Source organism: Pseudomonas sp. B21-041 (assembly GCF_024748675.1).
Classification (GTDB): domain Bacteria; phylum Pseudomonadota; class Gammaproteobacteria; order Pseudomonadales; family Pseudomonadaceae; genus Aquipseudomonas; species Aquipseudomonas neuropathica.
Map to the genome: position 1 here is coordinate 4,720,592 of NZ_CP087175.1, position 56,909 is coordinate 4,777,500.

At 58.8% G+C, this 56,909-nt stretch carries 50 protein-coding genes and 2 rRNA genes (1 of these 52 cut by a window edge); 20 read left to right on the forward strand and 32 right to left on the reverse strand.

Annotated elements, in window-relative coordinates:
- Both fabB and LOY43_RS20965 read left to right on the forward strand, forming a co-directional pair.
- Positions 1–1,182, forward strand: partial view of a beta-ketoacyl-ACP synthase I gene (gene fabB / locus LOY43_RS20960; protein WP_007968959.1) — the 3' portion only. It extends 39 nt beyond the left edge of the window; the window shows 1,182 of its 1,221 coding nt (coding positions 40–1,221); its start codon lies off the left edge, out of view; the stop codon is at positions 1,180–1,182.
- Positions 1,183–1,573: 391 nt separating this feature from the next.
- Positions 1,574–1,762 (forward strand): hypothetical protein, encoded by a 189-nt coding sequence (locus LOY43_RS20965; RefSeq protein WP_077574113.1) that lies wholly within the window; start codon positions 1,574–1,576, stop codon positions 1,760–1,762.
- A 70-nt stretch (positions 1,763–1,832) separates the two neighbouring features.
- Here LOY43_RS20965 and LOY43_RS20970 read toward each other — a convergent pair whose 3' ends face one another.
- The 7 genes from LOY43_RS20970 to LOY43_RS21000 all read right to left on the reverse strand — a co-directional run bounded on the left by LOY43_RS20970 (position 1,833) and on the right by LOY43_RS21000 (position 10,393).
- Positions 1,833–2,375 (reverse strand): DUF2058 domain-containing protein, encoded by a 543-nt coding sequence (locus LOY43_RS20970; RefSeq protein WP_016987455.1) that lies wholly within the window; start codon positions 2,373–2,375, stop codon positions 1,833–1,835.
- Between the two features lie 25 nt (positions 2,376–2,400).
- A complete protein-coding gene (gene mazG / locus LOY43_RS20975) occupies positions 2,401–3,234 on the reverse strand; it encodes a nucleoside triphosphate pyrophosphohydrolase (RefSeq protein ID WP_258708677.1) in 834 nt (277 codons plus the stop codon).
- Between the two features lie 148 nt (positions 3,235–3,382).
- Positions 3,383–5,626, reverse strand: coding sequence for a GTP diphosphokinase (gene relA, locus LOY43_RS20980; protein WP_077574114.1), 2,244 nt, complete (start codon positions 5,624–5,626; stop codon positions 3,383–3,385).
- Positions 5,627–5,727: 101 nt separating this feature from the next.
- Positions 5,728–7,104 carry a 23S rRNA (uracil(1939)-C(5))-methyltransferase RlmD gene (gene rlmD, locus LOY43_RS20985; protein ID WP_095051064.1) on the reverse strand — a complete coding sequence of 459 codons (1,377 nt, stop codon included), beginning with the start codon at positions 7,102–7,104 and terminating at the stop codon, positions 5,728–5,730.
- Positions 7,104–8,006, reverse strand: coding sequence for a cysteine synthase CysM (cysM, locus tag LOY43_RS20990; protein ID WP_026000780.1), 903 nt, complete (start codon positions 8,004–8,006; stop codon positions 7,104–7,106). The genes rlmD and cysM overlap by 1 nt, the downstream gene beginning before the upstream one ends.
- 253 nt (positions 8,007–8,259) lie before the next feature.
- On the reverse strand, positions 8,260–9,684 hold the full coding sequence (locus tag LOY43_RS20995; protein WP_258708678.1) for a sensor histidine kinase: 1,425 nt from the start codon (positions 9,682–9,684) through the stop codon (positions 8,260–8,262).
- Positions 9,671–10,393: a response regulator transcription factor gene (locus tag LOY43_RS21000; RefSeq protein WP_220556851.1), complete on the reverse strand. Its 723-nt coding sequence runs from the start codon at positions 10,391–10,393 to the stop codon at positions 9,671–9,673. The genes LOY43_RS20995 and LOY43_RS21000 overlap by 14 nt, the downstream gene beginning before the upstream one ends.
- Before the next feature lie 219 nt (positions 10,394–10,612).
- Between LOY43_RS21000 and LOY43_RS21005 the strand changes: the two genes are divergently transcribed.
- Positions 10,613–13,366 carry a response regulator gene (locus LOY43_RS21005; protein ID WP_095051076.1) on the forward strand — a complete coding sequence of 918 codons (2,754 nt, stop codon included), beginning with the start codon at positions 10,613–10,615 and terminating at the stop codon, positions 13,364–13,366.
- 82 nt (positions 13,367–13,448) lie between these two features.
- Positions 13,449–14,438 (forward strand): 2-hydroxyacid dehydrogenase, encoded by a 990-nt coding sequence (locus tag LOY43_RS21010; protein WP_258708679.1) that lies wholly within the window; start codon positions 13,449–13,451, stop codon positions 14,436–14,438.
- Between the two features lie 12 nt (positions 14,439–14,450).
- Here LOY43_RS21010 and LOY43_RS21015 read toward each other — a convergent pair whose 3' ends face one another.
- Entirely contained in the window at positions 14,451–14,909 is a 459-nt protein-coding gene (locus tag LOY43_RS21015) for a hypothetical protein (protein WP_095051074.1), read from the reverse strand.
- 133 nt (positions 14,910–15,042) lie between these two features.
- On the opposite strand from LOY43_RS21015, the gene LOY43_RS21020 reads away from it, so the two are divergent.
- Positions 15,043–15,477, forward strand: coding sequence for a hypothetical protein (locus tag LOY43_RS21020; RefSeq protein ID WP_095051061.1), 435 nt, complete (start codon positions 15,043–15,045; stop codon positions 15,475–15,477).
- Positions 15,477–15,881, forward strand: a complete 405-nt coding sequence (locus LOY43_RS21025; protein ID WP_093442194.1) for an META domain-containing protein — start codon at positions 15,477–15,479, stop codon at positions 15,879–15,881. The genes LOY43_RS21020 and LOY43_RS21025 overlap by 1 nt, the downstream gene beginning before the upstream one ends.
- Positions 15,882–16,169: 288 nt before the next feature.
- Here the strand turns inward: LOY43_RS21025 and LOY43_RS21030 are convergent, their stop codons facing one another.
- Positions 16,170–16,637, reverse strand: a complete 468-nt coding sequence (locus LOY43_RS21030; RefSeq protein WP_007917494.1) for a TlpA disulfide reductase family protein — start codon at positions 16,635–16,637, stop codon at positions 16,170–16,172.
- 113 nt (positions 16,638–16,750) lie between these two features.
- Here LOY43_RS21030 and arsC point away from each other — a divergent pair, with 113 nt between their 5' ends.
- From arsC to LOY43_RS21045, 3 genes are read left to right on the forward strand one after another with little or no spacing between them, the layout of a single operon-like run.
- Positions 16,751–17,104, forward strand: a complete 354-nt coding sequence (gene arsC, locus LOY43_RS21035; protein WP_093442189.1) for an arsenate reductase (glutaredoxin) — start codon at positions 16,751–16,753, stop codon at positions 17,102–17,104.
- A complete protein-coding gene (gene wrbA / locus LOY43_RS21040) occupies positions 17,101–17,697 on the forward strand; it encodes an NAD(P)H:quinone oxidoreductase (protein WP_095125223.1) in 597 nt (198 codons plus the stop codon). The genes arsC and wrbA overlap by 4 nt, the downstream gene beginning before the upstream one ends.
- 1 nt (position 17,698) lies before the next feature.
- Positions 17,699–18,124: a DUF2069 domain-containing protein gene (locus LOY43_RS21045; RefSeq protein ID WP_258708680.1), complete on the forward strand. Its 426-nt coding sequence runs from the start codon at positions 17,699–17,701 to the stop codon at positions 18,122–18,124.
- A gap of 114 nt (positions 18,125–18,238) precedes the next feature.
- On the opposite strand, the gene LOY43_RS21050 is transcribed toward LOY43_RS21045, so the two are convergent.
- Complete coding sequence (locus tag LOY43_RS21050; RefSeq protein WP_258708681.1) at positions 18,239–18,913, reverse strand: DNA-3-methyladenine glycosylase I; 675 nt, start codon at positions 18,911–18,913, stop codon at positions 18,239–18,241.
- A 134-nt stretch (positions 18,914–19,047) separates the two neighbouring features.
- On the reverse strand, positions 19,048–19,872 hold the full coding sequence (ttcA, locus tag LOY43_RS21055) for a tRNA 2-thiocytidine(32) synthetase TtcA (protein WP_007917513.1): 825 nt from the start codon (positions 19,870–19,872) through the stop codon (positions 19,048–19,050).
- A 288-nt stretch (positions 19,873–20,160) separates the two neighbouring features.
- Here ttcA and LOY43_RS21060 point away from each other — a divergent pair, with 288 nt between their 5' ends.
- Together LOY43_RS21060 and LOY43_RS21065 are read left to right on the forward strand one after the other, a co-directional pair.
- Positions 20,161–20,763 carry a Yip1 family protein gene (locus LOY43_RS21060; RefSeq protein WP_016773629.1) on the forward strand — a complete coding sequence of 201 codons (603 nt, stop codon included), beginning with the start codon at positions 20,161–20,163 and terminating at the stop codon, positions 20,761–20,763.
- A gap of 127 nt (positions 20,764–20,890) precedes the next feature.
- Positions 20,891–21,385 (forward strand): SprT family zinc-dependent metalloprotease, encoded by a 495-nt coding sequence (locus LOY43_RS21065; RefSeq protein ID WP_095051057.1) that lies wholly within the window; start codon positions 20,891–20,893, stop codon positions 21,383–21,385.
- 133 nt (positions 21,386–21,518) lie between these two features.
- Here the strand turns inward: LOY43_RS21065 and LOY43_RS21070 are convergent, their stop codons facing one another.
- Entirely contained in the window at positions 21,519–22,700 is a 1,182-nt protein-coding gene (locus LOY43_RS21070) for a CaiB/BaiF CoA-transferase family protein (RefSeq protein WP_258708682.1), read from the reverse strand.
- 145 nt (positions 22,701–22,845) lie between these two features.
- On the reverse strand, positions 22,846–24,180 hold the full coding sequence (locus tag LOY43_RS21075; protein ID WP_095123044.1) for a dicarboxylate/amino acid:cation symporter: 1,335 nt from the start codon (positions 24,178–24,180) through the stop codon (positions 22,846–22,848).
- Positions 24,181–24,531: 351 nt separating this feature from the next.
- On the opposite strand from LOY43_RS21075, the gene LOY43_RS21080 reads away from it, so the two are divergent.
- Positions 24,532–25,530, forward strand: coding sequence for an AraC family transcriptional regulator (locus LOY43_RS21080; protein ID WP_258708683.1), 999 nt, complete (start codon positions 24,532–24,534; stop codon positions 25,528–25,530).
- Between the two features lie 88 nt (positions 25,531–25,618).
- Here LOY43_RS21080 and LOY43_RS21085 read toward each other — a convergent pair whose 3' ends face one another.
- From LOY43_RS21085 to LOY43_RS21105, 5 genes are all read right to left on the reverse strand, one after another.
- Positions 25,619–27,160 carry a YncE family protein gene (locus tag LOY43_RS21085; protein ID WP_258708684.1) on the reverse strand — a complete coding sequence of 514 codons (1,542 nt, stop codon included), beginning with the start codon at positions 27,158–27,160 and terminating at the stop codon, positions 25,619–25,621.
- Positions 27,161–27,195: 35 nt separating this feature from the next.
- Complete coding sequence (locus tag LOY43_RS21090) at positions 27,196–27,660, reverse strand: hypothetical protein (RefSeq protein WP_258708685.1); 465 nt, start codon at positions 27,658–27,660, stop codon at positions 27,196–27,198.
- A 129-nt stretch (positions 27,661–27,789) separates the two neighbouring features.
- Positions 27,790–29,136 (reverse strand): ATP-binding protein, encoded by a 1,347-nt coding sequence (locus tag LOY43_RS21095; RefSeq protein WP_093442150.1) that lies wholly within the window; start codon positions 29,134–29,136, stop codon positions 27,790–27,792.
- Positions 29,133–29,810, reverse strand: a complete 678-nt coding sequence (locus LOY43_RS21100; RefSeq protein ID WP_093442145.1) for a response regulator transcription factor — start codon at positions 29,808–29,810, stop codon at positions 29,133–29,135. Before LOY43_RS21100 ends, LOY43_RS21095 begins: the two co-directional genes overlap by 4 nt.
- 149 nt (positions 29,811–29,959) lie before the next feature.
- On the reverse strand, positions 29,960–30,562 hold the full coding sequence (locus LOY43_RS21105) for an outer membrane beta-barrel protein (RefSeq protein ID WP_095051104.1): 603 nt from the start codon (positions 30,560–30,562) through the stop codon (positions 29,960–29,962).
- A gap of 143 nt (positions 30,563–30,705) precedes the next feature.
- On the opposite strand from LOY43_RS21105, the gene LOY43_RS21110 reads away from it, so the two are divergent.
- Together LOY43_RS21110 and LOY43_RS21115 are read left to right on the forward strand one after the other, a co-directional pair.
- The gene (locus tag LOY43_RS21110; protein ID WP_095051105.1) at positions 30,706–31,497 is read left to right on the forward strand and encodes a dienelactone hydrolase family protein; all 792 of its coding nucleotides are present in this window, start codon (positions 30,706–30,708) and stop codon (positions 31,495–31,497) included.
- Between the two features lie 158 nt (positions 31,498–31,655).
- Positions 31,656–32,381: a 4'-phosphopantetheinyl transferase gene (locus LOY43_RS21115; protein ID WP_095051116.1), complete on the forward strand. Its 726-nt coding sequence runs from the start codon at positions 31,656–31,658 to the stop codon at positions 32,379–32,381.
- A 116-nt stretch (positions 32,382–32,497) separates the two neighbouring features.
- On the opposite strand, the gene LOY43_RS21120 is transcribed toward LOY43_RS21115, so the two are convergent.
- Positions 32,498–34,108, reverse strand: a complete 1,611-nt coding sequence (locus tag LOY43_RS21120) for an ATP-binding protein (RefSeq protein WP_095051106.1) — start codon at positions 34,106–34,108, stop codon at positions 32,498–32,500.
- Positions 34,105–34,827, reverse strand: a complete 723-nt coding sequence (locus LOY43_RS21125; protein ID WP_095051107.1) for a response regulator — start codon at positions 34,825–34,827, stop codon at positions 34,105–34,107. Before LOY43_RS21125 ends, LOY43_RS21120 begins: the two co-directional genes overlap by 4 nt.
- An 876-nt stretch (positions 34,828–35,703) precedes the next feature.
- Here LOY43_RS21125 and LOY43_RS21130 point away from each other — a divergent pair.
- Entirely contained in the window at positions 35,704–38,598 is a 2,895-nt protein-coding gene (locus LOY43_RS21130; RefSeq protein WP_095051108.1) for a ribonucleoside-diphosphate reductase subunit alpha, read from the forward strand.
- Between the two features lie 366 nt (positions 38,599–38,964).
- On the opposite strand, the gene flgE is transcribed toward LOY43_RS21130, so the two are convergent.
- The 6 genes from flgE to LOY43_RS21160 all read right to left on the reverse strand — a co-directional run bounded on the left by flgE (position 38,965) and on the right by LOY43_RS21160 (position 44,089).
- A complete protein-coding gene (gene flgE / locus LOY43_RS21135) occupies positions 38,965–40,281 on the reverse strand; it encodes a flagellar hook protein FlgE (RefSeq protein ID WP_095051109.1) in 1,317 nt (438 codons plus the stop codon).
- A gap of 30 nt (positions 40,282–40,311) precedes the next feature.
- Positions 40,312–41,037, reverse strand: a complete 726-nt coding sequence (gene flgD, locus LOY43_RS21140) for a flagellar hook assembly protein FlgD (RefSeq protein ID WP_095051110.1) — start codon at positions 41,035–41,037, stop codon at positions 40,312–40,314.
- A gap of 15 nt (positions 41,038–41,052) precedes the next feature.
- Positions 41,053–41,496: a flagellar basal body rod protein FlgC gene (flgC, locus tag LOY43_RS21145; protein WP_003227217.1), complete on the reverse strand. Its 444-nt coding sequence runs from the start codon at positions 41,494–41,496 to the stop codon at positions 41,053–41,055.
- A 3-nt stretch (positions 41,497–41,499) separates the two neighbouring features.
- A complete protein-coding gene (gene flgB, locus LOY43_RS21150; protein WP_007917581.1) occupies positions 41,500–41,907 on the reverse strand; it encodes a flagellar basal body rod protein FlgB in 408 nt (135 codons plus the stop codon).
- Between the two features lie 375 nt (positions 41,908–42,282).
- Positions 42,283–43,110 (reverse strand): protein-glutamate O-methyltransferase CheR, encoded by an 828-nt coding sequence (gene cheR, locus LOY43_RS21155; RefSeq protein ID WP_016983976.1) that lies wholly within the window; start codon positions 43,108–43,110, stop codon positions 42,283–42,285.
- A 46-nt stretch (positions 43,111–43,156) separates the two neighbouring features.
- Entirely contained in the window at positions 43,157–44,089 is a 933-nt protein-coding gene (locus LOY43_RS21160) for a chemotaxis protein CheV (protein WP_007917585.1), read from the reverse strand.
- 82 nt (positions 44,090–44,171) lie between these two features.
- On the opposite strand from LOY43_RS21160, the gene flgA reads away from it, so the two are divergent.
- From flgA to LOY43_RS21180, 4 genes are all read left to right on the forward strand, one after another.
- Positions 44,172–44,933, forward strand: coding sequence for a flagellar basal body P-ring formation chaperone FlgA (gene flgA / locus LOY43_RS21165; RefSeq protein WP_026000512.1), 762 nt, complete (start codon positions 44,172–44,174; stop codon positions 44,931–44,933).
- Positions 44,934–45,081: 148 nt separating this feature from the next.
- Positions 45,082–45,408, forward strand: coding sequence for a flagellar biosynthesis anti-sigma factor FlgM (gene flgM / locus LOY43_RS21170; RefSeq protein WP_077574151.1), 327 nt, complete (start codon positions 45,082–45,084; stop codon positions 45,406–45,408).
- A 48-nt stretch (positions 45,409–45,456) separates the two neighbouring features.
- The gene (locus LOY43_RS21175; protein ID WP_095051111.1) at positions 45,457–45,924 is read left to right on the forward strand and encodes a flagella synthesis protein FlgN; all 468 of its coding nucleotides are present in this window, start codon (positions 45,457–45,459) and stop codon (positions 45,922–45,924) included.
- A gap of 88 nt (positions 45,925–46,012) precedes the next feature.
- Positions 46,013–46,759 (forward strand): flagellar brake protein, encoded by a 747-nt coding sequence (locus LOY43_RS21180; protein ID WP_093442101.1) that lies wholly within the window; start codon positions 46,013–46,015, stop codon positions 46,757–46,759.
- A gap of 72 nt (positions 46,760–46,831) precedes the next feature.
- Here the strand turns inward: LOY43_RS21180 and LOY43_RS21185 are convergent, their stop codons facing one another.
- From LOY43_RS21185 to LOY43_RS21200, 4 genes are all read right to left on the reverse strand, one after another.
- Positions 46,832–48,211 (reverse strand): MFS transporter, encoded by a 1,380-nt coding sequence (locus tag LOY43_RS21185; RefSeq protein WP_095051112.1) that lies wholly within the window; start codon positions 48,209–48,211, stop codon positions 46,832–46,834.
- Between the two features lie 69 nt (positions 48,212–48,280).
- Positions 48,281–49,522, reverse strand: a complete 1,242-nt coding sequence (locus LOY43_RS21190) for a glutamine synthetase family protein (RefSeq protein ID WP_175559686.1) — start codon at positions 49,520–49,522, stop codon at positions 48,281–48,283.
- A 200-nt stretch (positions 49,523–49,722) separates the two neighbouring features.
- Entirely contained in the window at positions 49,723–50,415 is a 693-nt protein-coding gene (locus tag LOY43_RS21195) for a sensor histidine kinase KdpD (protein WP_095125228.1), read from the reverse strand.
- Positions 50,412–52,016, reverse strand: coding sequence for a tetratricopeptide repeat-containing response regulator (locus tag LOY43_RS21200; RefSeq protein WP_220556856.1), 1,605 nt, complete (start codon positions 52,014–52,016; stop codon positions 50,412–50,414). Before LOY43_RS21200 ends, LOY43_RS21195 begins: the two co-directional genes overlap by 4 nt.
- Before the next feature lie 210 nt (positions 52,017–52,226).
- Between LOY43_RS21200 and LOY43_RS21205 the strand changes: the two genes are divergently transcribed.
- Positions 52,227–53,582, forward strand: coding sequence for a lysozyme inhibitor LprI family protein (locus LOY43_RS21205; RefSeq protein WP_095051115.1), 1,356 nt, complete (start codon positions 52,227–52,229; stop codon positions 53,580–53,582).
- Between the two features lie 139 nt (positions 53,583–53,721).
- On the opposite strand, the gene rrf is transcribed toward LOY43_RS21205, so the two are convergent.
- Both rrf and LOY43_RS21215 read right to left on the reverse strand, forming a co-directional pair.
- Positions 53,722–53,837: ribosomal RNA gene (rrf, locus tag LOY43_RS21210) — 5S ribosomal RNA — on the reverse strand.
- A gap of 151 nt (positions 53,838–53,988) precedes the next feature.
- Positions 53,989–56,882: ribosomal RNA gene (locus LOY43_RS21215) — 23S ribosomal RNA — on the reverse strand.
- Positions 56,883–56,909 lie beyond the last annotated feature (27 nt).

Here is a 56,909-nt window from a genome sequence, read left to right on the forward strand (position 1 = left end):
TGCCTGGGCAATGACAAAGAGACCGTCTCCGCTAACCTGCGTGCAAGCCGCCCTGGCATCCGGTTCAACCCGGAATATGCTGAAATGGGTCTGCGTAGCCAGGTTTCCGGCTCCATCGACCTCAACCTTGAAGAACTGATCGATCGCAAGATCTATCGCTTCGTCGGCCACGCAGCCGCGTACGCCTACCTGGCCATGAAAGACGCCATCACTGACTCCGGCCTGACCGAAGAGCAAGTGTCCAACCCGCGTACCGGCCTGATCGCTGGTTCCGGTGGTGCTTCCACGCTGAACCAGATGGAAGCGCTGGACATCCTGCGCGAGAAAGGCGTCAAGCGCGTTGGCCCGTATCGTGTAACGCGGACCATGAGCAGCACCGTTTCCGCTTGCCTGGCCACGCCATTCAAGATCAAAGGCCTGAACTACTCCATCGCATCTGCCTGCGCCACCAGTGCTCACTGCATCGGTACTGCCATGGAACAGATCCAGATGGGCAAACAGGACATCGTTTTCGCCGGTGGCGGTGAAGAAGAGCACTGGAGCCAGTCGTTCCTGTTCGACGCAATGGGCGCTCTGTCCAGCAAGCGTAACGACACCCCAGAACAAGCTTCCCGTGCCTACGACGCCGACCGTGACGGTTTCGTCATCGCTGGCGGTGGCGGCATGGTCGTGGTTGAAGAGCTGGAACACGCTCTGGCCCGTGGCGCGAAAATCTACGCCGAAATCGTTGGCTACGGCGCAACGTCCGACGGCTACGACATGGTTGCCCCAAGTGGCGAAGGCGCGATCCGCTGCATGCAGATGGCGATGTCCACCGTTGATACGCCTATCGACTACCTGAACACCCACGGCACCTCGACTCCGGTCGGCGACGTCGCGGAAATGAAAGGTGTGCGTGAAGTGTTCGGCGACAAGGCACCGGCGATCAGCTCGACCAAGAGCCTGTCCGGTCACTCCCTGGGCGCCGCCGGCGTTCACGAAGCGATCTACTGCATGCTGATGATGGAAGGCAACTTCATTGCCGGCTCCGCCAACATCGACGAGCTGGACCCTGAAGTGGCCGACCTGCCGGTGCTGACCAAGACCCGCGAGAACGCCACCATCAACACTGTGATGAGCAACAGCTTCGGCTTCGGCGGCACCAACGCCACGCTGGTACTGAAGCGCTGGGAAGGCAAGTAATTCCCCCCGCTTGAGCCACACATGAAAACGCCCCGACTGGTTCGGGGCGTTTTTTTTCGTCTGCAGAAAATAGCCGGGACACCGCTGATCCCTGTGGGAGCTGGCTTGCCAGCGATAGCGGAGTGTCAGGCAACGAAGATGCTTGCTGTGCCGACGTCATCGCTGGCAAGCCAGCTCCCACAGGGATCCAGAGCGTTCTGGAGATGAAACTTCTGTCATGAAACTTACCGCCCTGCGACCGAATGTCGCGGATTACGCGGGCTGCAGCACTGTTGCAAAAAACGCAATAACACCTTGCGCAAATCAAGCGTTTACTTAGCAAGCTAACAAATCATATAAAAGAGTCCTGCACACGCCTTGCTGCAGATAACTTGAGATTTGGAGCTAGCAGATGACTGTAAAAGTAACTGAACGCGACGATTCACACATGTCCCACGAAGGCGTAGCCGCCGGTATCCGCATCTGGGACGTGCATCAACAAGACTTGCTGGTCGGCATGTTCCACAACGAGATCGATGCCCACAACTACAAGGCCGAACTCGAAGTGCAAGAGCAACAACGCGAAACCCGTTCCTCCTGATTCAACCACAGCATTGAAAACGACAAACCCCGCCATGAGCGGGGTTTGTCGTTATTACAGCTTTATCGATTTACCACATCAGATCATCAGGGATCTGATACGCCGCGTACGGATCGTCCTCGGTGCTGACCTCTTCGGTCTGCACGTTGAGCTGGACGATGCGCTGTGGATCGCGCTCCTGGATCTTCAGGGCCGCTTCACGCGGGATCACTTCGTAGCCGCCGGCATGGTGCACGATCGCCAGCGAACCGCTGCTGAGCTTGTTGCGCATCAGCGTGTTGACCGAGATGCGCTTGACCTTCTTGTCGTCGACGAAGTTGTAGTAGTCCTCGGTGGTCAGCTTCGGCAGACGCGAGACTTCGATCAGTTGCTTGACCTGTGCTGCACGCGCCTTGGCTTCGGCTTTCTCTTTCTGCTGGCGGTTCAGCTCCTGGTCACGCTTGACCTTCTCAGCCATGGCTTCCTGGGCGGCACGCTGCTGCGAGTCATCCAGTTCGATCTGACCTTTGTGCGCCAGACGTTGCTGCTTCTGCTTGTCCTTGCTGACCTGCTTGGCCTGCTTTTGGTTGACCAGGCCTGCTTTGAGCAACTGGTCGCGAAGGGAAATACTCATGGTGCTTACTCACTTGGGCAGTGGCTCAGCCGCAGCCGGGCAAATTCTTTTCCTGACGTTTGGCTTCACCCCACAGGGCGTCCAACTCTTCGAGGGTGCAATCTTCTATGGGACGGTGGGTGTCGCGCAATGCCTGTTCGATAAATCGGAAACGTCTTTCGAACTTGCCGTTGGCGCCACGCAGCGCAGTTTCCGGGTCGACCTTCAGATGCCGGGCCAGGTTGACCACGGAAAACAGCAGATCGCCGATCTCGTCAGCCACGGCGACGGGATCGTTTTCGGACATGGCTTCGAGGACTTCATCGAGTTCTTCACGCACCTTGTCGAGCACCGGCAAGGCGTCTGGCCAGTCGAAACCGACCTGGCCTGCGCGCTTCTGCAACTTGGCCGAACGCGACAATGCCGGCAACGTCGCCGGCACGTCATCGAGCAGTGACAGTTGCTCGGGCGCGGCAGATTTCTCGGCGCGCTCTTCAGCCTTGATCTCTTCCCAGCGCTGGTTGACCTGTTCTTCACTCAAGCGCGGCACATCCAGCGGTGCGTAGAGATCACCGGTGGGGAACACGTGGGGATGACGACGGATCAGTTTGCGGGTGATGCTGTCGATCACCCCGGCAAATTCGAAACGCCCTTCTTCCCTGGCCAACTGGCTGTAATACACCACTTGGAACAGCAGATCGCCCAGCTCGCCCTGCAAGTGATCGAAGTCGCCGCGCTCGATGGCGTCGGCCACTTCGTAGGCTTCTTCGAGGGTGTGCGGAACGATGGTCGCGTAGGTTTGCTTGATGTCCCACGGGCAACCGTATTGCGGATCGCGCAGACGGTTCATCAGGTGGAGCAGGTCTTCAAGGCTGTACATACAAAATCTCACTCAACCCTTTCTGCGATCTTGATCGTTCCCACGCTCTGCGTGGGAATGCAGCCCGTGACGCTCCGCGTCACTGGACGCAGAGCGTCCCTAGAGGCATTCCCACGCGGAGCGTGGGAACGATCAATCGAAGTCATCTTCAAGGGGTGCGGTTACGCCGCGTTTCGATGATGTTCGGCAACTGCGAAATCCGCCCGAGCAACCGCCCCAGTGCATCCAGTCCCGGGATCTCAATGGTCAGGGACATCAGCGCGGTGTTGTCTTCCTTGTTCGAGCGGGTGTTGACCGCGAGCACGTTGATACGCTCGTTGAGCAATACCTGCGAGACGTCACGCAGCAGACCGGAACGGTCGTAGGCGCGGATGACAATGTCCACCGGGTAGGTGAGCACCGGCACCGGGCCCCAGCTGACCTGGATGATCCGCTCCGGCTCGCGTCCGCCCAGTTGCAGCACCGAGGCGCAGTCCTGACGGTGAATGCTCACGCCACGACCCTGAGTGATGTAACCAACGATCGCATCGCCCGGCAGCGGCTGGCAGCAGCCGGCCATCTGCGTCATCAGGTTGCCGACGCCCTGAATCTGAATATCGCCACGCTTGCCCGGTTTGTAGCCGGTGGCCTTGCGCGGAATCAGTTCTAGCTGCTCGTTGCCGCGTTCCGGTTCGACCAGTTGCTGCGCGAGGTTGACCAGTTGCGCCAGACGCAGGTCGCCGGCACCGAGGGCGGCGAACATGTCTTCGGCGGTTTTCATGTTGGCCTTGTCGGCCAGCTTGTCGAAGTCCACCGCTGGCAGGCCGAGGCGCGTCAGTTCGCGCTCGATCAGGGTTTTACCGGCGGCAACGTTCTGATCGCGCGCCTGCAATTTGAACCAGTGAACGATCTTCGCCCGCGCCCGCGAGGTAGTGACGTAACCGAGATTCGAGTTCAGCCAGTCGCGGCTCGGCGTACCGTGCTTGCTGGTGATGATCTCGACCTGCTCACCGGTCTGCAGGCTGTAGTTGAGCGGCACGATGCGCCCGTTGATCTTCGCGCCACGGCAGTTGTGGCCGATCTCGGTGTGCACGCGATAAGCGAAGTCCAGCGGTGTCGCGCCCTTCGGCAAGTCGATGGCGTGGCCATCGGGGGTGAAGATGTAGACCCGATCCGGCTCGATATCGACGCGCAGTTGTTCGGCCAGACCACCGATATCGCCCAGCTCTTCGTGCCACTCGAGGACCTGTCGCAGCCAGGAGATTTTCTCTTCGTAGTGGTTCGAGCCGGATTTGACGTCGGTGCCCTTGTAGCGCCAGTGCGCGCAGACGCCGAGCTCGGCTTCTTCGTGCATCGAGTGCGTACGGATCTGCACCTCGAGCACTTTACCCTCAGGGCCGATCACCGCCGTGTGCAGCGAGCGGTAGCCGTTCTCTTTCGGGTTGGCGATATAGTCGTCGAATTCTTTCGGGATGTGCCGCCACAAGGTGTGGACGATACCCAGCGCGGTGTAGCAGTCGCGCATTTCCGGGACCAGCACGCGCACCGCACGCACGTCGTAGATCTGGCTGAATTCCAGACCCTTGCGTTGCATTTTGCGCCAGATGGAATAGATGTGTTTGGCCCGGCCGCTGATGTCGGCATCGACGCCGGTGGCTTGCAATTCATCCTTGAGCTGGGTCATCACATCGGCGATGAAACGCTCACGGTCCAGCCGTCGCTCGTGGAGCAACTTGGCAATCTGCTTGTATTGATCCGGCTCGAGATAACGGAAGGACAAGTCCTCCAGTTCCCATTTGATATGACCGATGCCGAGGCGGTGCGCGAGCGGCGCATAAATGTCGAAGACTTCGCGGGCGACGCGGTTACGCTTTTCGTCGTCGGCGGTTTTCACCGCACGAATGGCGCAGGTGCGTTCGGCGAGTTTGATCAGGGCAACGCGAACGTCATCGACCATCGCCACCAGCATCTTGCGCAGGTTTTCCACCTGCCCTTGCGTGCCCATAACCATCGACTGACGCGGGCTGAGGCTGGCACTGATGGCGGCCATGCGCTGCACGCCGTCGATCAGTTTGGCCACCACCGGGCCGAAGCGCTGGCCGACGGCCGCGAGTTCGATCTGGCCTTCACGCACGCCGCGATACAGGACCGCTGCGACCAGCGAATCCTGATCGAGCTTGAGGTCGGCGAGAATCTCGGCGATTTCCAGGCCAGTACTGAAGCTGCCGGAGCCTTCGGCCCACAGATTCTTCCTGGCATTGGATTGTTGTTCGGCCTCGCGAGCGAACTCGCAGGCTTCTTTCAAGGCTTCGCGATCCAGTGCCAGATCGACACTGACCGCGTGATCGAGCCAAGCCTCGAGATTGATACTGCCGTCAGTGTTGATCGGCTGGTGTGCTCTCACCTGTACCATCTTGCTTTACCTTCCCTACGACGCAGATTCAATGCGTCAAATCGCTGATCCTTGTTGCCCGTTTGCGCTCGCGGGGCTAAAGCGAGCGCTGCGCGGACAGATCAGGCGGATTCAGACGAGCCATCCTGGCTCGCTTCAAATAACGCCATGGCCTCGACATGTGCCGTCTGAGGAAACATATCGAGAATCCCGGCACGTTTTAACCGGTAGCCCTGCTTGATCAATTCGACCGTATCGCGCGCCAGAGTTGCAGGGTTGCACGACACATACACCAACCGTTTGGCACCCAGGGTCGCCAGCTTGCGAACTACCTCGAAAGCACCGTCACGCGGTGGGTCCAAGAGTACCGCAGAAAAGCCGTTTCCGATCCACTGGGCATCGGTCAAAGGCTGGGATAAATCGGCTTGAAAAAACTTTGTGTTATGCAAATTGTTACTAGCGGCGTTGGCTTCAGCGCGATCAACCATGGTCTGCACGCCTTCGACCGCTACCACTTCCCGAACGGTTTTGGCCAGCGGCAAGGCAAAGTTGCCCAGGCCGCAGAACAGATCCAGCACGCGCTCGTCGCTACCGGGTTTCAGCCAGTCCAGCGCTTGCGCAACCATGGCTTCGTTGACGCCGGCGTTGACCTGGATGAAGTCACCCGGGCGGTACGCCAGATCCAGATCCCACTGTTCCAGGCGATAGCCCAGCGCCTGGGTCGCATCGACCGGTTGCGGCTCGCCTTCGCCATGCAGCCATAATTGCGCTTCATGGAACTGGCAGAATTCCTTGAGAATGGTCAGATCCGCTTCCGACAACGGCGCCATGTGCCGCAGCAGCACCGCCAGTGACGAGCCACTGAACAACTCGACATGGCCCAATGCTTGCGGTTTGCTCAAACGACGGAGCATCTCCGGCAAACGGGTCATGATCGGTTGCAAGGGCTGTACCAGCACCGGGCATTCGTTGATCGCGACGATGTCCTGGCTGCCGGCGGCACGGAAACCGACTTCGAGTTTCTTCGCCTTCATGTCCCAGCGCACCGCGATGCGGGCGCGACGGCGATAGCCGAATTCGGGACCGGTCAGCGGCGCTGCCCACGCTTCAGGTTCGACACCGGCGACACGCGACAATTGCTCGGCGAGCATGCGCTGTTTCAGGGCAAGCTGTTCGCTGTGGGGCAAATGCTGGACGCTGCAACCGCCACAACGACCGGCGTGCTGACACGGTGCCGGGCGACGCAGTTCGCTGGCCTTGAACACCCGCTCGGTGCGCGCCTCGACCACTTTGCCGTGGGCGCCGAGCACCCGCGCTTCGACCTCTTCGCCGGCGAGGGCGCCGAGGACGAACCAGGTTTTGCCTTCGAAAAACGCGATACCGCGACCGTCATTGGCCAGGCGCTCGATGCTCAAGCGCTGTTTTTTGCCGGTCGGAATTTGCGCGGCCTTGCTCCCACCCGTGGGCTGGAAGCGCAGGCCTCTCTCGTGCTTGGCCATCAGTTGGGCGCGTCGAAAATGCCGGTCGACAGGTAACGGTCGCCACGGTCGCAGATGATCGCGACGATCACCGCGTTTTCAACTTCTTTGGACAGGCGCAACATCGCTGCCACCGCACCGCCCGAGGACACGCCGCAGAAGATACCTTCTTCGCGGGCCAGACGACGGGTCACGTCCTCGGCCTCGCTTTGCGCCATGTCGACGATACGGTCGACGCGGTCGGCCTGATAAATTTTCGGCAGGTATTCCTGCGGCCAGCGGCGGATGCCGGGAATGGCCGAGCCTTCCATCGGTTGCAGACCGACGATCTGCACGCTGTCGCTCTGCTCTTTCAAGTAGCGCGACACGCCCATGATGGTGCCGGTGGTGCCCATCGAACTGACGAAATGGGTAATGGTGCCCTGGGTCTGACGCCAGATTTCCGGACCTGTGGTGGTGTAGTGCGCCTCAGGATTGTCGCCATTGGCGAACTGATCGAGCACCTTGCCACGGCCTTCGGCTTCCATCCGCTGCGCAAGGTCGCGGGCGCCTTCCATGCCTTCTTCCTGGCTGACCAGAATCAGCTCGGCACCGTACGCGGTCATCGCCGCTTTACGCTCGGCGCTGGAGTTGTCCGGCATGATCAGGATCATCTTGTAACCCTTGATCGCAGCGGCCATGGCCAGCGCGATCCCGGTGTTACCCGAGGTCGCTTCGATCAGCGTATCGCCGGCGTGGATCTGCCCGCGCAACTCGGCGCGGGTGATCATCGACAACGCCGGACGGTCCTTGACCGAACCCGCCGGGTTATTCCCTTCGAGCTTGAGCAATAGGGTGTTGCTGGTAGCACCGGGCAGGCGCTGCAAACGCACCAGCGGCGTGTTGCCGACGCAATCGGCGATGGTTGGGTACTGCAAGGTCATGGCGTATTCGCAATCCAGACGTGCGGGGGCGCCTATCATACCGGCAAACCCGCGCAGGCCATATCACGCAAAGTGCGGTGCTTATGGTTTATGGGAATAAGGGATTGAAAGTCGCACCAGTGGTGCGACTTTTACGGTGGGTCATCTTAATTGGCGGTGATGCGTATGGCCTCTTCGCGAGCAGGATCGCTCCCACAGGGAGTAGTGTCATTCGCAGAATAGTGTCAGCAGTGATGACACTATTAACTGTTGATCACACAATCTGCGGCGAACCGAGTTCCAATGTGGGAGCGAGCCTGCTCGCGAAGGCGTCAGTCGGCGCAACACCGTCATCCGCCAGCAACCGCAAATTCAACCGCAACCCTGCCCCGCTATTTTCCGCCCAAATACTCCCGCCCTGACGCTGCACGGCATTGCGCGCGATGCTCAGCCCCAAGCCAAAACCACCATCACCGGGCCGCGAGCCGTCGAGCCGAGTGAACGGCGAGAAGATCCGTTCCAGATCCCCTTCCGCTACGCCGCCGCCCTGATCTTCCAGCCACAGGTGCCAGTAATCGCCATCGCGCCGTCCATCGAGCCGCACAATCCCGCCCGCAGGCGAATGCCGAATCGCGTTGCGCAAAATGTTCTCCAGCGCCTGCGCCAGGGTATTCAAGTTGCCGCGCACCCAGCACGACGCCTCGACCGAACACTGCAATTGCAGACTCGGCCAGCCGCTTTCATAACAGGCATTGTCGGTGAGCATTTCCCACAGGGCCTGAATCTGGATCGCCTCGTCGGGCAATGGCGAGCGGTCAGTATCGAGCCAGGCCAGTTGCAGGGTGTCTTCGACCAAGCGTTGCATACCGTCGACTTCGCGACCGATACGTTCGCGTAGCTGCACTAAATCTTGCTCGCTTTCGCTGGCGACGCGCAGGCGGCTCAGCGGTGTGCGCAATTCGTGGGACAGATCGCGGAGCAATTGCTGTTGCAGGGCGACGGTGGATTGCAGGCGCTCGGACATGGAGTCGAACGCCCGCGCCAGCTCGCCGAGTTCATCCGGGCGCTGGGTGATACCGCTCGACAGCCGCACATTCAATTGATCGGCACGCCAGGCGTTAGCCTGTTCGCGCAGGTTGTTCAGGGGCACGACCAGCAAGCGGTACAGACCGACACACAGCAATAACGTGAACAGACCTGGAATCACGCCGTTGGTGATGACGCGCCAGAACACCCGGTACTTACCCGGAACAAATCGTTCGGGCAATTCGATCACCAGGCTGCCGGCAGACGGCTCTTTGGGGAAAGGAATACGCAACCACGGGCGGCCTTTCTTGTGGATCGGCCAGTCGAGCCCACGCAAGAAGGTCAGGTGCTGAATTTCCTGATCATTCAGCGGATCATTGCTCAGCGACTGTAAGTTGCCACCGATCACACCGACCCAACTGGCTTCACGCAACTCCATGCTCTGCAACCAGTCATCGACCCCGCTGCGGCCGCCGTGCTGCCAGGCCTGTTCCGCTTGCGCGGCGTAACGCGTCAGGGTGCCGCGCGCTTCGTCGGAGAGGAACTGGTTGCGCTCCTCCATATAACGGCCCCACGACCAGCTCAGCCAGATCATCAGCAGACAAAATGCGACCAGCAGAAACGCCAGTTTCCAGAACAGTGAATGCCGCCCCGGCAGTTCAGAGCGTTTCATCAGCGGCGCTCAACACGTAACCCTTGCCCCAGACGGTGCGCACTTCACGCTCGGTGTAACCGATGGCTTTCAGTTTGCGGCGGATCTGGCTGATATGCATGTCGAGGCTGCGATCGTGGGCCGCGTAGCCGCGCTGCAAAACGTGCTGATAAAGGAAGGCTTTGCTCAGCACTTCCTCTTCGTTGCGATTGAGGGTTTCGAGCAAACGGAATTCGCTGCGGGTCAGCCCGGCGGGTTGTTCGCGGAAAAACACATCGCACTGTTCGTCATCGAATCGCAGCGTACCGACCGCCACTGGCGCCGCCAGCGCTGCCGGGCGCCGATCCAGCGCAACCCGGCGCAGGATCGCTTCGATGCGCACATGCAACTCGGCCATGCTGAACGGCTTGGGTAAATAATCGTCAGCACCGAGACGGAAACCGCTGATGCGATCCGCCTCGGCGCCGAGGGCCGACATCAGCAGTACCGGTGTCGAATGGCTCTGGCGCAATTGCGTCAACACCTGCAAACCGTCCAGGCCCGGCAAGAGAATATCCATCAGCACCACGTCGAACGGCTGGCGCGTGGCGATGTTCAGGCCTTCCTGACCGTTCTGGCACCAGGTCACCTGAAAGCCGCTGCGGCCCAGATGTTCGTGAACATAGGCGCCGAGTACCGGATCGTCTTCGATGGAGAGAATGCGTGGCTGGCCAGCGGAAACAGGAGTCATGAGTATCTGCAAGTAATTCTCAGTTGAGACTGATTATTCAAGATTGCCGGGCATCGGGCAACTCAAGGTTGACCGAGCTGACCAACGAGCAGCGACGCCCTGCCCCGACGCGAGCGCATTTTTCCGGAGATTGCCCGCGAGCAAATCGCTACACTGCGCCAATGTCGCGTGCCGGATGCACGCATGAGTCAACAGATCAGCGGGATGCAGGAGATAGGCGTGCTCAAGAAACTGGGAATCAAAGGTCGCGTGTTATTGCTGACCTTGTTGCCGACCAGCCTGATGGCGCTGGTGCTGGGTGGTTATTTCACCTGGACGCAGCAGGCCGACTTGCAGACCCAATTGATGCAGCGCGGCGAAATGATTGCCGAGCAACTGGCGCCGCTGGTGGCACCCGCCATGGGCCATGGCAACAGCGAATTGCTGGAGCGCATCGCCACGCAATCCCTTGAACAGCCGGACGTGCGCGCGGTGACCTTCCTCGCCCCGGACCGCTCGCCGCTGGCGCATGCCGGCCCGACCATGCTCAATCAGGCACCGAGCGGCGACAGCGCGCATTTGCAACGGCGCAGCGGCAATGACGCGACGCGTTACCTGATGCCGGTGTTCGGCAAACATCGCAACCTCGCCGGCGAACTGATCCCGGAAGAATCCGAGCGACTGCTTGGCTGGGTCGAATTGGAGCTGTCGCATAACGGCATGTTGCTGCGCGGTTATCGCAGCCTGTTTGCCAGCCTGCTGCTGATTGCCGCCGGTCTGGCGGGCGCCGCCCTGCTGGCGTTGCGCATGGGCCGCACCATCAACCGGCCGCTGAGCCAGATCAAACAAGCCGTCGCGCAACTCAAGGACGGCCATCTGGAAACGCGTTTGCCGCCACTTGGCAGCCAAGAGCTGGATGAGCTGGCCTCCGGGATCAATCGCATGGCCGGCACCTTGCAGAACGCCCGCGAAGAACTGCAACACAGTGTCGATCAGGCCACCGAAGACGTGCGCCAGAACCTGGAAACCATCGAGATCCAGAACATCGAACTGGACCTGGCGCGCAAAGAAGCGCTGGAGGCGAGCCGGATCAAATCCGAATTCCTCGCCAACATGAGCCACGAGATCCGCACGCCGCTCAACGGCATTCTCGGCTTCACGCACCTGTTGCAGAAAAGCGAACTGACCCCGCGCCAGCTCGATTATCTGGGCACCATCGAAAAGTCTGCCGACAGCCTGCTGGGGATCATCAACGAGATCCTCGACTTCTCGAAAATCGAGGCGGGCAAACTGGTGCTCGACCATATTCCGTTCAACCTGCGCGACCTGTTGCAGGACACCCTGACCATCCTCGCCCCCGCCGCACACGCCAAGCAATTGGAGCTGGTCAGTCTGGTCTACCGCGACACGCCGCTGTCGCTGGTCGGTGACCCGTTACGCCTGAAGCAGATCCTCACCAACCTGGTCAGCAACGCAATCAAGTTCACCCGCGAAGGCACCATCGTTGCCCGCGCGATGCTTGAAGATGAACACGAAGACAGCGTGCAGTTGCGCATCAGCATTCAGGACACCGGCATCGGCCTGTCGAATCAGGACGTGCGCGCGTTGTTCCAGGCCTTCAGTCAGGCCGACAACTCGCTGTCGCGGCAACCGGGCGGCACCGGCCTGGGGCTGGTGATTTCCAAGCGTCTGATTGAGCAGATGGGTGGTGAAATCGGCGTCGACAGCACACCCGGCGAAGGCTCGGAATTCTGGATCAGCCTGAGCCTGCCGAAAACCCGTGACGACGCCGAAGACTTGCCGGCCCCGCCGCTACTCGGGCGCCGCGTGGCAGTACTGGAAAGTCATGAACTGGCGCGTCAGGCCTTGCAACATCAACTGGAAGATTGCGGCCTCGATGTCACGCCGTTCAATACGCTGGAAACCTTGACCAATGGCGTCACCGGCGCGCACCAGACCGATCAGGCGATTGATCTGGCGGTCATCGGCATCACCAGCAACGACATGCTGCCCGAGCGTTTGAATCAGCACATCTGGGACCTCGAACACCTCGGCTGCAAAGTGCTGGTGCTGTGCCCGACCACCGAACAGACGCTGTTCCATCTGTCGGTGCCGAACCCGCACAGTCAGTTGCAAGCCAAGCCGGCCTGCACACGCAAACTGCGTCGTGCGCTGGCCGATCTGGTCAACCCGCGCCAGCCGCGCAATGAGCCAGGGGAACCGCTGTCGAGCCGCGCGCCGAAAGTGCTCTGTGTCGACGACAACCCGGCCAACCTGCTGCTGGTGCAAACCCTGCTCGAAGACATGGGCGCCAAGGTACTTGCGGTGGAAAGTGGCTACGCGGCGGTCAAAGCCGTACAAAGCGAGTCCTTCGATCTGGTGTTGATGGACGTGCAGATGCCGGGCATGGACGGCCGCCAGAGCACCGAAACCATTCGCCAGTGGGAAAGCGAGCGGCACTGCACGCCGCTGCCGATCGTCGCCCTCACCGCCCACGCCATGGCCAACGAAAAACGCGCGTTGCTGCAAAGCGGCATGGACGATTACCTGACCAAACCGATCAGCGAACGGCAACTGGCGCAGGTGGTGCTGAAATGGACCGGCCTGGCCTTGCGCAATCAAGGGCCGGAGCGGATCAGCGACAGCGCGGCGGGCAATAATGAACTGCCGGTGCTCGATCACGAGGAAGGTTTGCGCCTGGCCGCCGGCAAGGCTGATCTGGCGGCAGACATGCTGGCCATGTTGCTCGCCTCACTGGAAGCCGACCGCGAGGCCATCCGCGCGGCGTGCGAAAACCGCGACCAGAATGCATTGATCGAACGCGTCCATCGCCTGCACGGTGCCACCCGTTATTGCGGCGTACCGCAATTGCGCGCGGCCTGCCAGCGCAGCGAAACCCTGCTCAAGCAGGACGACCCCAAGGCCGTGGCAGCGCTGGAAGAACTGGAGCGCGCGATCAACCGGCTCGCGGCACAAGCGAAGATCAGCGCCTGATCCACGGCAATGCCGGCCAACACCGGCAGCGCTAAAGTGGGTTCGGGTGATTCAATCCGTGTCGATGTTCCAGGAGGATTTCATGCGCACGCTCGTTTTCAGCAGCCAGACCTATGACCGCGACAGCTTTCTCGCCGCCGCTTGCCCGGCAGGTATCGAGCTGCACTTTCAAGCGGCCCGGCTCAGCCTCGATACGGCAGCGCTGGCCGATAGACATGAAGTGGTCTGTGCGTTCATCAATGATGATCTCAGCGCTCCCGTGCTGGAGCGCCTGGCTGCGGGCGGCACGCGTCTGATTGCCCTGCGCTCGGCGGGCTACAACCATGTCGATCTGGCCGCAGCGAAACGTCTCGGACTGGCCGTGGTGCGCGTGCCGGCCTACTCGCCGCATGCGGTGGCCGAACACGCCGTGGCGCTGATCCTGGCCCTCAACCGTCGCCTGCACCGTGCCTATAACCGCACCCGTGAAGGCGATTTCAGCCTCCATGGCCTGACCGGTTTCGACCTGGTCGGCAAAACCGTGGGGATTGTCGGCACCGGACAGATCGGCGCCACGTTCGCGAAAATCATGCACGGTTTCGGTTGTGAGCTACTGGCTTACGATCCCTTCCCCAACCCCGATGTTCTGGCGTTGGGTGCGCGTTACCTGAGCCTGCCGGAACTGCTCGCACAGTCGCGGATCATCAGCCTGCACTGTCCGCTCAACGAGCAAAGTAAACACCTGATCAACCGCGATTCACTGGCGCACATGCAGGCGGGCGCCATGCTTATCAATACCGGCCGTGGTGGGCTGGTCGACACACCGGCACTGATCGATGCATTGAAGGACGGCCAACTCGGCTATCTGGGGCTGGATGTCTATGAGGAAGAGGCACAACTGTTTTTCGAGGATCGCTCCGACCTGCCTTTGCAGGACGATGTGCTGGCGCGATTGCTGACCTTTCCCAACGTGATCATCACCGCGCATCAGGCCTTTCTGACCCGCGAAGCGCTGGGTGCAATTGCCGCAACCACCCTGCACAACATCGCGACCTGGGCGGCGGGAACGCCACAGAACCAGGTCGAGGGCTGAGGTTTTTTGCGCTTATTTCGGTGAAAGCGAAGACGCCAGAATCAGCATCGCCAGCCAGCCGAAACCAAAAAAGCGCTGTTTCATCGAGTGGCCGTAGCGCAGCAGGAACCAGACGAAAAACATCGGCAGCAGGAAGATCATGATCTTCAGCCAGCCTTCCACCGGACGACTGCCGTCGGCATTGGCCTGCTCTGTGGCCGGTTGCTCGGTTGGCTGCTGGCGCCGACGCCGTGCGGCGGCCGGCATGACTTTCGGTAAAGGTTGCGGTTCAGGCGCTGGAGCAGTGACTTCGGGCACAGCCTTGTTACGCGGCAGACTGCCAAAAGAAATCGTCGAAGGCTGAGCCGGGGCCGCAGTTGCCTGCGCCTGGGCGTGAGCGGTTTGCTCCGCCATCGGAGCTCCACAATGAATGCAGGCCGAGGCTTCGGAGCTGATGCTCTTTTTGCATTCATAACATTCGATCAGCGCCATGTTCCGTTCCTTCAGATTCGAGGCCGGCAGTTTGCCATGAGTGTCGCGGTATTTGAACCGGATCGAAGGTCGCACGCGCGCATCATTCTGCAATCAACCCCGTGCTAGCATGTCGCGCATATTTGGAGGACCCATGGTCGAACACGATTTCCGCTATACCCTGATGAACCCGCAACACACCCTCACCGAATGCCGCGCCCTCGTTCCGGGCCGCTATCAGGTCACCGGCAATGGTGGCTCGATTCGCATCGGTGACGCGCTGTTGGTCACCCTCAAAGGCAGCAAGGACTTGTCCATGCGCCTGACCGTTGAAACCGTCCGCCACCTGATCAACCCGCCGGGCCAATGGACCGCGATGACCACTGGCCCGGTGTTCGGCGAACTGGCGATCCACACCTGGCAGGTCAATTGCGACAGCTGCGCCAAAGAGCTGAGCTTCGAATTTGCCGTGGACGCCAAACTCGGCAAGGCCGCAGAGAAACCGGCGGCCACCGCGCGCATCGCCGAGCTGGGCTGGAAAGCCGTGGGCGAAAAGCACCTGTGCCCGAAATGCCAGGAGCCTGCGTGATGAAACGGCTTGCCCTGACCGCTATGGTCGGTGTGGGTCTGGTGGGTTGCGCGGCAGAGCCTGTGCAACTGCAACAGAACCGCAGCTACATTCTGGAGTGGATCGGCGAGCGCCCGCTGATGGATTACAGCCATCTGACCGTGACCCTGGGCGATGATGGCCGCGCCTACGGCAACGGCGGCTGCAACCATTGGTTTGCGCCGTATACGCTGGACGGCGACAAGCTGACCTTCGGCAAGATCGGCAAGACCCGCAAACTCTGTGCACCAGCGTTGATGGAGCAGGAACAACGCTTCCTGCAGGCGCTGGAACACGTCGAGCGCTGGGATATCTCGCCGATCGAGCAGATGCGCTTCTGGCCGGCTGAAGGCAAGCCGCTGCGCTGGTGGCTGGAAGAGGGTTGATTGGCTAGTCCGCCGATGCCCTCATCGGAACGCCGCCCGCCTAGCCCTCTCCCAGGGGGAGAGGGGACTGATTGGGGGATATTGGGGAGCTACGCCGACCTGAAGGGTCTTCATCGAATCCATAATCGATCGAATCCCGCTCTTGCGACTGCCTAATCGAGCGGATCTGGTTTTGACGAATTCACAATCGACTCGATCTCTCAGGTCGATGTACCTCGCCAGACACCTCGGTCGGCTCCCTCTCCCTCTGGGAGAGGGCTGGGGTGAGGGTTGCTCTTTAGCGGCAACTCACTTGGTCGCTTGTAACGCCTCCAGCTTCGCCATCACCCCCGCCGCCGTCTGCTCCCCCATCAACTGCTCACGCACCTTGCCTTTGTTGTCGATGATGTACGTCACCGGCAGCGCCTCACTGCGCGGTAACTCAAACAACTCCGCCGGATCCTGCGCCAGCACGGTGAACTTGATGCCCAGTTTTTCACTGGCGTCTTTCAGCTCCACACCTTGCACATTGTCAAAGTTGACCCCGAACACGCCGACGTTCTTGCTCTTCAGCTCGTCAGCCAGATGGTTGAGCTCCGGGATCTCGGTGCGGCACGGGCCGCACCATTCGGCCCAGTAGTTGAGCACCACCCATTGTTTGTCGAGACGTTCGGACGCGACCTTCTGACCGTTCTGGTCAATCCCGTAATCATTGCCGCAGCCCCCCAGCATCAACGCCCCGATTATCGTCAATGCCGCTGCCAATCGCCGTGTCATGTCGTGTTCCTTGAGAAAATTTGAAGGCGCCTGCAACCCATTGCCTCCGAAGGTTCTGGATTGCGCGCTGCACAGTTAGAATAGCCGCCACTTTACGCCAGAAGCGACCCGCCATGACCGATCTGACGCTTTATCACAATCCGCGCTGCTCGAAATCCCGCGGCGCGCTGGAGCTTCTTGAAGCCCGCGGCCTGACCCCGAACGTCGTGCGGTACCTCGAGACCCCGCTGAATGCAGCGCAAATCAAGGCCCTGCTTGGCAAGCTCGGGATCAGCGCACGTCAGTTGCTGCGCACCGGGGAAGATGAATACAAAATGCTTCAACTGGCTGACGAAAGCCTCAGCGAAGCGCAATTGATCGACGCTATTGCCCAGCATCCAAAACTGATGGAGCGACCGATTCTCGAGGTCGGCGACAAAGCGGTGATCGGTCGTCCACCCGAAAATATCCTGGAGTTGTTGCCGTGAGCGCGCCGTACATTCTGGTGCTGTATTACAGCCGCAACGGCTCGACCAACGAGATGGCCCGGCAGATTGCCCGCGGTGTCGAACAGGCTGGCCTCGAAGCGCGCCTGCGCACCGTGCCGGCGATCTCCACCGAGTGCGAAGCCGTGGCCCCGGCCATCCCGGAGGACGGCGCGCTGTACGCAACGCTGGATGATTTGAAGAACTGCGCTGGCCTCGCCCTCGGTAGCCCGACGCGTTTCGGCAACATGGCCGCGCCACTGAAGTACTTCCTCGACGGCACCAGCAACCTGTGGCTGACCGGCGCCCTCGTCGGCAAACCGGCTGGCGTGTTCACCTCCACCGCCAGCCTGCACGGCGGTCAGGAAACCACCCTGCTGTCGATGATGTTGCCGCTGCTGCACCACGGCATGCTCATCACCGGCCTGCCGTACAGCGAGTCGGCGCTGCTGGAAACCCAGGGTGGCGGCACGCCTTACGGTGCCAGTCATCACGCCGGAGCGGACGGCAAAAAAGGCCTTGATCAGCACGAAGTTGCACTGTGCCGTGCGTTGGGTCTGCGGCTGGCCAAAACCGCTCAGAAACTGGTGGGCTGAGATGGCGAAGAAGCCGAAGATTCTGCCGAGTGTCGAGTGGCTTGAGCCACGGGTGAAGGCGATGCGGGTGCTCAGCCTGCTGAGCTTTTTCGCCCTAGCCGGTCTGCTCGCGGCCTACTATCTGCTGTTCGCCGACCTGCACGGCGCGCGGCCATGGGTGATTCTGCTGGTCGAGCTGATCCCGTGGATCATCCTCGCCCCGGCGATGATCATGGGCAGTGCCCGTGGGCATTCGTGGATGTGTTTTGTGGTGAATCTGTATTTCATCAAGGGCGCACTGGCGGCGTATGACCCGAACCGACAGTGGTTTGGGGTGCTGGAGATGGTCGCGAGCCTGGCGGTGTTCTGCTCGGCGCTGTTGTATGTGCGGTGGCGGTATCAGTTGAATCGCAAGCAGGCTGGCGAAGGCGAAGTCTCCGTCGCCTGACAGACCGCCATCGCTGGCAAGCCAGCTCCCACAGGGTCAGTGTTGAAACACAATATTGTGATCAATACAAAAACCTGTGAGAGCTGGCTTGCCAGCGATTGGGGCAACTCGGTATCAATGATTCACTGTGTACGCGAGCATCATCGAAATCTGGCTCATCGCCCGCCCGCCGCTCTGTTCATGCCAATGGTTGAACGCATCCTGCACGATCGCCAGATCACGCAAACTGGTCGGCACCTTATCAACGATCTTCTGTGCGTTCAGCGCCGCAACCACGTCGTAGCTCGGCACAAACGTGTCCTTGCCGACCATGCGCAAAAACCGTGGCGCCGACAGCCCGCCCAATTGATGACCGTGCTTTTTCAGGTATGTCCACAGGCCGACGATATCGGTCACCGGCCAGTCAGCGATCAACGCGCCGAAACTGCCCTTCTCTTTCTCGACATCGAGGATGAACTGCGCATTGCGCGGCACGCTCTTGAGTTTGCCCAGGTGACGGATAATCCGCGCATCCTGCATCAGGCGTTCAAGGTGTTCGGCGCTCATCAGCACGACTTTTTCCGGGTCGAACTTGAAGAACACCTCTTCGAAGGCCGGCCACTTGGCGTCGACCAGACTGTGTTTGAGGCCGGCGCGAAATACGCGCAGGGCCATGGTCGAGAGGTAGCGGTCGTCGCTGATCTTGCGCAGTTGTGCCGGGGTCTTGGGAACGGGCAGATGGGCTTCCAGTTCAGCCGCCGAACCGAAGCGGTTCAGACAGTATTCGTGCAGCCACTTGTAATCGCGCATGCCCTCTCCTATTGAATGAAGCAAGAAACCAATGTGGGAGCGAGCCTGCTCGCGAAGTGGGAGTATCAGTCAACAAATCAGTTGAATGACGCACCGCTTTCGCGAGCAGGCTCGCTCCCACATTTGAAATGGGTTTACAGATTGACGACGTTGACGAAGCGCGAAGCAGCGGTCTCGTCGATCTTCAGGCTGGTGAAGTCGAACAGGTTGCGGTCGGCCAGTTGCGATGGAATCACGTTCTGCAGGCTGCGGAAGATGCTTTCGGTACGGCCCGGGGTCTTGCGCTCCCAGTCCTGAAGCATCTCCTTGACTACCTGACGCTGCAGGTTTTCCTGCGAACCGCAGAGGTTGCACGGGATGATCGGGAATTCTTTCAAATCCGAGTAAGCCTGAATGTCTTTCTCGTTGCAGTACGCCAGCGGACGGATCACCACGTTGCGGCCGTCATCGGCACGCAGCTTCGGCGGCATGGCCTTGAGGCTGCCGTTGAAGAACATGTTGAGGAAGAACGTCTCGACGATGTCGTCGCGGTGATGACCGAGGGCCATTTTCGTCGCACCGATTTCATCGGCAAAGGTGTACAGCGTGCCGCGACGCAGGCGCGAGCACAGCGAGCAGGTGGTCTTGCCTTCCGGGATCAGTTCCTTGACCACCGAGTAGGTGTCTTTTTCGACGATGTGGTACTCGACGCCCAGCTCTTTCAGATAGGCCGGCAGCACATGCTCGGGGAAGCCCGGCTGCTTCTGGTCCATGTTCACCGCGACGATCTCGAACTTGATCGGTGCAACCTTCTGCAGGTGCAGGAGCACGTCGAGCATGGTGTAGCTGTCCTTGCCGCCGGACAGGCAGACCATCACCTTGTCGCCGTCTTCAATCATGTTGAAATCGGCGACCGCTTCGCCGGCCAGGCGGCGCAGGCGCTTTTGCAGTTTGTTCTGGTTGACCGTAAGAGTGCCCATGACGCGAAATCCGTGAGGTGTGACGAAAGGCCGGCATTTTACGCAAAAACCCCGGGGTTGTGGGCACAGGTTGTCGTGGGCCAAGGATGTCATCTTTACAGACCCCGAGGCGATTAAGCCCCCTGTTTACAGCGCGATTTGCTCTAAGCCCCTAATACCTGTGCGGGTAAGACCTTTCTATACTGCGACATAAGGTCGCACACATCTGAAGACCTGTATTTGCTCGGCCACCTTGGCCCGTAGGCGCTCCGCTGGGGGGCGATGGCAATAACAAGAGGAGTGACTGGCATGATCCATCACGTAGTGGGACTTTTTACCCACCCCGATCAGGAATGGAAGGAAATCCGTGGCGACCAAGAGGAAAGCATCAGCCACATGTACCTCACCCACACGCTGATTCTGGCGGCGATCCCCGCTGTCTCGGCGTTTATCGGCACGACTCAGGTTGGCTGGGTGATCGGCAACCGCGCACCGGTGATGCTTACCTTTGAAAGCGCACTGTGGATGACGATCATGTCGTACCTGGCCATGCTCGGCGGCGTCGCGGTCATGGGCGCTTTCGTGCACTGGATGGCGCGTACCTATGACGCCAACCCGAGTCTGGCCCGTTGTGTCGCATTTGCCACTTATACCGCGACACCGTTGTTCGTCGGCGGTCTGGCGGCGCTGTATCCGCATATGTGGCTGGGGATGATCGTCGGTACGGCGGCCATCTGCTACACGGTTTATCTGTTGTATGTGGGGCTGCCGACGTTCATGAATATTCCGTCGGACGAGGGCTTCCTGTTTTCCAGCTCGGTGCTGGCGGTGGGTCTGGTGGTGCTGGTCGCCATCATGGCATTCACCGTGATTGTCTGGGGGCTGGGCGTCGGGCCTGTGTATACAAACTGACTCGACAGGCTGATAACAGGCCGCCGCAAGGCGGCCTTGTCGTTTCAAGGATGACCATTCGGCAGCTCGGCGATTCGCAAGTCCACAGGGTTGCGGCATACTCGACGCCTCTGGAGATCCATCAAGCATGCCCGAGCAACTCAATACCCGCGTCGAAGACTGTTACCAACTCGCTGAAGCCTTTTTCAAACGTTCTTTCCCACGCCCTGTCGTCAGTCTCAAGCTGCGCGGGCAAAAAGCCGGTGTCGCGCATCTGCACGAGAATCTGCTGCGCTTCAATCCGCAGCTGTACCGGGAAAACACCGAACACTTCCTCAAGCAGACCGTGGCCCACGAAGTCGCGCACCTGATCGCCCATCAGTTGTTTGGCGAGCGCATTCAGCCCCACGGCGAGGAATGGCAACTGATCATGCGCGGGGTTTACGAACTGCCGCCGGATCGCTGCCACACCTATGCAATCAAGCGCCGCAGCGTGACCCGCTATATCTACAAATGCCCATGCGCTGACAGCGATTTTCCGTTTTCGGCGCAGCGCCATAGTCTGGTACGGCAGGGACGGCGTTACCTGTGTCGCCGCTGCCGGAACACGTTGGTGTTCAGTGGCGAGATGCGGGTGGAATAGTCAGTTTGTTTCGCCCTGACTGGCCCCATCGCTGGCAAGCCAGTTCCCACAGGTTTAGGTGTCTTACACAGAATCTGTGGACACCTCGAAAACTGTGGGAGCTGGCTTGCCAGCGATGAGGCCAGAACAGGCACTAAAGAATGACTTTGGCCCGGCGCAGCTCTTCAATTTTCGAAGGACTCAACCCCAACTCCCCCAACACCTGATCCGTATGCTGCCCCAACACCGCGCCAACATGCCGCGGTGCCGGCAACGCTTCGGAAAACTTCAACGGACAGGCCATCTGCGCCTGCGTCGTACCATCCTCACGCGGCACCTGCGTCACCAATTCCCGTGCCCGCAACTGCGGATGGCTTACCGCCTCCCCCAGACTCAATACCGGCTCGACACACGCATCAATCCCGGCAAACAACTCGCACAATTCAGCAAAGTCATGTTTTTCAAACTCGACCGTCAGCGCGTATTTCAATGCTCGCTGCTGCTCAGGTTTTGAGGACAAGCCCTGCGCCGCCAACTCCGGCCGCCCCAGCGCCGCACACAATTGCTGCATGAACCCCGGCTCCAGACTGCCCACCGACATCCAGCGTCCATCGCGAGAACGGTAATAATCGTAGAAGCTGCCGCCGTTGAGCATCTGCTCTTCCCACTCTGGCTCTTCGCCGCAAGCCAGATAGCCGGCACCGGCCATTGCATTCAGGCTGAACGCGCAGTCGGTCATGCTTACATCCAGGTGCGTGCCCTGCCCGGTTTGCTGCCGCGCAATCACCGCCGCCAACAAGCCGATCACCCCGTGCAACGAACCACCGGCGACATCCGCCACTTGCATACCCAATGGCAACGGACCGCTATCGGCGCGGCCGGTGTAACTGGCCAGCCCCGCCAGCGCCAAATAGTTGATGTCATGCCCGGCGCGATCCTTGTACGGCCCGGTCTGGCCGTAACCGGTGATCGACACGTAGATCAGCTTCGGGTTGATCGCCTTCAGCGCTTCATAGCCCAGGCCCAAACGCTCCATGACACCGGGGCGAAACTGCTCGAGGACGATGTCGTAATCGGTCAGCAATTGCTTGACCACGTCCAGCGCCTCGGGCTGTTTGAGGTCCAGGGCCAGGCTGCGCTTGTTGCGATTGAGGTAGGCATGACTGGCCGAAACTCCGCCATCATGCGGCGGCAATACCCGCAGCAGGTCCATGCGCGTTGGTGATTCGATGCGCAGCACTTCAGCGCCCATATCCGCCAGCAACAGCGAGGCGAACGGCCCCGGCAGCAATGTAGAGAAATCGAGGATCTTCAGTGAGGCCAGCGGTGCGGACATGGGCGAACTCCTTGGGCGATGCACTCAGCCTAGGCAGCGATACCGCGTACGGCAATCACCGGAAATGTCAGCGGGTGTGACCGTTACGCTCAAATCGCAGGCAAGAAAAAACCCGCCGAAGCGGGTTTTTCCAGGCAAGCAGTACTTACTTCACATTGCTTGGGGTTGGGCCTTCAGCCACACCCAGATCATCTTCAGGACGGGTATCAGCGATACCGCGGCCGCCCGAGGCCAGCTCGGTTTGCAGCTGATCGGTATCCAGCTCCTTGACCCACTTGGCAACCACGATGGTCGCTACAGCGTTACCAACCAGGTTGGTCAGTGCGCGGGCTTCGGACATGAAGCGGTCGATACCGAGGATCAGCGCCAGACCGGCCACCGGCAGGTGACCTACCGCCGACAGAGTGGCAGCCAGCACGATGAAGCCCGAACCGGTCACGCCCGCCGCACCTTTGGAGGACAGCAGCAATACCAGCAGCAGGGTGATCTGGTGAGTGATGTCCATGTGAGTGTCGGTCGCCTGAGCGATGAACACGGCCGCCATGGTCAGGTAGATCGAAGTACCGTCGAGGTTGAACGAGTAACCGGTCGGGATCACCAGGCCTACTACGGATTTCTTCGCGCCCAGACGCTCCATCTTGATCAGCATGCGTGGCAATGCCGATTCCGACGAGGACGTGCCCAGTACGATCAACAGTTCTTCACGGATGTAACGCACCAGCTTGAACACGCTGAAACCGTGAGCACGGCAGATCGCACCCAGCACCACCACCACGAACAGGATGCAGGTGATGTAGAAGCAGATCATCAACTGGCCCAGTTGCACCAGCGAGCCGACGCCGTAGGCACCGATGGTGAAGGCCATCGCGCCGAAAGCACCCAGCGGCGCCAGTTTCATGATCATGTTGATGATGTTGAACATCACGTGGGCGAAGCGATCGATCATGTCCAGCAGCGGACGACCGTACGAACCCAGGCGATGCAGGGCGTAGCCGAAGATCACCGAGAACATCAGCACTTGCAGGATGTCACCGGTGGCGAACGCGCCGACGATGGTGTTCGGGATTACATTGAGGAGGAAACCGACAATGCTCTGGTCTTTACTGGCCGTCACATAAGTGGCGATTTTCGAGGCGTCCAGGGTGGTGACGTCGATGTGCATGCCGGCGCCCGGTTGCACAACGTTGACCACGATCAGACCGATCAGCAGGGCAATGGTGGAAACGATTTCGAAGTACAGCAGCGCGTAGCCGCCAGTCTTGCCCACGGATTTCATGTTCTGCATGCCGGCGATGCCGCTGACAACGGTGCAGAAGATGATCGGGGCGATGACCATTTTGATCAGTTTGATGAACCCGTCACCCAGCGGCTTGAGGGCCACACCGGTCTGAGGGTAGAAGTGACCAAGCAGGATGCCGATGGCGATGGCAACGATCACCTGGAAATACAGGGATTTGTACAGTGGCTGACGAGTCGTCATTGCAGGTTTCCTCAAGCGTCCCGCGTAGCAACATCCATCTGTTGGCCGCGAAACCTTAATTGCGAACCCTCCTGCACTGGAGGGATTTGTTGTTGGAGCAGCGTTTTCCATCAGGGCCAAACGCACGCTTCTGTGGCTTGTATCGCAAACGTCGTGCCACTTTGGTGCGATTGCCTGCAAGCCTTTTGATATCAGGGATTACACCGTCATGGATGTCACCACTCGGTGACTCAAGTGTGGCGGATTTCCGCCAACTCGCCGCTTCTCGTCCTACAATTTGGCGGAAAACCGCCTTGTAGGCGTGTCCAGCCGCCGGCTACCATCCGGCGCCTGAGGAAGGATCTGCCGCTTATGCGCGAACGCACCATCGCCAGTCATTTCGCCCGTGCCGCCCTCGGTGGCGCGCGCCGCCAAGGGTTCGATTACTCGAGCCTGCTGCTGCAACTGGGCATCAGCCCGGAACTGCTCGACGAGCCGCGCGCACGCATCGCTCCGGAACAATTCACCCGGTTGATTCAGGGCCTGTGGCTGGCGCTGGATGACGAATACCTGGGTTTCGGCAACGCCCCGAGCAAGCCCGGCAGTTTCGCCATGATGTGCCACGCCTCGATTCACTGCCGCAATCTGGAGAAAGCCCTGCAACGGGGTTTATTGTTTTATAGCCTATTCCCCGAAGCCCCGCGCCTGAGCCTGACGCGCGAAGACGAATGGGTGCGCCTGAGCCTCGACGATTCGCAGATGTGCGACCCGGATCACTTTCTCACCGAGAGTTTGCTGGTGATCTGGCATCGCCTCGGCAGTTGGCTGATTGGCCAGCGAATTCGCCTCGAGCAGGCAACTTTCAGCTATCCCCGCCCCGATCACGGCGCTGAATATGACCTGTTGTTCCCCTGCCCGCTGACTTTCGGTACCGAGCAAAGCAGCCTTTTATTCCACAGCCGATATCTGTCTATGCCGCTGTTGCAGGATGAACGCACCCTCAAACACTTCCTCGAACGCTCCCCCGCCGACCTGCTCTCACGCCCGGACGACGGCGACAGCCTGAGCAGCCGCCTGCGCCGTTTGCTCAGTCGCGACACGGCACACTGGCCGGATCTGGAAGCGGTGGCGGCGCACTTGCACATCAGCCCGCAAACGCTGCGCCGGCATTTGCGTGAGGAAGGCAGCAGTTTTCAGGAGTTGAAGGATCAGTTGCGGCGAGATATCGCCATTTATCATTTGGGCCGTGCGGATCTGTCGTTGCAGCAGATTGCCGAGCAGCTCGGATTTTCCGAGCCGTCGGCGTTCCACCGGGCGTTCAAGAAGTGGACCGGGCTGACGCCGGGGGCTTATCGGGCGCAGGAACATTGAGCGTAAAAGATCACAGATCTTCAGCAGTTCCTGCGAATTGGAATGCAAACTGCTGTAGTCGCCGAGACTGCGATCCTTTGACTTCAGATCACCCCGGCAGACCGAGATACTCGTCCCCCGGAACCGGTTTCACAGAACCTGGTTCAACATGCTCGAGAACGCCTCCAAAAGGGGTATCGAGTCCCCCCGCTAATACCGGCTGCAAAGAGATCACCCAAACGGTCCCGTCCTCATGACAGGAAACATACCCGAGTGAATCATCGGGACTGATCGCCATACGAAGTGGCAGCCGTCCTACGGGTATTCTCTGGATGACAGCGCCAGATTGAATATCAATGGTCGAGACGGTATGCGTATGAGGATTACAGCAGTAAGCACGTGTACCGCGATGGTTGACCACGATGCCCCTGGCGAGCCCGGTAACGGGTATAGCCCTGATCAATGCGCCATTGTGAGCATTGACCTGCACGATTTCCTCCGTCGTGCTCACTACAACATCAGCAAAAATGCTGTTCCCGTCAGGACTCATTGCGAGACCGATAGGCGGCGCCTTCAAGCGGAATGCGGCAATTTGCGTCAGTGACCGGGAATCGATGACGACAATCGAGCTGCTGCTTACTACAGCGACATAAATTCTGCTGCCATCGGGATGAACAACAATCTGGTTCGGTGCCTGGCCAACCGTAATGGTTTTTAGCGATTGCAAGTTGCGCACATCTATCACGTTAACAGTGGCGTCATGCGAGTTACTGACAAACGCAAGCGCTTCGTCCTGGCTCAGGGTGACATTGAAGCAGGCTCTACCTACCGGAAAGCTCGCGATGGTCCGCTCGCTCTCCAGGTCGAGGATTTCCATTAGTTGAGTCTGGTAAAAGCCTGCAAAAGCCCGAGTACCGTCGCGACTCAATGCATGCTGACTCGATGAATCCTGACCGTTGATCGGGATATACCGTTCAACCTTGGCTTTTTCAGTGTCGATCACCGCCAGCGATCTCCCGTTAGCAGGCCCCACGTAGGCTCGTCTGCCATCGCTACTGATGGTAATTCCCTGAATCAGAGCGCCGACGGCAATTACGCCCGGTTGCGCATACGCCATGACAGTCAAAGTCTCGGTTGTCGTATGCCCGCCACTGGAGGCCATCAGAGTGTAAACCCCGCCAGCAGTCGCTCCTTTAATGCCCTCGATGATCAGGGTGCCGTCCGGCTGTGTCGAAAATTCGCGGGTACCGCCTGCCCCATCGGCATATTGGCTGCCTACTGGAAGCACTACCGTGATCTTGCCTACAGCTGGCTGCCCTGATCGCGTAAGGCTGAGTTTGACGTCTTTGACGCGTCCGCCAGGAGCGACGTCATACGGTCCGTTACTGAAGGCGACTTGAGTATCAAGTCGGCCAAGATGAACATCTATCAGCTTGGTTGATGACCGATTGAAATTTCCCAAATGATCGAATACCAGGTAGTCCAGCTGTACGTAACGGCTGTCCCCAATGCGCCGAAACGTGTCCTCGAAAAGCGTTCTGGTCACCGGTGCCGAAGCATCGGTGATCTCCCACTCATCCGTCTCATCACCGGTCTGAAAACGAATACGGTTATAGGGGCGTGGGTTGGAAAAGTTAAATCCGAACTCCACACCTTGCGCAGCCCGTGCAGCGTCGACCCCATCCTTCAGCACATCGGGGGGATTACCAGATCCAGCCCCTGTGGCGCCGGTTCTCCCGGCGAGCGCAGGTAATACAACACGTTCAAATCCCGTGAGTCTTCGCTATGCCCACTGGGACGAGTGACTTTGTAATGAAACCTGGAAACTCCATTGGGCAACCGTCCGTGCGGTACGTACAGACGGATACGTGACTGCTCCTCTCCCTGTACGATGGTTTTTCCTGCAACCGGAGTGGTCTCGCTATTGATGTACAAGTCAACGCGATCATCGACAGCCATTTTCCACGAACGACTCTGGAGCTCCGCCCATGGATCGACCAGGCACTCCAGGCCCTGCGGCTGTTCATCGTAGAGCGATTTGGGAATGCCACCGTCAGCGGGATCGGCGGTTTTCAACGGAGAGATCCATCCTGGAATGATTACGGGATAAAGTACAAACAACTGGTTCAGCGCCGATGACTGGATATCCATCATGTTCTCCCGCAAGTGTGATTCAACCGAGCCCTCTCGGAGGCGCAACCATCACACACCTACCCCGTCCGACTGACAACTGTCACATCTGACAGGTAAGGTCTGATTTCCGACAGACGGTTATCCTCGTTATACCGCCGGAAAATGAATCCTGAACGCCGCCCCACCCATCGGCGAATCACCCAGCGCCAGTTTGGCGTTGTAGCTTTCGATGATGTCCTTGACCACCGCCAACCCGATGCCCTGCCCCGGATGCTGGGCATCCAGCCGTTCGCCACGCTCGAGAATCCGCGCACGCTGATCCGGTGGTACGCCCGGGCCGTCGTCCTCAACGCATAACTCAACCCCGGCCAAGGTCTCGCGCACGCTGATGCGCACTTCACCCAGACACAGGCGATAAGCGTTTTCCAGCAAGTTGCCCATCATTTCCAGCAGCGCGCCCTGCTCGATCGGCACGTAGCAATGCTCGGGCAGATCGAATGCCACGCGCACATGCTTATCGCGATACACCTTGTCGAGGGTGTCGCAGAGGCTTTTCAGCACCGGTTGCAGGCGCACCTGATGTCGCACCAGTCCGCTTTTGCGCAAGCTGGCCCGTTGCAGTTGATAGCTGATCTGCTGGCTCATGCGTTCGATCTGGCTTTGCAGCACCCAGGCCTGATCGCGCTCTTCGGGACGCTGGGCCATGTCTTCGCTGACACCTTGCAACACCGCCAACGGGGTTTTCAGGCTGTGCGCCAAGTCATCGAGGGAATCGCGATAACGACTGCGCTGCTGGCGCTCGCTGTGCAGCAAACGGTTGAGCGAGCCGGTCAGGCGCAGCAGTTCGCGTGGATGTTGTTCGGTGAGGCTTTCACGGGTGCCGCCTTCGATTTCGTCGAGTTCCTGACTGAGCCGGCGCAAGGCTTTGAGGCCCCAGGTCAGGCCGATCCACAACAGCGCCAGCAACACGAGTAACGCAGCGCCGAAGCCCAGATAGAGATTTTCACGCAGGCCTTCGAGGGTGGTTTCGTACTCGCGCACCGGTTGCAGGGCGACGATGCTGAACGCCGCGCTTTTGCCGCCGAGCAATTTCACTTCAACGTCGTAGACGAAGAATTCCTGGCCGTTGGTTTCACGAATCCGCGCGAACTCGTTACCGAGGCCGTCATAGCGCGGCTTATAGTTGATCTGCTCTTCCTGGGTGGCTTTCGAGCGCCACACCAGATGCCCTTCGCGGTCGTAGATGTAGCCGAGCAAACGGAAGTCGGTGAGATTGAAGCGCTCATCCGGCAGTTGCGTCGGCATCACCAGCCGACCGTTTTCAATGCGCGCGGCCGAGATCAGCGTGGTCACGTCCGAGGCCAGCCGCTGCTCAATGGAATCCTGCAAGGCGAGGCTGAACGCGCCTTGCATCGCCGGCAGCAAGGCAAGCATGAACAATACCGCCAACGTGGTGGCGGCGAGCATCAAGCGAACGCGAAGGGAACGAATCAAGTGCAGCGCTCATTGAACAGGTAGCCGAGGCCGCGCACGGTGTCGATCGGCTTGAACCCGGCCGGGCCTTCGAGTTTTCGGCGCAGACGGCCGACCAGCACTTCGATGACATTTGGATCGCGCTCGTCGTCGTCCGGGTAGAGCTGCTCCATCAAGCGATCCTTGGGCACCACTTGCTGGTGATGGCGCATGAGGTATTCGAGGATGCGGTACTCGTAGGCGGTCAGCGCCAGCGGTTGCTCGTCGAGGCTCGCCTGTTTGCGATTGAGGTCGAGCAGCAGCGGCCCGGCGACGATGGTCGACTGGGTGAAACCGCTGGAGCGGCGCAGCAAGGCGTTCAGGCGCGCGTCGAGTTCTTCGAACTGGAACGGCTTGACCACGTAATCGTCGGCGCCGGCGGCGAGGCCTTCGACCTTGTCCTGCCAGTTGCCGCGCGCGGTGAGGATCAGGATCGGGAAGGTCTTGCCCGCCGCGCGCAATTGGCGAATCAGGTCGAGACCGCCCATGCCCGGCAGGCCGAGATCGATCACCGCCAGGTCGAAGTTGAACTGTCCGGTCTGGTAGAGCGCCTCTTCGGCATTGGCCACGGACTCGACCACGTGGCCACTTTCCGTCAGGCGGGTTTGCAGGTGATGGCGCAACAGCGCTTCATCTTCGACGACCAACAGTTTCATAACACTCTCCCGGATAAATCAGAATCTCCAGTCACACACCTGTGAGAGCGAGCCTGCTCGCGAAGGCGATGGTTCAGTCGACATCTCATCGACTGAACCGGCACTTTCGCGAGCAGGCTCGCTCCCACATTGAACCTGCTGGCAACTCCTTAGAAATTGTAGTTAGCCGACAGGTAAGTCTGCGCGCTGCTGGTCAAATCCAGCGAACCTTGCTTGCTGCCACCGCGTTCGCTCATCTCGGTGCTGGCATTGCTGCGCAGGTAACGGTAACCGAGTTCGACCGAAGTGTTTTGCGATACTTGTTGCAACACACCGAGCTGACCACCGACGGCGTAACCGATATCACTGTCGCGGCTAAAGCCTGGCGATTCCTGAGTCAGCTTGGTCAAACCCGCCGTCGCGCCACCGAACAACTTGGTGCTGCCGCCTACCGGGTAGAACAGATCGTAGCTGCCCAGCAGGTTTTCCTGACGCAGTTTAATGCCATTGTGCGAGCCCGACACGTTGTCGTAGGTGGCGTAGTAGCGACCCTGGCTGTTTTGCTGACCGAGGCGTACGCCGTAGGTGTTGTTACCGTCGATGGCGCCGGTGGCGTTCGGGTGGTCGAGGTTGTTGTTCAGTGCGTGGGACTTGTCAATCTTGTCGCTGGTCTGGCCGAAGGACAGGCCGGCGAAGTTCGAAGTGGTGTCAGCCTGGGCCGCGATACTGGCGCTCATTACGGTCAATGCCAGCAACAGTTTGTTAAAAGTCATGGGTATTTCCTCTTTCACAGTGCTGTTTGGGTATGGCGCAAGGTTACTGACCTCCCCCTGTACCGCCCCTGAACCGTCTCTGAACCTGACCTGAACCAAATGAACTAGGCTGTTTTGACCCTTTATTGTCAGGAGACCCGACCATGCGCCTGTTCCTCGCCCTTACTTTGCTGGCTGTCAGCAGCCTCACTCAGGCTGCGATCAAGACTGAAGAAATCCCCTATCAGAGCGCCGACGGCACGAAACTGATCGGCTACTACGCCTACGACGACGCCATCCAAGGCAAACGCCCGGGTGTCGTCGTGGTGCACGAATGGTGGGGCCTGAACGATTACGCCAAACGCCGCGCACGCGATCTCGCCGCACTTGGCTACAGCGCGTTGGCGATCGACATGTACGGCGAAGGCAAGAACACCGAGCACCCGAAAGACGCAATGGCGTTCATGCAGGCGGCGACTCAGGATGCGGCGGCTTCCAGCAAGCGCTTTGAGGCCGGGCTGAATTTGCTGAAGAAGCAGGCGCAGACCGACGTCAACAAAATCGCCGCCATCGGTTACTGCTTCGGCGGCGGCGTGGTGCTCAACGCCGCGCGACAAGGAGAGCCGCTGGCAGGTGTGGTGAGTTTCCACGGCGCGCTGGCGACCAAGACCCCGGCGACACCCGGCAGTGTGAAGGCGAAGATTCTGGTCGAACACGGTGCGCTGGACAGCATGGTCACTCCAGACAATGTCACGGCGTTCAAGACGGAAATGGACAAGGCTGGCGCTGACTATAAGTTCGTCAGCCTCGACGGCGCCAAGCACGGATTTACCAATCCGGATGCCGATCGCCTGAGCCATGGCGAGCACGGTGGCCCGGACATCGGGTACAACAAGGCAGCGGATGAAAAATCCTGGGCGGACATGAAAGCGTTCTTGCAGAAAATCTTTAGCTGACCCCTCCGCACCTGATCGTTCCCACGCTCCGCGTGGGAATGCAGCCCGGGACGCTCTGCGTCCCAAAGCGAACGCAGAGCGTCCATTGAGGCATTCCCACGCAGAGCGTGGGAACGATCATCTCGACCTTGTCTCGACTAACCGGCAAAATGCCCGCCATGAATCTCACCCCCGCCCTCCCCGCCTGCTGCACCGCGCTCGACAGCCACTGGCCGTTGCCGACGGTGTTGCCTGATACCGTGCTGCTCAGCACCCATTTCGATCCGGCACAACTGCTCGGCGATGATTTCCAGCGCAGCGCCGTCGTTGCCCCGCCAAGCATTCAGCGCTCGGTGGCCAAACGTCAGGCGGAATTCCTCGCCGGGCGGATTTGCGCCCGTGCAGCGTTGCAGCAACTGGAAGGCAGCAGCGTTGTGCCAGCGATTGGTGAAGACCGCGCGCCGATATGGCCCGCACATATCTGCGGCTCGATCACGCACAGCACCGGACGCGCGGCAGCGATTGTCGCCAACAAAAGGCACTGGCGCGGTTTGGGCATGGATCTGGAAAACCTGCTCGACACCGAACGTGCCGAGCGGCTGGCTGGGGAGATTCTGACGCCACCTGAAATGCAACGCATGACGGCCGCCTCGCGGGATCAGTTGGCGCTGTGGGTGACGCTGACGTTTTCGGTGAAGGAAAGTCTGTTCAAAGCGCTGTACCCGATTGTGCAGAAGCGCTTTTATTTCGAGCACGCTGAAGTGCTGGAGTGGACTGAAGCGGGTCAAGTGAGGTTGCGGCTGTTGGCGGACTTGTCGGCCGAGTGGCGTAACGGCGTTGAACTGGAGGCGCAGTTCGGGGTGCGGGATGGGCAGTTGTTGAGTCTGGTCAGCATCAAAGCCTGAAGATTTGTGTTGCGGGCGCTCGCGCTTTCGCGAGCAGGCTCACTCCTACATTTGAAATGCGTTCCCCTGTAGGAGTGAGCCTGCTCGCGATGAGGCCTGCCGAACCAACACAAGACTCAACGGCGTTCCTGATTCCTCGGCCAACTCAGGCTAAAGCAAGCCCCACCCAGACTCTTGCTCTTGCCAATGATCGCCCGGCCGTCATGCCAGTGAATGATCCGTCGCACAATCGACAAGCCCAGGCCATGCCCGCCCGACGCCCGCGTACGGCTGTCATCCAGGCGTAGAAACGGCGTGAAAATCCGCTCCCACGCTACTTCCGGCACGCCCGGGCCGTCATCTTCGACATCCACGCGACAGCGCAATTGCCCGACCTGATAACTCACCGTCACCTTCGAGCGTGCGTGGCGCATGGCGTTGCTCACCAGATTCTGCAATGCCCGGTGCAGATAACGCGGCTCGGCCTCGACCCAGGCATCATCGTTATCGGCGGCAGACAGGCACAATCCCCGCTGCACGGTGACTTCGGCGCGCAACGGCGCCAGCTCTTCAATCACCTGATTGACCAGCGCATCCAGATCGATGCGCTGGAACGTCAGCGCCGGCGAACCCTGCTCCAGTCGCGCATAGGTGAGCATTTCATCGACCAGCTTATCGAGGTCTTCGATGTCGTGATCCATGCCTTCGCGGTATTTCTCCAGCGCTTGCGGGGTGGTCGCCGAGCCAATCATTTCCAGACCGAAACGCAGACGCGCCACCGGCGTGCGAAGTTCATGAGAGACCGCACGCACCAGTTCGCGCTGGATTGCCAGTAGCTGCTGCAAGTGCTCGGCCATGCCGTTGAACGCCGCCGCCAGACGCCCGACCGAGTCGGCACCGCGCGCCGGCACACGAGTTTCCAGGCTGCCCTTGGCAATGCGCGTGGCCGCCGCTTCGAGGCCGCGTAAACGGCGTTCGAGCTGGCGCACCAACAGATAAACAATGAGGCCGATCAGGGTCAGGCCGAGTGCCGCAATCAGCACCAGCCATTCCGGCGGATACGGGTTCATCTGATACAGCGGCCCGATTTCCAGCACCCACGGCGTGCCGACCATGCCGGCAAACACGCGGATCGAATCGCCGCCCTTGCCCAGCGCCATCACCGTGTCGCCTTCGGCCACGCGGCGGCTCTGGTCTTCGTCCATGTCGGCGTCATTCACCGTGACCAGGCGCAAATCGAAACCGAAGCCCTTCTCGTCCTTTATCTGTGCGAGGCGCTTGGGTTGCTCGGCGACCGGCACGCGCACCAGTTCATCGGCCAGCAGGTAAATGGTTGCGCGGGCCAGTTGCTCGCTGATTTGCTGAACTTCACCCACCAGTACGAGCTGTTCCTTGTCGCTGACCATCCGGTAAACCTTCGCTGCGTGCGGACCGGTCTGCTCGACCAACGCCTGCCCCCGTTGCACGCGGGTGCGCTGGGTCAGATCGAGATCGGTCTCGGCGAACTTCTTCAGCGCCAGCGGAATCCCCAGCAAACGCTCCCACACCAGCAACGCGCGATGGCGCTCGGTTTCATTCATCGGTTGCAGGTTGCCGGCCATCAGCGAGAACGTGCCGTGTGCCAGCCGCTCGCGATACTGCTCGCTGCGCACCTGATTGAGCAGATTCAGCGCCAGCACGCCGAGCACCGCCACCAGAATCAGCGCTGCGCACATGCCGCCGTAGATGCGCAGGAAGATCGAGTTCACAGCGGCAGATCTACGCAGGCTTCAGGAACGAACAGATAACCTTTGCTGCGAATGGTCTTGATCAGGCGTGGATGGTCGGGGTCGTCGCCGATTTTCGGGCGGATGCGCGAGATGCGCACATCAATCGAACGGTCCTGACCGTCATAGCCGATGCCGCGCAGTGCAGTGAAGATTTCTTCGCGGGACAGAATCCGCCCGGCGTTGGACACCAGCAGCCAGAGCAGATCGAATTCGGCGCTGGTCAGCTCGATGCCGTTGTCGCTCAGCCACGCTTCGCGCAAGGCGTTGTCGACCACCAGCGGGCCAAATTGCAGACGGCGGGATTTTTCGGCGAGCGGTTCAGGTGTATCGCTACGGCGCAGCAACGCTTGAATGCGCGCCAGCAACAGCCGTGGGCGCACCGGTTTGCACACGTAATCGTCGGCACCGAGGTCGAGGCCCTGAATCTGATCGGCATCGTCAGTGCGTGCGGTGAGCATCAGAATCGGCCCGTCATACTGATTGCGCACCTTGCGACAGATGCTCAGGCCATCTTCGCCCGGCAGCATCAGATCGAGGATCACCAGATCCGGCTGCTCCTTGATGATCCGCGCCGCCGCCAGCGCCCCGTTGCCTTCGATATTCACGCGCAGTCCATTGGCTTGCAGGTAGTCGCGCGTCAATTCGGCCAGCCGCTGGTCATCCTCGACGATCAATACCTCAAAGGCTTGTTGCTCCACCGGTGACCTCTGCTTTCTATTGTTATTAATAAAAGGAAGGCGATTGCCCGGACACACAATCCCCTGTAGGAGCTGTCGAGTGAAACGAGGCTGCGATCTTTTGATCTTGCTTTTCAAGATCAGGATCAAAAGATCGCAGCCTTCGGCAGCTCCTACAGGGGTACGCGATATTCAGCGTGATCCTCCCGTCCTTTTGTCATGTTTCTGGAGGATAAGAATGCCTGCGCATAGGCCGATTGTATAAACGGCGTCCAGCCAGAACACAAGTCGGTAAATGCGTTCGGACAAGGCAGTTTTTTGTGATAGGGTTCGCGCCCTTAAAAATCCGCTGAAGCGTTTTTCCCGGTGAAAAAACAGTGACAGACGGTCTAGCTCAGCAGGTTCGCGGCCTACACGCGAATTCCGGATTTCTTACACAATTTACGCACAGGTTTATCCACAGCTAGTACGTTGCAAGCACCCGTGAAACGCATTATCTTGTAGCACGGCGCAGGGAGAGACCCCACATATAGGGTTTTCCGCTTAAACGCCCAACCACATTTCAGACCTGAAACTCAAGCGATTTATTGCCTGTTTCCGGTTGAACCCAGCAAGTTTTTCAAAGCCCAAACCGCACTTGCGGATGGCACCGTTTTTTACCTCGCAGCGGCGAGAACGGTACGGGTGTTGCAGTCATTACTGTCACCCGGGAAGGAATCCGGCTCGAGCCCTGGCTCGTAGCCAAAAACTTCGGCAAGGATGCGGCTTCATCAGCCTTTTTTCCTACTGTCCCGAAGTTGTTATACCCGACGCCCGTCGGCTGTAGTGCTTCTGGACAGAACGGTGGGCACCATGATGGTGCCCAAACAAACATAGAGAATGTGGAGACCACCCCCCATGCAAACCGACACAACTCGCGAGAACCCGCAGGGCACCTTGCCGCAGGCCGCTGATTCGAATTCGGATCTGGCAGCCACCGCGCCTGGTCAACTGCGCGTGATCAAGCGCAATGGCACTGTCGTTCCTTACACCGATGACAAGATCACCGTCGCTATCACCAAAGCGTTCCTCGCAGTTGAAGGCGGCACCGCTGCCGCTTCGTCGCGAATCCATGACACCGTTGCCCGCCTGACCGAACAGGTCACCGCGACCTTCAAGCGTCGCATGCCGTCGGGTGGCACCATCCACATCGAAGAAATCCAGGACCAGGTCGAACTGGCCCTGATGCGTGCCGGTGAGCAGAAAGTCGCTCGCGACTACGTGATCTACCGTGACGGTCGTTCGAAAGAACGTGCTGCCCACGCGCCGGCCGAAGAAGCGGTCAACGCTCACCCGTCGATCCGCATTACCCGTGCCGACGGCAGCCTGGCGCCGCTCGACATGGGCCGCCTGAACACCATCGTCACCGAGGCCTGCGAAGGTCTGGAAGAAGTCGACGGCGACCTGATCCAGCGCGAAACCCTGAAAAACCTGTACGACGGCGTGGCCCTGACCGACGTCAACACCGCCCTGGTGATGACCGCCCGTACCCTGGTCGAGCGTGAGCCGAACTACTCGTTCGTGACTGCCCGCCTGCTGATGGACACCCTGCGTGCCGAAGGTCTGGGTTTCCTCGGTGTGGCCGAAAGCGCCACTCACCACGAAATGGCCGACCTGTACGCCAAGGCACTGCCGGCTTACATCGCCAAAGGTATCGAGTTCGAACTGCTGAACCCTGTGCTGGCTTCCTTCGACCTGGAAAAACTGGGCAAGGCGATCAACCACGAGCGTGATCAGCAATTCACCTACCTGGGCCTGCAAACCCTGTACGACCGTTACTTCATCCACAAGGATGGCGTGCGTTTCGAACTGCCGCAGATCTTCTTCATGCGCGTGGCCATGGGCCTGGCGATCGAAGAGAAGCAGAAAGAAGACCGTGCGATCGAGTTCTACAACCTGCTGTCTTCCTTCGACTACATGTCGTCGACCCCGACCCTGTTCAACGCCGGTACCCTGCGTCCACAGCTGTCGAGCTGCTACCTGACCACCGTGCCGGATGACCTGTCGGGCATCTACCACGCGATCCACGACAACGCCATGTTGTCGAAATTCGCCGGTGGCCTGGGCAACGACTGGACGCCTGTTCGCGCTCTGGGTTCGTACATCAAGGGCACCAACGGCAAGTCGCAAGGCGTTGTGCCGTTCCTCAAAGTGGTGAACGACACCGCTGTAGCCGTTAACCAGGGTGGCAAGCGCAAAGGCGCTGTCTGTGCCTACCTGGAAACCTGGCACATGGACATCGAAGAGTTCATCGAACTGCGCAAGAACACCGGTGATGATCGTCGTCGTACCCACGACATGAACACCGCCAACTGGATCCCTGACCTGTTCATGAAGCGTGTTTTCGATGACGGCAAGTGGACCCTGTTCTCGCCATCCGAAGTACCGGACCTGCACGACCTGACCGGCAAAGCCTTCGAAGAGCGCTACGAGTACTACGAAGCGCTGACCGAATACCCAGGCAAGGTCAAACTGTTCAAGACCATCCAGGCCAAAGACCTGTGGCGCAAAATGCTCTCCATGCTGTTTGAAACCGGCCACCCATGGCTGACCTTCAAAGACCCGTGCAACCTGCGCAGCCCGCAGCAGCACGTCGGCGTGGTTCACAGCTCGAACCTGTGCACCGAAATCACCTTGAACACCAACAAGGACGAGATCGCCGTTTGCAACCTGGGCTCGATCAACCTGCCGAACCACATCGTTGACGGCAAGCTGGACACCGCCAAGCTGCAACGTACCGTGAACACCGCTGTACGCATGCTCGATAACGTGATCGACATCAACTACTACTCGGTGCCACAAGCGAAGAACTCCAACTTCAAGCACCGTCCGGTCGGTCTGGGCATCATGGGCTTCCAGGACGCGCTGTACCTGCAGCACATCCCTTACGGTTCCGACGCTGCCGTCGAGTTCGCCGACAAGTCGATGGAAGCGGTCAGCTACTACGCGATCCAGGCGTCCTGCGACCTGGCTGACGAGCGTGGCGCGTACGAGACATTCCAGGGTTCGCTGTGGTCCAAAGGCATCCTGCCGCTGGATTCGCAACAGATCCTGATCGAAGCCCGTGGCCAGAAGTACATCGATGTCGACCTGAACGAAACCCTCGACTGGGCACCGGTTCGCGCCCGTGTACAGAAAGGTATTCGTAACTCGAACATCATGGCCATCGCACCGACCGCGACCATCGCCAACATCACCGGCGTCTCGCAGTCGATCGAACCGACCTACCAGAACCTGTATGTGAAATCGAACCTGTCGGGCGAATTCACCGTGATCAACCCGTACCTGGTTCGCGACCTGAAAGCTCGCGGTCTGTGGGACTCGGTCATGATCAACGACCTGAAGTACTACGACGGTTCGGTTCAGCAGATCGAGCGCATCCCGCAAGAACTCAAAGAGCTTTATGCGACCGCGTTCGAAGTGGACACCAAGTGGATCGTTGACGCCGCCAGCCGTCGTCAGAAGTGGATCGACCAGGCCCAGTCGCTGAACCTGTACATCGCCGGCGCATCGGGCAAGAAGCTCGACGTGACCTACCGCATGGCCTGGTACCGTGGCCTGAAAACCACTTACTACCTCCGTGCCCTGGCCGCGACCAGCACCGAGAAGTCGACCATCAACACCGGCAAGCTGAACGCTGTTTCCAGCGGCGGCAACCACGGCGACGATTCGGTTCTGGCAGCACCTGCCGGTCCTGCTCCAGTGCCAAAGGCTTGCGCGATCGACGAGCCGGATTGCGAAGCTTGCCAATAAGCTGAGCTGAATCAGGCGTTGCGAGACGCCTGATTCTTCCAGGCAAAATAAAACCCCCGACAGACTTCTGGTGTGTCGGGGGTTTTCTTTTGGGCGCCGTTTACCTTCGGCAGCGCTTACAGAAGTTGAGTACATCTGGCAGAGGCTGCCTGGCTCTCAGGTCGCCTTCGCGAGCAAGCTCGCTCCCACAGTGGGATTGGGAGTGTGCAATCGGAGATTGGTCGGAGTGAGTCGCTGTAAGAGCGAACCGCCAGCCGCAGCACCCGAAACAACGGATATACACCCAATCAAAACATCCCCCCCCAAAAAAGCCCAACAAAAAAGCCCCTCAAAAGAGGGGCTTCCTTGCACAAGCAGATACCAGAATCAGGTCATCTGAATGATGGTCTGCATGATGGTGCTCTGAGTCGAGATGGTCTTGGCGTTCGCCTGATAGTTGCTCTGGCCCTTGATCAGGTCTACCAGCTCGTTGGTCAGGTTAACGTTCGACTCTTCCAGCGAGTTGGAAACCACCTCACCCAACGTACCGGTTTTCGGCGCATCGTAGCCTGGAATACCCGAAGCGAAAGTCTCCTTCCAGCTAGTGCCGCCGACTGCCTGCAAGCCTTGTTCGTTGGTGAAACTCGCCAGTGCGACCTGGCCAATAGCCTTGCTCTGGTTGTTGCTGAAGTTGGCGAACAGCGTACCGGTGCCGTCGATGGTCAGGTTGGTGATCTGGCCAGTGGCGTAACCATCCTGCGTCGGGATCGAACGCGCAGTGTCAGCGTTGTACTGGGTGGTCTGAGCCATCGAAATGGTGATACCTGCCGGGTTCGCGGCCGCACCATTAGCCTTGAACGTACCATTGACGACATTACCCGGCACCCAACCCGTGAGCTTCAGGTCACTGCTGATCACCGGGCCAGGCAGGGTGCTGACCTGCGTCAGCTTGCCAGCGGAGTCAAATGTCATGGTGGAAGGCACCGGCGCGGTGACTTTTGGATCACTGCCCGTTGCATCCGGGTTACGACCGTCCACCAGGGTATAGACCTTCCAGGTGTTGGCACCGGTTTTCACCACGTACTGATCCATGGGGTGCATGTTGCCCTGGCTGTCATAGATCGGCGTGCTGAACGATTTGGTGTAGGTCGCGAGGTTGCTCGGATCGAACTTGCCGGCGGCCACTGTGTCGTCGATCACTGGCGCAGTCGAGTTCAGGTTGATGGTCGAGGTCACCAGCGAGGTGGACTTAGGCGCCAGGTTTGAAGTGTCGATCTTGAGGTCGGTCAACACACCATTGACGATCTTACCGTTGGCATCCACACCATAACCTTGCAGACGCGAGGTGTAGTCGGTGTTGGTAATGTAACCGGCGTTGTCGACCTTGAACGTACCGGCACGGGTGTAGGACACCGAGCCATTGTTGCTCATGGTGAAGAAACCGGAACCGTTGATGCCCATGTCCAACACGTTGCCGGTGTTGTTGATGTCACCTTGGGTGAACTGCTGGGAAACGTTGGCCAGACGCACACCATTGCCGATCACTTTGCTGCCGCTGCCCAGGCGAGTCGACGAGTAAACGTCTTCGAATTCTGCACGGGACGATTTGAAACCGGCGGTCGCGACGTTGGCGATGTTGTTGCCGGTCACGTCCAGTTGTTTGTTGGCTGCATAGAGACCGCTAAGGCCGATATTGAAAGACATATTCCACTCCTTTGTGCCGGTTAGTCGGCTCTATATACCAATGGTTTGTACTTTGGACAGGGCAACGGTGCCCTTGCCGGACAGGTTGAGCATCAGCTCGCCGCCGGTCTGGCTGATCGTCACGCTGGTGACGGTGGCCGGCAGGTAGGTCGCCATGTCGGTCGAGGTGCCATTGATCGATGCGTTGGCCTTGACGGTATAGGTACCGGTCTTGACCAGATTGCCGTCCTTGTCCTTGCCGTCCCAGGTGAAGCTCGCGCTGCCTGCGGCGCGACTGCCCAGATCGATGGTGCGAACCACCGTGCCGCTGCTGTCGGTGATGCTGACGGTGCCGCCGGCAATCGACGACGGAACGGTGACCGAGCCGGTCATGCCTTTGCTCGGATCGTCGAGCTGAACCGAGTTGGTCTGCACGATCACATTGCGGCCCACCAGCGACGAAGCCTGCAACGCCTGCGAGGAGTTGTAGTTGCCGGCCAGCGAGCTGACAGTGCTGTTGAGGGTGGTGATCCCCTCAAGGCTGCTGAACTGTGCCAACTGCGCAACGAAGGCACTGTTGTCCTGCGGATCAAGCGGGTTCTGGTTTTTCAGCTGGGTGACCAGCAATTGCAGGAACGCATCCTTGCCCAGTGCCTGGCCGCCGGTGGCGCTGTTGGTCGCCGAAGCAATGCCACCGGTGGTCGAACTGGTCTTTTTCGACGAGTTCGCCAGGATGTCATTCATGCTCAGGCTGCTGGTGGTATCGGAAACACTCATGGCAGTCGCCCCTTATTACTGACCGAGGGTCAGTACCTTCTGCATCATGGTTTTGGCGGTGTTCATCATTTCGGCGTTGGTCTGGAACGAGCGGCTCGCGGAAATCATGTCAGCCATTTCTTCCACCACGTTGACGTTCGGGTAGTAGACGTAGCCTTTGGCGTCGGCCGCCGGATGGTTCGGCTCGTAGCGCGCTTCGAGGTTGCTCTGGTCTTCGACCACACCGAGCACCTGTACGCCCTGACCGGCCGCGTCCTGGCTCTGGAACAGTGAATTGCTGCCGCTGTTCTGGCCGCCCTGGAACATGGTGGCGAACACCGGGTGACGGGCGCGATAGGTCTGGTCGATGCTCGACGAGACGGTTTCGGCGTTGGCGATGTTCGACGCCACGGTGTTCAGACGCGTGGTTTGTGCGCTCATGCCGCTGCCGGCAATGTTGAAAACGCTGGACAGGGACATGGATTACTCTCCGCGCAGGGCTGACACCAGCCCTTTGAATTTGCTGTTGAGCAGGGTGAAGCTGGCCTGGAAGCCGACGGCGTTTTCCGCGTAGTTCGACTGTTCCAGTTGAGCGTCCACGGTGTTCTGGTCGATCGACGGTTGCATCGGCGTGCGATACATCAGCGATTCGTCGCCATTGCCCAGGCCTTCAGCTTCGATGTGACGGCTGTTGGTCATGTTCAGGGCGATGGTGCCGTTAGCGTTTTTCTGGGTCTGTGCTTCAAGCACTTTGGAGAAATCCAGATCCCGAGCCTTGTAGTTCGGGGTGTCGGCGTTGGCGATGTTGTTGGCCAGCACTTCGGCACGCTGGGCGCGGAAGCCCAATGCCTTTTCGTGAATGCCGAGCGCTTTATCGAAGCTGATGCTCATGTCGGGAACCTTCAGGTGACCGGTTTTTCGTAACTGAGCTTTAGCAAGCGCCGTGCCAAACGGCAAAACACCCATAAACCGGGGCTTTGCGGGGCATCGGCAAAGCGGCAATGCCAGAAAAGCGGCAACCGGTATCCGCCGGATGCCGCTTTTCTGCCGCTTGCCGTCCTTGCCAGGTCAACGCAGATCCCCTGTGGGAGCGAGCCTGCTCGCGAAGGCGGCGTGTCAGTCGCCAACTGTTTTACTGACAGACCGCTTTCGCGAGCAGGCTCGCTCCCACAGGGGGGGGTGTGGTGTTCGTGGGAAATAAAATAATTGGGGCATAAAAAAACGGGAGGCCTTAAGGCTTCCCGTTTTTTTGTATTACCGCTGCAATCATTTAGCCTGGTAAATAATCCCCGGGCTGCACTGCACCATCTGGTAATGATCCGGCAAACCGTTCAACGCTTCGGAAGCGCCAAGGAACAGATAACCGCCCGGCTTCAACGTGCTGTGAATGCGCAACAGGATGTCTTTCTTCACTTCGGCAGAGAAGTAGATCAACACGTTGCGGCAGAACACGATGTCGAACTTGCCCAGCGCGGCATAGCTGTCGAGCAGGTTGAACGAACGGAACTCTACCCGGTTCTTGATCGGCGCCTTGATCACCCAGCGGCCCGGCCCTTTCGGGTCGAAGTAACGCTGCAGGCGTTCCGGCGACAAACCACGACCGATGGCCAGACTGTCGTACTCGCCGGTCTTGCAGTTGGTCAGCATAAGGCCGGACAGATCAGTGGCAACAATCTGCACGCCCATCTTCAGTTGACCAAGGTTGGTCCGCTCGAACTCGTCGATCGACATCGACAGCGAGTACGGTTCCTGGCCCGACGAGCACGCCGCTGACCAGATCCGCAAGCGCTGGTTGGGGCTGGCCTTGATCGCTTCAGGCAGCACCTTGTTCTTCAAGACTTCAAACGGATAGGTGTCACGAAACCACAGGGTTTCGTTGGTCGTCATGGCATCGACCACCTGCTCGCGCAAACCGCTGCGCGGCTGGGTCTGGATGCGCTGAACCAGCTCACCCAGGGATTTGATGCCTTGCTGCTCCATCAGTTTGTTGAGACGGCTCGAGACCAGGTACTGCTTGTTTTCACCGAGCAGAATGCCACAGGCTTTTTCCAGGAAGACCCGGAACTGTTCGAAATCCAAATTACCCGTAGACAATGATGCCGCCTCTTAAATCGTGTTGACCGCCAGGAGCAAAACGCTCCTAGCTGATATCTGCTGCTTTGATCCGGTCGACTACCCGGGATGCGAGGTCATCAGGACGGAATTTGGCCAAAAAGTCATCTGCACCGACTTTCTTGACCATCGCCTGGTTGAATACCCCCGACAACGAAGTATGCAGGATGATATGAAGCTTTTGCATGCGTGCGTCGCCGCGGATTTCCGCCGTCAGGGTGTACCCGTCCATCTCCGGCATCTCGATGTCGGAAATCATCATCAGGAACTCTTCTTCCGGCTTCTTGCCCTCATCGACCAGCTTGCGCAGGTAATCCAGCGCCTGTTTGCCGTCGTTCAGCGCCACCACTTCGACCCCGATTGTCTGCAGACAACGCGTGACCTGCTTGCGCGCCACCGACGAGTCATCGACCGTCAAGACACGCAATGACAGTGCCTTGGTCTGGGTCTCGACATCGACCACGCCCACCGAAATCGCTTCCGGTGTCGGCGCAACTTCCGCCAGCACTTTCTCGACGTCGATGATTTCGACTAACTGATTGTCCACCCGAGTCACAGCGGTCAGGTAGTGATCGCGACCCGTGCCCTTGGGCGGTGGATGAATCTCTTCCCAGTTCATGTTGACGATGCGCTCCACCGAGCGGACCAGGAAACCCTGGGTCTTGGTGTTGTACTCCGTGATGATCACGAACGGGTTGTTCTTGTCCTTCAACGCTCCAGAACCGGTGGCCATTGCCAGATCAAGGATCGGAATGGTCGCCCCCCGGATATTTGCCACCCCGCACACGACAGGACTGGACTTGGGCATCAACGTCAGCGACGGGCACTGCAACACTTCCCGCACCTTGAACACGTTGATTCCGTAGAGCTGCTGACCGTCAAGACGGAACAACAACAGCTCCAGGCGATTCTGCCCCACCAGTTGCGTGCGCTGGTTCACCGAATCCATTACACCAGCCATGCCCAGACTCCTACACCAACGCCAAGTGTTGTTGCGACGCACATTCATTGCTAAACGGCACGGCGCTTGCTTTTTAACTCGTATGAACGCTCAAACGACATTTTTCCGACACCTGACCTCCCGCGCTCGCAAAAGCCTTTGCGCGATGTCCGCCGTCTGCTGCTTTTTCGCTGGCAGCCCTGCCATTGCTGATGCGGTTACCTTGCCTGACATGCTTATCGGCGTCACTCAGGGCTTTCTTGAGTTCACCGTAGAAGACTATCTGGCCACCAGTCAAACGGAAGGCCGCTACGAGATCGAAGTAAACCAGCTCGACCCCCGTATGCGCATGCCTATGTGCGACAAGGAATTGACAGCGACTTTGGAGAGTCCGGCACGTCCGCTGGGCCGGGTTACCGTGAAGGTCCGTTGTGAGGGCGCCTCGCCCTGGACTGTGTTCGTGCCCGCTCAAGTCCGCCTGTTTCGCGAGATTGTGACAACCACCCGACCGCTGAAACGTGCAGGGATCATCGAACCACAGGACGTGACCCTGCGTGAACGCGACGTGAGCACGATCAACCAAGGCTTTCTGACCTCGGTAGACGAAGCGATCGGGCAGAAATTAACCCGACCAACGGTAGCCGATCAGGTCATTACTCTGGTCCATCTGGAACAGGCGGAAGTCATTCGCAAGGGTGATCAAGTGGTCATCACTGCCCGCAGCGGCACACTCGCCGTGCGCATGCCCGGTGAAGCGCTGGCCAATGGCGGTTTGAAAGAACAGATCCGGGTGAAAAACCTCAACTCGCAAAGGGTCATCAAGGCGCAAGTCACCGCGCCCGGCCAAGTGGAAGTGGCGATGTAGAAAACTGGCGCTGACCCCGGCTGTTCCCTAAACTGTGCCGCAGCAGGACACGCGCCGGCGCATGCAAGGCTCATTGTAAATGTGCCTAAAGTTTTCCAGGGGATGGCCGAAAACATGGCAAGCGTCCAAATTCCCAGAGGTTTTTATCATGGTCATCGATTTCAGCCGTTTGAACAGCTCCTCGTCACTTACGGGCAGTACACGTACCAGCAACGCCAAGGAAACCGCCGAAACCGGTACCTCCGCGCCGCTGAATACCCAGGCCGAACCGGCCAGTACCGCAAAAAGCGGGGAATCGGTACACCTCAGCAATGAGGCTCAACAGTTGCAGAAGGTCACTGACAAGCTGCGCGATCAACCTGCTGTCGACAAAGCCCGTGTGGCCGAGTTGAAAGCCGCGATTGCCGATGGCAGCTATAAAGTCGACAGCAACCGTGTAGCCAGCAAACTGCTCAACTTCGAAGCCCAGCGCTAGGCTTTTGCCGGCGCCAGGCTTTTGGACGCTTAAAACCCAAGGCCAGCCATGCACGACACTAATTTATTGCAATTGATCAACGACGACTTTGCTCCAGCTCAACAATTGCTGGAGTTGCTGCAAACCGAATCCCTCGCGTTGCACGGTCGCGACATGCCCTTGCTGGAAGAAATTCTGGCGCATAAACAGGCATTGATCATTCTGCTTGAACAGCATGGCCGCAAACGCAGCGAAATCCTCGCCAGCCTCAACTTGCCGACAGACCGCAGCGGTCTGGAGCAACTGGCTGGCCAGTCGAGCATTGGCGAGCAGTTGTTGGCGCAAGGCGATGCATTGACCGATCTGATCGCTCAATGCCAGGCCGCCAACGTCAAGAACGGCCAGTCGATCCAGATCCAGCAGGCCGCCACGGCCAATCAGCTGAAGATCCTCACCGGCGGTGAAGCGCCGGCGCTGTATAACGCCAGCGGTACATTTGCCAAACCCGCCACACCGCGTCCGCTCAGCCAGGCATGAGCCGTTGATGCGCCAGCTCTATCAACCCGCGAAACATGCTGGCAAAATGCTGGCTAGTCGTCATATTTTGTCTGGAGATTGATAAACCGTGTCCAACGCCCTCAGCGCGGATGATGCTCCGCAGCCCCCTAAGGTGCTTACCACGCCACTGGAAATCTCCAGCAACCTGCGCCAGCTGCAAGAAAGCCACGATCCGCTGATCATCACCTTTCATGAGCGCAGCCAGCGCTTCCAGAGCTATCTGATCAAAGTCGACCGCGACAGCGCTACGATCGCACTGGACGAGATGATCCCGCGTGATGGCGAACGCTTCCTGCAGGCCGGTGAGCCATTCAAGGTTGAAGGTTTTCATGAAGGCGTGCGCATCGCCTGGGAATGCACCGGCACGCTGAATATCGAAGAATCCGAGGGTGATCGTTTCTACACCGGCGCACTGCCGACTGAAGTGGTTTACCACCAGCGCCGCAATGCCTTCCGTGCGGCACTAAAACTGACCGATCTGGTCAGCGTTGAACTGGGCGGCGAAAAACTCAAGGCGCCAATCAACGGCAAACTGCTGGATATCTCCGCGACCGGCTGCAAGCTGCGTTTCGAAGGTGATATCACCGACCGCCTGCAATTGGGCCAGGTTTATGACCGCTTGATCGCCCCGCCGCTGTTCGGCAACCAGCCGATCTCCGTCGAATTGCGCTATCTGCATTTCGAAGAAAAACTCAACATCACCTTTGCCGGTCTGCGTTTCCACAACATCAGTGGCCAGGCTGCGCGCAACGTTGAGCGTTTCGTGTATCAGTTGCAACGTGAAGCACGCCGTTTCGACAAAGACGATCTCTGATTCGCACGGCCAATAAAAAGGGCAGTCCTTGGCGGGACTGCCCTTTTTTATGCGCGATGTTTTTTGTTCAGTTCAGGGTCTACCGCCGCTGAGATCAGGCGCGGGTTTATCGGTATCCGATTCGACTTCTGCCGCAGGCTCTGACGGAGTATCAGCTTCAGGCTCGGGACTTGCCGGCGTCTGCACCGGATCCTGCACCATCTGCTCCTGCACCACCTGCTCGTCTACCCGAGGATCGAGGGCCGCCACCAGCGGTGAGCTGGACATGCTGTCCGGCATGGCCACGTGATGCAGCGGCGCGTCGTCGACCTGATGCAGATTGGTCACCGCTTTCGGCCGGATCCGCCACACCAGCACCAACGCGAAGAAGCTGAAGAACGCATACAGGCTCTGGCTGCCAAACAGCTTCATCAACACGCCCGCAAGCAACGGTCCGATGCTCGCACCGACACCATAAGTCACCAGCAGCATCGCGGTCAGCGACACGCGACGATCGCCTTCGACGTGGTCGTTGGAGAATGCCACTGCCAGTGGGTACAGACAGAACTGCACCAGTGAACACAGGAAACCAACCCCGAACAACACCTCCAGCGGAACCTGCGGCAGCACGGCCAACGGCAACGCCGCCACCGCCAAAAACCCGGCAAAGCAGCGAATCAGCAGCGCCCGGTCATAACGATCGGACAACCAGCCCAACGGCCACTGCACCAATAAACCGGCAAAGATGCAGCTACCCATGAACAGACCAACCTGCTCGGTCGATAGCCCTTGTTGCGAGGCGTACAGCGGTGCCAGACCGTAAAACGAACCGATGATTAAACCGGCACCCAGCACCGTACTCAACGACTGCGGTACGCGCTTGATAAAGAAGCGTGGCTCCATCGGCGCCGGATGCAGTGGCGCCGGGTGAATCCGCCGCGTCAATGCCACGGGCACCAGACACAGGGCGAAACACAGCGCGACCAGCATTAGCAGTTCCAGCCCCAGGCCCGGATGCATGACCAGAATCAGTTGGCCGAGGACCAGGCCCAGGTACGAAGCGATCATGTAGCCGCTGAACACCAGGCCACGCTGATTGGCGTCCGCCTGTTCGTTGAGCCAGCTCTCGATCACCATGTATTGGCACATCATGCCCAGACCGACGATGGTCCGCAGCACCAGCCACGCCGGCAGCCAATCGACCAGACCGTGGCCAAGCACCGCCGCCCCGACGATCCCGGCACAGGCCGAATAAGCACGGATGTGCCCGACCCGGGCAATCAGTCGGTGACCGATCTTGCCGCCCAGCACCAGACCGAAATAGTTGGCCGCCATCAGCGCGCCGACCCAGAGGCCGTCGACATTGTCAGCGGCCAGACGCAATGCCAGATAAGTGGATAGAAGGCCCGAGCCGATCAACATCATCAGCGAGGCGAAATACAGTGCTCGAAAGGATTTCCAGATTTGGCGCATCGGCGTTCCGAGCGGCTCCTTGCAGTAGATATCGGGCTACCAGAACGATAGCCCGATGGCGGCGGTACGTCAGGCCTGGGCTGCTAGAACACGTCGTTCCCAGGGAGTGATTTCATCAAAGAAGCTGGTCAACTCCATGGTCTTCGAAGCGATGTAGCCTTCGATGAACTCCTGTCCGAACAGTTCCCTCGCCAATTGGCTACGTTTCAGACGTTCGAGCGCGGCGTGCAAGGTACACGGCAGCGCAAGATTGTCCGGCACCGCGAACTCGCCCTGAATCGCTTCGCTCGGTTCCAGCTCATTCTCGATCCCGTGCAAACCGGCAGCCAGACTGGCGGCGATCGCCAGATACGGATTCGCATCGGCGCCCGGCAAACGGTTTTCCACCCGGCGGGCAACCGGCGAACTGGCCGGAATTCGCAGGCCGGCCGCCCGATTGTCGTGCGACCAGCAGGCGTTGTTCGGTGATGCGTACGGATGGCACAGGCGCTGATAGGAATTCACATTAGGTGCAAACAGTGCGGTGAAATCGGCCATGCCCGCCTGCTGGCCACCGATGAAGTGGCGAAACATCGCGGTTGGCTCGCCGTGCGCATCACTGAAGACATTCTTGCCGCTAGCGGTCTCGACGATGCTCTGATGAATGTGCATCGAACTGCCTGGCGTGTGTGCCAGCGGCTTGGCCATGCACACCACGGTCAGGCCGTGCTTGAGCGCGACTTCCTTGAGCAGGTGCTTGAACAGGAACGTCTGATCGGCCAGCAGCAGTGGATCACCGTGCAGCAGATTGATCTCGAACTGGCTGACGCCCATCTCGTGCATGAAGGTATCGCGCGGCAGACCGAGTGCCGCCATGCACTTATAGACTTCGTTGAAGAACGGCCGCAGACCGTTATTGGAACTGACGCTGAACGCCGATTGGCCATCCTCGCGACGCCCGTCAAGGCCTACTGGCGGACGGAACGGCTGGGTCGGATCGGTATTCGGCGCGAAGACAAAGAATTCCAGCTCGGTCGCCACCACCGGCGCCAGGCCGCGCGCGGCATAACGGGCAATGACTTTCTTGAGCTGACCGCGAGTCGACAGGTTGGAGCTCTCGCCGCTCAACTCATCGGCATCGCAAATCGCCAGGGCACGCGGGTCGTCACTCCATGGCAAACGATGGATCTGGGTCGGGTCAGCAATCAGGGCGAGATCGCCGTCGTCGCTGCCGTAAAACCGTGCTGCCGGGTAACCACCCATGATGCATTGCAACAGCACGCCACGGGCCAGTTGCAGACGCCGCCCTTCGAGGAAACCCTCAGCGGTCATCACTTTGCCGCGCGGCACGCCATTCAAATCCGGCGTAACACACTCAATCTCATCAATGCCGGTCAATCGCTGCGCGAGTGAACGCTGGCCATCGGTTGTCATGACGCAATCCTTGTTATTGTGCGAGCCGCGAACGGCGACCCGCACAAAATAGGCTCCGGCTGTTCGGAATATCAAGCAGCGTCAAACAAAAACCTGTGTCACGGCAGATATAGGCTGAACACCCCGCCGCCAAGCGGTCCGCCGTTGCGGATTTCGGTGCGTCCTTCGACACCATTGCGCTGATGCAGCGCCGCGATACGATTGGCGAAATACAAACCGAGCCCGGTGCTGCCACTGCTGTGATTGATGCCCTGTACATAATCGGCCTGGCGCTCGAGCATCTCGGCCGGATAACCGTCGCCGTCGTCGTTGATACTCAGCACCAGTTGCCCGGCCTCGTCACTGACGGTGATCAGCAGCGATTCGCGGGCGTAACGAATGGCGTTATTGATGCAGTTGCCCAGCACCGAAGCAATCAGCTCACGGTCGAAGAAGCCCAACGGGCTCAGCGGATCGACTTCATAGGTGGCGATGATCCCGCGACTGGCAAACACCTCCTGATGCGCCGCCAGTTGCGCCTCGATAAAGTCATCGAGTTCGTGATAGGCCGGTTGCAGCGGCATCTGGTTGACGCCGAGCTTGTACAGCCCGAGCAGTTGCACCAGCATGCCGTTGAGATGGGCAAACTCGAAGTCGATCACGCCTTGCTCCGCGCCTAGCCGTTGCGCCTCAGGCAACCGCGCCAGCCATTCGCTGTGGGCCTGCATGAGCATGGCCAGCGAGTTCTTCATGTCGTGGACGGTGGAGGCGATCACCGTAGAAAAATCCAGAGCTTGCTCGTCGTGGTTCATTCGCCAAACGCCTTGCTTTTCAGCTTCTGATAACGCGCAAAACGCGCGTCGGTGTCGGGCATCAGGCCAACCATTTTCAGGCAGGCCCGACATTCTTCCAGTTCCGCCGACGGCACACTGGTGTCGGTGCCGTGGAGCAGCGACTGGGCCATGTTCAGCGCAATACTGATGTTCTTCGGTTGCATCTTCAGCGCCTTGCGGAACACATCACGGGCCTCCACCAGGTTGCCGGTCTTGTACACGCGCACGCCCTGACGGTTGAGGTCAGCAGCGGCGTTGCTGGAACTGAGGATAGTCGGGTCATCAGTGAGCTTGGCGATGTCTTTCATTACTGCCGGATCGTCACCGTAGATCTCCGCGCAGCTCTTGAGCATCGAGGTGCCCGCCTCGGCCTGTCCGAGCATCTGCAATTGCTTGGCGACCAACAGCGCAGCTTCCGGACTCATGAACTGCTCCATGCCGTCGAGGCGCATCAGCGCTTGCTCGGTGAGCTTGTCAGCGGTCTCGGCATCGTTGAGCAGCAGGCTGGTGGCTTTCATCAGACGCGCGCGAATCTGCAGGCCGGGGTCGCTCGGGTTTTCTTTGGCCACCGCACTGAGCGTGGTGTTGATCTCCAGGCGTGTGCGCGTGTCGAGCCCGCGCTCACTGCCTTTGCTGATCAGCGCGTGAGCCAGGCCGAGATTACTTTCCGGATCCTTGAAGCGCGACTGCGCGCCTTGCGCTACGGCCTGACGATAGGCGCGGGACGCGGTGTCGAAGTCTTCGTTGGCCATCGCCAGTTTGCCCAGCAACGCCTGCCGACGCACCGCCAAGGGAGACAGGCGAATCGCCTCCTCCAGCACCCGTTGCGCACCTTTGCTATCGCCTTCGGCGACCAGTACATCGGCCATGCCGTCGTACAGCGCCGGCATCATCGGGAACACCTTCAGGGCCTTTTCATAAACGCCCTTGGCTTGCGCCACTTGGCCACGCTTGAACAGCAATTTGCCAAGTCCGGCAAATGCCCATGGCAACGGCCGGTCAGCAATGATGCTGTCATAGAGTCGTTCCAGCGCTTCGTTCTGATTCATCTCGCGCAGCGCATCGGCGCGATAACGCAGGCACAGCGGTGAATAGCGAATGTCCTGCTTGCACAGGGCGATGCAGGCGTTAAGCACCTCGACCGGCTTGCCGCGATCGAGGGCTTGTAGAATCGGTTTGAGCAACGTCTTGCGCTGTTCCAGACGCTCCAGGCGCTGGGCCAGGCCGGAGCGGTTGAACGGCTTGGTCAGGTACGCATCCGGTTCGTGCTCCAGAGCACTGAGCACCATCGCCTGACTGGTCTCGGCCGTCACCATGACAAACACCGCTTCATGGCTGATGAGCTTTTCCGACATCAGATCTTCGAGCACCTGCTGGCCGTTCTTCTTGCCATCGCCGAGATGGAAATCCTGCAGGATGAAATCGTAGGACTTCTGCGCGCACATCTTCAGCGCCTGCTCACCGGTATCGGCCGTGTCGACGTCCTTGACCCCGAGCTCACGCAGCATCGAACGCACGGAACTGCGGAAATCCGAGAAATCATCGACGATCAGAAAACTTTTTTGGTGATACGACAGCATCGAAGATTTCCAGGCAATTGAAGTGAGGGCAATTTCAGGCGCGCAGATGATAGCTGGCGGCAAAATGCTATCAAGCGATTTCGCGCGACTTTTAAGTCACCGAATGGGTTATCGGCCAGAAGTGCGGTTCCCTGAAGCCAGCGCTTCAAGATTCCTCTGCGAGCATTTACCCTGCGCGCCAAGACAACTTCCCACTACAAGGCTTACATCGTGTACATCAAAGGACGCTACATCGTGTCCGCTTGCGCTCTGCTGTTTGTTCAGCAGGCAATGGCGGCTGGAATGGATTGCACAAAAGCGGCGAATGCCGCCGAAAACACTGTTTGCGCGGGCAAAGGACTTTATGAACAAGATGTACAGATGGGCTCTGTTTATCGAGCATTAATAAAGGCGTCCGCCCAGGTACAGCCCGAACTGAAACGTACTCAACGACTGTGGTTAAAGGCTCGCAATGAATGCGCCGACGATGTCTCGTGCCTGAATCAGCGTTATGACGAGCGCCTGAAAGTCCTTCAGGCACTGTTGACGGACGCGCTTGCCTACCCACCGGATGACCTCGATACGCAAGTGATGCATGAACTGAGCAACAGCATTCAAGCAGCGAGCAAGGATAATCCGGAGTTTGCCCTGGAGCGTACGCTTGAAGCCTTTGGCATCCGCGCGGGCAAGACCTCGTTCTCTGGAGACGTCGACAAGGATGATCCAAGCGACACGCACTTTCCGAAATCGAAGCCCGCAGGTCTCACGCCAGACGAGTGGCAGGCGCTGAGGACGTCGGACATTTCCGGCGCTGCCGATTTCGGTCACTCCACGTACACCCTGCTGGACATGGACGACGATGGTCAGCGCGACCTTATCGTCGATACCTACACCGGCGGCACAGGTCTGTTTACCTACACGGAGACCTGGCGGCGAACCGGCGAGCGTTTCATCAAGAGAAGCCCGGCCGCGGAAAGTTCGTTGTTCCACACCAATGACCGCGGCGCCAACCAATCAGCAAAATGGATAAGTATCCGTGGAAAAGTGTATGCGGCTTATCGCAGTGGTGCCTACGGAGTTGATCAGCTTTACTTGCTAAACCCGCTCAGAATCAACAATCGGGTACCGACGATAGCGGTTCATTACCGTTACGACCTGAAGGTGCCCACCCTTCAACATAAGGAAGACGGCACCACCACTTACGAGTTGGAGCCCGCTCTGCAACAGACACTTGACCGGGCGATAAGCAAAGCGACGCAGGCGGGAGAAGTCAGTTCAGCGAACACGCCGCTCTGCCCTGTCCCGGCCAGTGGCGCAGGAGAAAACGACTATTACAGCTATGGCATGGCGCCCTACACCCTCGAAGTTGTCACGAATCTGGGGGTTGTCATTGGCAATGATTGTTATATCGGCGCGTTGATCAACTGGTTCGGCAGCTACTACGAAAAGGAAGGATTGTCGGCACAACTGGTATTGCGCAAACCGGATGCCGAAGCCACTGGGCTTAGTTATGACGTGAATGGCAAACGCCATGTCAGCGCCGTGAGCGCAGCACTGGGTAAAGTTGAAACGGACGACGGCGCGTAGCATGACTTCTCGCGCTCAAGGTTAGCGACGGTTGGGGCAGGTAATACGTTGGTGAACGTATTACCTGTCGCGAGCTGAAACTTTCCTGCGGGCAAAACAAAACCCCAACTGCTTTCGCAATTGGGGTTTCGGAATTTAATCTTGACGATGACCTACTCTCACATGGGGAAACCCCACACTACCATCGGCGATGCATCGTTTCACTGCTGAGTTCGGGATGGGATCAGGTGGTTCCAACGCTCTATGGTCGTCAAGAAATTCGGGTACTGAGTCGTGGCCAAATGGCCTCGCTTCAGCAAATTGGGTATGTGATAGCTTTCGGTGTTTGTGAACATCGAACTTTCGGTTCGTTTCGTCTTCACACACCGCAATCTGGTCTCTTCGACGCAAATTGCTTGGGTGTTATATGGTCAAGCCTCACGGGCAATTAGTATTGGTTAGCTCAACGCCTCACAGCGCTTACACACCCAACCTATCAACGTCGTAGTCTTCGACGGCCCTTCAGGGAACTCAAGGTTCCAGTGAGATCTCATCTTGAGGCAAGTTTCCCGCTTAGATGCTTTCAGCGGTTATCTTTCCCGAACATAGCTACCCGGCAATGCCACTGGCGTGACAACCGGAACACCAGAGGTTCGTCCACTCCGGTCCTCTCGTACTAGGAGCAGCCCCTCTCAAATCTCAAACGTCCACGGCAGATAGGGACCGAACTGTCTCACGACGTTCTAAACCCAGCTCGCGTACCACTTTAAATGGCGAACAGCCATACCCTTGGGACCGGCTTCAGCCCCAGGATGTGATGAGCCGACATCGAGGTGCCAAACACCGCCGTCGATATGAACTCTTGGGCGGTATCAGCCTGTTATCCCCGGAGTACCTTTTATCCGTTGAGCGATGGCCCTTCCATACAGAACCACCGGATCACTAAGACCTACTTTCGTACCTGCTCGACGTGTCTGTCTCGCAGTCAAGCGCGCTTTTGCCTTTATACTCTACGACCGATTTCCGACCGGTCTGAGCGCACCTTCGTACTCCTCCGTTACTCTTTAGGAGGAGACCGCCCCAGTCAAACTACCCACCATACACTGTCCTCGATCCGGATAACGGACCTGAGTTAGAACCTCAAAGTTGCCAGGGTGGTATTTCAAGGATGGCTCCACGCGAACTGGCGTCCACGCTTCAAAGCCTCCCACCTATCCTACACAAGCAAATTCAAAGTCCAGTGCAAAGCTATAGTAAAGGTTCACGGGGTCTTTCCGTCTAGCCGCGGATACACTGCATCTTCACAGCGATTTCAATTTCACTGAGTCTCGGGTGGAGACAGCGCCGCCATCGTTACGCCATTCGTGCAGGTCGGAACTTACCCGACAAGGAATTTCGCTACCTTAGGACCGTTATAGTTACGGCCGCCGTTTACCGGGGCTTCGATCAAGAGCTTCGCGTTAGCTAACCCCATCAATTAACCTTCCGGCACCGGGCAGGCGTCACACCCTATACGTCCACTTTCGTGTTTGCAGAGTGCTGTGTTTTTAATAAACAGTCGCAGCGGCCTGGTATCTTCGACCGGCATGAGCTTACGGAGCAAGTCCTTCACCCTCACCGGCGCACCTTCTCCCGAAGTTACGGTGCCATTTTGCCTAGTTCCTTCACCCGAGTTCTCTCAAGCGCCTTGGTATTCTCTACCCAACCACCTGTGTCGGTTTGGGGTACGGTTCCTGGTTACCTGAAGCTTAGAAGCTTTTCTTGGAAGCATGGCATCAACCACTTCGTGTTCTAAAAGAACACTCGTCATCAGCTCTCGGCCTTAAGATCCCGGATTTACCTAAGATCTCAGCCTACCACCTTAAACTTGGACAACCAACGCCAAGCTGGCCTAGCCTTCTCCGTCCCTCCATCGCAATAACCAGAAGTACAGGAATATTAACCTGTTTTCCATCGACTACGCTTTTCAGCCTCGCCTTAGGGACCGACTAACCCTGCGTCGATTAACGTTGCGCAGGAAACCTTGGTCTTTCGGCGTGGGTGTTTTTCACACCCATTGTCGTTACTCATGTCAGCATTCGCACTTCTGATACCTCCAGCAAGCTTCTCAACTCACCTTCACAGGCTTACAGAACGCTCCTCTACCGCATCACCCGAAGGTGATACCCGTAGCTTCGGTGTATGGTTTGAGCCCCGTTACATCTTCCGCGCAGGCCGACTCGACTAGTGAGCTATTACGCTTTCTTTAAAGGGTGGCTGCTTCTAAGCCAACCTCCTAGCTGTCTAAGCCTTCCCACATCGTTTCCCACTTAACCATAACTTTGGGACCTTAGCTGACGGTCTGGGTTGTTTCCCTTTTCACGACGGACGTTAGCACCCGCCGTGTGTCTCCCATGCTCGGCACTTGTAGGTATTCGGAGTTTGCATCGGTTTGGTAAGTCGGGATGACCCCCTAGCCGAAACAGTGCTCTACCCCCTACAGTGATACATGAGGCGCTACCTAAATAGCTTTCGAGGAGAACCAGCTATCTCCGAGCTTGATTAGCCTTTCACTCCGATCCACAGGTCATCCGCTAACTTTTCAACGGTAGTCGGTTCGGTCCTCCAGTTAGTGTTACCCAACCTTCAACCTGCCCATGGATAGATCGCCCGGTTTCGGGTCTATTCCCAGCGACTAGACGCCCTATTAAGACTCGCTTTCGCTACGCCTCCCCTATTCGGTTAAGCTCGCCACTGAAAATAAGTCGCTGACCCATTATACAAAAGGTACGCAGTCACCCAACAAAGTGGGCTCCCACTGCTTGTACGCATACGGTTTCAGGATCTATTTCACTCCCCTCTCCGGGGTTCTTTTCGCCTTTCCCTCACGGTACTAGTTCACTATCGGTCAGTCAGTAGTATTTAGCCTTGGAGGATGGTCCCCCCATATTCAGACAAAGTTTCTCGTGCTCCGTCCTACTCGATTTCATGACTAAGAGATTTTCGCGTACAGGGCTATCACCCACTATGGCCGCACTTTCCAGAGCGTTCCGCTAATCTCAAAGCCACTTAAGGGCTAGTCCCCGTTCGCTCGCCACTACTAAGGGAATCTCGGTTGATTTCTTTTCCTCAGGGTACTTAGATGTTTCAGTTCCCCTGGTTCGCCTCTTGCACCTATGTATTCAGTACAAGATAACCATCTTATGATGGCTGGGTTCCCCCATTCAGACATCTCCGGATCAAAGTCTGTTTGCCGACTCCCCGAAGCTTTTCGCAGGCTACCACGTCTTTCATCGCCTCTGACTGCCAAGGCATCCACCGTATGCGCTTCTTCACTTGACCATATAACCCCAAGCAATCTGGTTATAC

Coding starts and splice junctions, on each gene's coding strand:
- LOY43_RS20965 (WP_077574113.1), top strand. CDS start 1,574: ATGACTGTAAAAGTAACTGAACGCGACGATTCACACATGTCCCACGAA.
- LOY43_RS20970 (WP_016987455.1), bottom strand. CDS start 2,375: ATGAGTATTTCCCTTCGCGACCAGTTGCTCAAAGCAGGCCTGGTCAAC.
- mazG (WP_258708677.1), bottom strand. CDS start 3,234: ATGTACAGCCTTGAAGACCTGCTCCACCTGATGAACCGTCTGCGCGAT.
- relA (WP_077574114.1), bottom strand. CDS start 5,626: ATGGTACAGGTGAGAGCACACCAGCCGATCAACACTGACGGCAGTATC.
- rlmD (WP_095051064.1), bottom strand. CDS start 7,104: ATGGCCAAGCACGAGAGAGGCCTGCGCTTCCAGCCCACGGGTGGGAGC.
- cysM (WP_026000780.1), bottom strand. CDS start 8,006: ATGACCTTGCAGTACCCAACCATCGCCGATTGCGTCGGCAACACGCCG.
- LOY43_RS20995 (WP_258708678.1), bottom strand. CDS start 9,684: ATGAAACGCTCTGAACTGCCGGGGCGGCATTCACTGTTCTGGAAACTG.
- LOY43_RS21000 (WP_220556851.1), bottom strand. CDS start 10,393: ATGACTCCTGTTTCCGCTGGCCAGCCACGCATTCTCTCCATCGAAGAC.
- LOY43_RS21010 (WP_258708679.1), top strand. CDS start 13,449: ATGCGCACGCTCGTTTTCAGCAGCCAGACCTATGACCGCGACAGCTTT.
- LOY43_RS21015 (WP_095051074.1), bottom strand. CDS start 14,909: ATGGCGCTGATCGAATGTTATGAATGCAAAAAGAGCATCAGCTCCGAA.
- LOY43_RS21020 (WP_095051061.1), top strand. CDS start 15,043: ATGGTCGAACACGATTTCCGCTATACCCTGATGAACCCGCAACACACC.
- LOY43_RS21025 (WP_093442194.1), top strand. CDS start 15,477: ATGAAACGGCTTGCCCTGACCGCTATGGTCGGTGTGGGTCTGGTGGGT.
- LOY43_RS21030 (WP_007917494.1), bottom strand. CDS start 16,637: ATGACACGGCGATTGGCAGCGGCATTGACGATAATCGGGGCGTTGATG.
- arsC (WP_093442189.1), top strand. CDS start 16,751: ATGACCGATCTGACGCTTTATCACAATCCGCGCTGCTCGAAATCCCGC.
- LOY43_RS21045 (WP_258708680.1), top strand. CDS start 17,699: ATGGCGAAGAAGCCGAAGATTCTGCCGAGTGTCGAGTGGCTTGAGCCA.
- LOY43_RS21050 (WP_258708681.1), bottom strand. CDS start 18,913: ATGCGCGATTACAAGTGGCTGCACGAATACTGTCTGAACCGCTTCGGT.
- ttcA (WP_007917513.1), bottom strand. CDS start 19,872: ATGGGCACTCTTACGGTCAACCAGAACAAACTGCAAAAGCGCCTGCGC.
- LOY43_RS21060 (WP_016773629.1), top strand. CDS start 20,161: ATGATCCATCACGTAGTGGGACTTTTTACCCACCCCGATCAGGAATGG.
- LOY43_RS21065 (WP_095051057.1), top strand. CDS start 20,891: ATGCCCGAGCAACTCAATACCCGCGTCGAAGACTGTTACCAACTCGCT.
- LOY43_RS21070 (WP_258708682.1), bottom strand. CDS start 22,700: ATGTCCGCACCGCTGGCCTCACTGAAGATCCTCGATTTCTCTACATTG.
- LOY43_RS21075 (WP_095123044.1), bottom strand. CDS start 24,180: ATGACGACTCGTCAGCCACTGTACAAATCCCTGTATTTCCAGGTGATC.
- LOY43_RS21080 (WP_258708683.1), top strand. CDS start 24,532: ATGCGCGAACGCACCATCGCCAGTCATTTCGCCCGTGCCGCCCTCGGT.
- LOY43_RS21090 (WP_258708685.1), bottom strand. CDS start 27,660: ATGGATATCCAGTCATCGGCGCTGAACCAGTTGTTTGTACTTTATCCC.
- LOY43_RS21100 (WP_093442145.1), bottom strand. CDS start 29,810: ATGAAACTGTTGGTCGTCGAAGATGAAGCGCTGTTGCGCCATCACCTG.
- LOY43_RS21105 (WP_095051104.1), bottom strand. CDS start 30,562: ATGACTTTTAACAAACTGTTGCTGGCATTGACCGTAATGAGCGCCAGT.
- LOY43_RS21110 (WP_095051105.1), top strand. CDS start 30,706: ATGCGCCTGTTCCTCGCCCTTACTTTGCTGGCTGTCAGCAGCCTCACT.
- LOY43_RS21115 (WP_095051116.1), top strand. CDS start 31,656: ATGAATCTCACCCCCGCCCTCCCCGCCTGCTGCACCGCGCTCGACAGC.
- LOY43_RS21130 (WP_095051108.1), top strand. CDS start 35,704: ATGCAAACCGACACAACTCGCGAGAACCCGCAGGGCACCTTGCCGCAG.
- flgE (WP_095051109.1), bottom strand. CDS start 40,281: ATGTCTTTCAATATCGGCCTTAGCGGTCTCTATGCAGCCAACAAACAA.
- flgD (WP_095051110.1), bottom strand. CDS start 41,037: ATGAGTGTTTCCGATACCACCAGCAGCCTGAGCATGAATGACATCCTG.
- flgC (WP_003227217.1), bottom strand. CDS start 41,496: ATGTCCCTGTCCAGCGTTTTCAACATTGCCGGCAGCGGCATGAGCGCA.
- flgB (WP_007917581.1), bottom strand. CDS start 41,907: ATGAGCATCAGCTTCGATAAAGCGCTCGGCATTCACGAAAAGGCATTG.
- LOY43_RS21160 (WP_007917585.1), bottom strand. CDS start 44,089: ATGGCTGGTGTAATGGATTCGGTGAACCAGCGCACGCAACTGGTGGGG.
- flgA (WP_026000512.1), top strand. CDS start 44,172: ATGAACGCTCAAACGACATTTTTCCGACACCTGACCTCCCGCGCTCGC.
- flgM (WP_077574151.1), top strand. CDS start 45,082: ATGGTCATCGATTTCAGCCGTTTGAACAGCTCCTCGTCACTTACGGGC.
- LOY43_RS21175 (WP_095051111.1), top strand. CDS start 45,457: ATGCACGACACTAATTTATTGCAATTGATCAACGACGACTTTGCTCCA.
- LOY43_RS21185 (WP_095051112.1), bottom strand. CDS start 48,211: ATGCGCCAAATCTGGAAATCCTTTCGAGCACTGTATTTCGCCTCGCTG.
- LOY43_RS21190 (WP_175559686.1), bottom strand. CDS start 49,522: ATGACCGCTGAGGGTTTCCTCGAAGGGCGGCGTCTGCAACTGGCCCGT.
- LOY43_RS21195 (WP_095125228.1), bottom strand. CDS start 50,415: ATGAACCACGACGAGCAAGCTCTGGATTTTTCTACGGTGATCGCCTCC.
- LOY43_RS21200 (WP_220556856.1), bottom strand. CDS start 52,016: ATGCTGTCGTATCACCAAAAAAGTTTTCTGATCGTCGATGATTTCTCG.